The sequence below is a fragment of the Flavobacterium flavipallidum genome (genome assembly GCF_038289905.1).
GTDB lineage: Bacteria > Bacteroidota > Bacteroidia > Flavobacteriales > Flavobacteriaceae > Flavobacterium > Flavobacterium flavipallidum.
Genome location: NZ_JBBYHU010000018.1, coordinates 1 through 57,671, shown reverse-complemented (window position 1 = coordinate 57,671; position 57,671 = coordinate 1). Strand labels below are relative to the sequence as shown.

Annotated in this window: 54 protein-coding genes, 1 other RNA gene and 1 pseudogene; 33 read left to right on the top strand and 23 right to left on the bottom strand. The window is 33.4% G+C overall.

The features are described 5' to 3' along the window. Window positions 1–32: 32 nt before the first annotated feature. Together AAEO59_RS10035 and AAEO59_RS10030 are read right to left on the bottom strand one after the other, a co-directional pair. Window positions 33–602: a glutathione peroxidase gene (locus tag AAEO59_RS10035; protein ID WP_341700604.1), complete on the bottom strand. Its 570-nt coding sequence runs from the start codon at window positions 600–602 to the stop codon at window positions 33–35. 99 nt (window positions 603–701) lie between these two features. After that, window positions 702–2,915 (bottom strand): TonB-dependent receptor, encoded by a 2,214-nt coding sequence (locus AAEO59_RS10030; RefSeq protein ID WP_341700603.1) that lies wholly within the window; start codon window positions 2,913–2,915, stop codon window positions 702–704. Window positions 2,916–3,099: 184 nt separating this feature from the next. Here AAEO59_RS10030 and AAEO59_RS10025 point away from each other — a divergent pair, with 184 nt between their 5' ends. The 3 genes from AAEO59_RS10025 (at window position 3,100) to AAEO59_RS10015 (ending at window position 5,549) form a co-directional block, all read left to right on the top strand. After that, window positions 3,100–3,630 (top strand): RNA polymerase sigma factor, encoded by a 531-nt coding sequence (locus tag AAEO59_RS10025; RefSeq protein WP_341700602.1) that lies wholly within the window; start codon window positions 3,100–3,102, stop codon window positions 3,628–3,630. A gap of 4 nt (window positions 3,631–3,634) precedes the next feature. After that, on the top strand, window positions 3,635–4,420 hold the full coding sequence (locus AAEO59_RS10020) for an anti-sigma factor (protein WP_341700601.1): 786 nt from the start codon (window positions 3,635–3,637) through the stop codon (window positions 4,418–4,420). Between the two features lie 184 nt (window positions 4,421–4,604). After that, window positions 4,605–5,549, top strand: coding sequence for a tRNA dihydrouridine synthase (locus AAEO59_RS10015; RefSeq protein ID WP_341700600.1), 945 nt, complete (start codon window positions 4,605–4,607; stop codon window positions 5,547–5,549). 82 nt (window positions 5,550–5,631) lie between these two features. Here the strand turns inward: AAEO59_RS10015 and AAEO59_RS10010 are convergent, their stop codons facing one another. From AAEO59_RS10010 to AAEO59_RS09990, 5 genes are read right to left on the bottom strand one after another with little or no spacing between them, the layout of a single operon-like run. Next, the gene (locus AAEO59_RS10010; RefSeq protein WP_341700599.1) at window positions 5,632–6,138 is read right to left on the bottom strand and encodes a hypothetical protein; all 507 of its coding nucleotides are present in this window, start codon (window positions 6,136–6,138) and stop codon (window positions 5,632–5,634) included. Window positions 6,139–6,160: 22 nt separating this feature from the next. Further along, window positions 6,161–7,651 (bottom strand): SUMF1/EgtB/PvdO family nonheme iron enzyme, encoded by a 1,491-nt coding sequence (locus tag AAEO59_RS10005; protein WP_341700598.1) that lies wholly within the window; start codon window positions 7,649–7,651, stop codon window positions 6,161–6,163. Between the two features lie 44 nt (window positions 7,652–7,695). Continuing rightward, the gene (locus tag AAEO59_RS10000) at window positions 7,696–10,620 is read right to left on the bottom strand and encodes a beta strand repeat-containing protein (RefSeq protein WP_341700597.1); all 2,925 of its coding nucleotides are present in this window, start codon (window positions 10,618–10,620) and stop codon (window positions 7,696–7,698) included. A gap of 9 nt (window positions 10,621–10,629) precedes the next feature. Then, on the bottom strand, window positions 10,630–11,259 hold the full coding sequence (locus tag AAEO59_RS09995; RefSeq protein ID WP_341700596.1) for a hypothetical protein: 630 nt from the start codon (window positions 11,257–11,259) through the stop codon (window positions 10,630–10,632). Then, a complete protein-coding gene (locus tag AAEO59_RS09990) occupies window positions 11,256–11,726 on the bottom strand; it encodes a T9SS type A sorting domain-containing protein (protein WP_341700595.1) in 471 nt (156 codons plus the stop codon). The genes AAEO59_RS09995 and AAEO59_RS09990 overlap by 4 nt, the downstream gene beginning before the upstream one ends. A 296-nt stretch (window positions 11,727–12,022) precedes the next feature. Between AAEO59_RS09990 and AAEO59_RS09985 the strand changes: the two genes are divergently transcribed. After that, window positions 12,023–13,258 carry a helix-turn-helix domain-containing protein gene (locus tag AAEO59_RS09985; protein ID WP_341700594.1) on the top strand — a complete coding sequence of 412 codons (1,236 nt, stop codon included), beginning with the start codon at window positions 12,023–12,025 and terminating at the stop codon, window positions 13,256–13,258. 111 nt (window positions 13,259–13,369) lie between these two features. Here the strand turns inward: AAEO59_RS09985 and AAEO59_RS09980 are convergent, their stop codons facing one another. The 3 genes from AAEO59_RS09980 to AAEO59_RS09970 form a co-directional block, all read right to left on the bottom strand. Continuing rightward, entirely contained in the window at window positions 13,370–14,176 is an 807-nt protein-coding gene (locus AAEO59_RS09980; RefSeq protein WP_341700593.1) for an ABC transporter ATP-binding protein, read from the bottom strand. A 91-nt stretch (window positions 14,177–14,267) separates the two neighbouring features. Further along, entirely contained in the window at window positions 14,268–15,155 is an 888-nt protein-coding gene (gene ntrB / locus AAEO59_RS09975) for a nitrate ABC transporter permease (RefSeq protein WP_341700592.1), read from the bottom strand. Between the two features lie 114 nt (window positions 15,156–15,269). Further along, on the bottom strand, window positions 15,270–16,502 hold the full coding sequence (locus AAEO59_RS09970; RefSeq protein ID WP_341700591.1) for a CmpA/NrtA family ABC transporter substrate-binding protein: 1,233 nt from the start codon (window positions 16,500–16,502) through the stop codon (window positions 15,270–15,272). Window positions 16,503–17,426: 924 nt separating this feature from the next. On the opposite strand from AAEO59_RS09970, the gene AAEO59_RS09965 reads away from it, so the two are divergent. The 3 genes from AAEO59_RS09965 to AAEO59_RS09955 all read left to right on the top strand — a co-directional run bounded on the left by AAEO59_RS09965 (window position 17,427) and on the right by AAEO59_RS09955 (window position 23,050). After that, the gene (locus tag AAEO59_RS09965) at window positions 17,427–20,945 is read left to right on the top strand and encodes a molybdopterin-dependent oxidoreductase (protein ID WP_341700590.1); all 3,519 of its coding nucleotides are present in this window, start codon (window positions 17,427–17,429) and stop codon (window positions 20,943–20,945) included. 79 nt (window positions 20,946–21,024) lie between these two features. Further along, a complete protein-coding gene (locus AAEO59_RS09960) occupies window positions 21,025–22,470 on the top strand; it encodes a rubredoxin (protein ID WP_341700589.1) in 1,446 nt (481 codons plus the stop codon). A gap of 28 nt (window positions 22,471–22,498) precedes the next feature. Next, window positions 22,499–23,050, top strand: a complete 552-nt coding sequence (locus AAEO59_RS09955; protein ID WP_341700588.1) for an acyl-CoA thioesterase — start codon at window positions 22,499–22,501, stop codon at window positions 23,048–23,050. Window positions 23,051–23,165: 115 nt separating this feature from the next. Here AAEO59_RS09955 and AAEO59_RS09950 read toward each other — a convergent pair whose 3' ends face one another. Both AAEO59_RS09950 and arsC read right to left on the bottom strand, forming a co-directional pair. Further along, window positions 23,166–25,685: a TonB-dependent receptor domain-containing protein gene (locus AAEO59_RS09950; RefSeq protein WP_341700587.1), complete on the bottom strand. Its 2,520-nt coding sequence runs from the start codon at window positions 25,683–25,685 to the stop codon at window positions 23,166–23,168. 80 nt (window positions 25,686–25,765) lie between these two features. Further along, window positions 25,766–26,116: an arsenate reductase (glutaredoxin) gene (gene arsC / locus AAEO59_RS09945; protein ID WP_341700586.1), complete on the bottom strand. Its 351-nt coding sequence runs from the start codon at window positions 26,114–26,116 to the stop codon at window positions 25,766–25,768. Between the two features lie 97 nt (window positions 26,117–26,213). Here arsC and AAEO59_RS09940 point away from each other — a divergent pair, with 97 nt between their 5' ends. Both AAEO59_RS09940 and AAEO59_RS09935 read left to right on the top strand, forming a co-directional pair. Then, a complete protein-coding gene (locus tag AAEO59_RS09940) occupies window positions 26,214–27,137 on the top strand; it encodes a CPBP family intramembrane glutamic endopeptidase (RefSeq protein ID WP_341700585.1) in 924 nt (307 codons plus the stop codon). A 3-nt stretch (window positions 27,138–27,140) separates the two neighbouring features. Beyond that, window positions 27,141–28,190, top strand: coding sequence for an AMP-binding protein (locus tag AAEO59_RS09935; RefSeq protein WP_341700584.1), 1,050 nt, complete (start codon window positions 27,141–27,143; stop codon window positions 28,188–28,190). A 159-nt stretch (window positions 28,191–28,349) separates the two neighbouring features. On the opposite strand, the gene AAEO59_RS09930 is transcribed toward AAEO59_RS09935, so the two are convergent. The 5 genes from AAEO59_RS09930 to AAEO59_RS09910 all read right to left on the bottom strand — a co-directional run bounded on the left by AAEO59_RS09930 (window position 28,350) and on the right by AAEO59_RS09910 (window position 32,357). Beyond that, window positions 28,350–29,048: a Crp/Fnr family transcriptional regulator gene (locus AAEO59_RS09930; RefSeq protein WP_341700583.1), complete on the bottom strand. Its 699-nt coding sequence runs from the start codon at window positions 29,046–29,048 to the stop codon at window positions 28,350–28,352. 196 nt (window positions 29,049–29,244) lie between these two features. After that, window positions 29,245–29,796: a DUF1697 domain-containing protein gene (locus AAEO59_RS09925; protein WP_341700582.1), complete on the bottom strand. Its 552-nt coding sequence runs from the start codon at window positions 29,794–29,796 to the stop codon at window positions 29,245–29,247. Window positions 29,797–29,810: 14 nt separating this feature from the next. After that, entirely contained in the window at window positions 29,811–30,446 is a 636-nt protein-coding gene (locus AAEO59_RS09920; protein ID WP_341700581.1) for an HAD family hydrolase, read from the bottom strand. Between the two features lie 18 nt (window positions 30,447–30,464). Continuing rightward, entirely contained in the window at window positions 30,465–31,112 is a 648-nt protein-coding gene (locus AAEO59_RS09915) for an HAD family hydrolase (RefSeq protein WP_341700580.1), read from the bottom strand. A 228-nt stretch (window positions 31,113–31,340) separates the two neighbouring features. Continuing rightward, complete coding sequence (locus AAEO59_RS09910) at window positions 31,341–32,357, bottom strand: M28 family peptidase (RefSeq protein ID WP_341700579.1); 1,017 nt, start codon at window positions 32,355–32,357, stop codon at window positions 31,341–31,343. Between the two features lie 204 nt (window positions 32,358–32,561). Between AAEO59_RS09910 and rocD the strand changes: the two genes are divergently transcribed. The 10 genes from rocD to moaA all read left to right on the top strand — a co-directional run bounded on the left by rocD (window position 32,562) and on the right by moaA (window position 41,317). Further along, complete coding sequence (rocD, locus tag AAEO59_RS09905) at window positions 32,562–33,812, top strand: ornithine--oxo-acid transaminase (protein WP_341700578.1); 1,251 nt, start codon at window positions 32,562–32,564, stop codon at window positions 33,810–33,812. 7 nt (window positions 33,813–33,819) lie between these two features. Continuing rightward, the gene (locus AAEO59_RS09900; RefSeq protein ID WP_341700577.1) at window positions 33,820–34,782 is read left to right on the top strand and encodes an arginase; all 963 of its coding nucleotides are present in this window, start codon (window positions 33,820–33,822) and stop codon (window positions 34,780–34,782) included. Window positions 34,783–35,012: 230 nt separating this feature from the next. After that, complete coding sequence (locus AAEO59_RS09895) at window positions 35,013–36,182, top strand: molybdopterin molybdotransferase MoeA (RefSeq protein ID WP_341700576.1); 1,170 nt, start codon at window positions 35,013–35,015, stop codon at window positions 36,180–36,182. An 11-nt stretch (window positions 36,183–36,193) separates the two neighbouring features. Next, complete coding sequence (locus AAEO59_RS09890; protein ID WP_341700575.1) at window positions 36,194–36,766, top strand: molybdenum cofactor guanylyltransferase; 573 nt, start codon at window positions 36,194–36,196, stop codon at window positions 36,764–36,766. Between the two features lie 5 nt (window positions 36,767–36,771). Further along, entirely contained in the window at window positions 36,772–37,572 is an 801-nt protein-coding gene (gene cobA / locus AAEO59_RS09885) for a uroporphyrinogen-III C-methyltransferase (protein WP_341700574.1), read from the top strand. Continuing rightward, entirely contained in the window at window positions 37,572–37,808 is a 237-nt protein-coding gene (locus tag AAEO59_RS09880) for a MoaD/ThiS family protein (RefSeq protein ID WP_341700573.1), read from the top strand. The genes cobA and AAEO59_RS09880 overlap by 1 nt, the downstream gene beginning before the upstream one ends. 27 nt (window positions 37,809–37,835) lie before the next feature. Next, a complete protein-coding gene (locus AAEO59_RS09875) occupies window positions 37,836–38,903 on the top strand; it encodes a HesA/MoeB/ThiF family protein (RefSeq protein ID WP_341700572.1) in 1,068 nt (355 codons plus the stop codon). A gap of 71 nt (window positions 38,904–38,974) precedes the next feature. Continuing rightward, the gene (locus AAEO59_RS09870; protein ID WP_341700571.1) at window positions 38,975–39,406 is read left to right on the top strand and encodes a molybdenum cofactor biosynthesis protein MoaE; all 432 of its coding nucleotides are present in this window, start codon (window positions 38,975–38,977) and stop codon (window positions 39,404–39,406) included. Window positions 39,407–39,408: 2 nt separating this feature from the next. After that, on the top strand, window positions 39,409–40,323 hold the full coding sequence (gene moaCB, locus AAEO59_RS09865) for a bifunctional molybdenum cofactor biosynthesis protein MoaC/MoaB (RefSeq protein WP_341700570.1): 915 nt from the start codon (window positions 39,409–39,411) through the stop codon (window positions 40,321–40,323). Then, window positions 40,310–41,317, top strand: coding sequence for a GTP 3',8-cyclase MoaA (moaA, locus tag AAEO59_RS09860; protein ID WP_341700569.1), 1,008 nt, complete (start codon window positions 40,310–40,312; stop codon window positions 41,315–41,317). The genes moaCB and moaA overlap by 14 nt, the downstream gene beginning before the upstream one ends. A 79-nt stretch (window positions 41,318–41,396) precedes the next feature. On the opposite strand, the gene AAEO59_RS09855 is transcribed toward moaA, so the two are convergent. After that, a complete protein-coding gene (locus tag AAEO59_RS09855; RefSeq protein ID WP_341700615.1) occupies window positions 41,397–41,588 on the bottom strand; it encodes a hypothetical protein in 192 nt (63 codons plus the stop codon). Between the two features lie 257 nt (window positions 41,589–41,845). Between AAEO59_RS09855 and fumC the strand changes: the two genes are divergently transcribed. Further along, window positions 41,846–43,231 carry a class II fumarate hydratase gene (gene fumC / locus AAEO59_RS09850; protein ID WP_341700568.1) on the top strand — a complete coding sequence of 462 codons (1,386 nt, stop codon included), beginning with the start codon at window positions 41,846–41,848 and terminating at the stop codon, window positions 43,229–43,231. 96 nt (window positions 43,232–43,327) lie between these two features. Here fumC and AAEO59_RS09845 read toward each other — a convergent pair whose 3' ends face one another. Then, on the bottom strand, window positions 43,328–44,533 hold the full coding sequence (locus AAEO59_RS09845) for an NAD(P)-dependent oxidoreductase (protein ID WP_341700567.1): 1,206 nt from the start codon (window positions 44,531–44,533) through the stop codon (window positions 43,328–43,330). 221 nt (window positions 44,534–44,754) lie between these two features. On the opposite strand from AAEO59_RS09845, the gene AAEO59_RS09840 reads away from it, so the two are divergent. Together AAEO59_RS09840 and ssrA are read left to right on the top strand one after the other, a co-directional pair. Further along, on the top strand, window positions 44,755–45,972 hold the full coding sequence (locus tag AAEO59_RS09840) for a serine hydrolase domain-containing protein (RefSeq protein ID WP_341700566.1): 1,218 nt from the start codon (window positions 44,755–44,757) through the stop codon (window positions 45,970–45,972). A gap of 91 nt (window positions 45,973–46,063) precedes the next feature. After that, window positions 46,064–46,461: a transfer-messenger RNA gene (gene ssrA / locus AAEO59_RS09835) on the top strand. Window positions 46,462–46,724: 263 nt separating this feature from the next. On the opposite strand, the gene AAEO59_RS09830 is transcribed toward ssrA, so the two are convergent. The 3 genes from AAEO59_RS09830 to AAEO59_RS09820 form a co-directional block, all read right to left on the bottom strand. Then, on the bottom strand, window positions 46,725–49,007 hold the full coding sequence (locus tag AAEO59_RS09830; RefSeq protein WP_341700565.1) for an NADP-dependent malic enzyme: 2,283 nt from the start codon (window positions 49,005–49,007) through the stop codon (window positions 46,725–46,727). A gap of 291 nt (window positions 49,008–49,298) precedes the next feature. After that, window positions 49,299–49,535 carry a hypothetical protein gene (locus tag AAEO59_RS09825; protein ID WP_341700564.1) on the bottom strand — a complete coding sequence of 79 codons (237 nt, stop codon included), beginning with the start codon at window positions 49,533–49,535 and terminating at the stop codon, window positions 49,299–49,301. A gap of 75 nt (window positions 49,536–49,610) precedes the next feature. Continuing rightward, window positions 49,611–50,774, bottom strand: coding sequence for a THUMP domain-containing class I SAM-dependent RNA methyltransferase (locus AAEO59_RS09820; protein WP_341700563.1), 1,164 nt, complete (start codon window positions 50,772–50,774; stop codon window positions 49,611–49,613). 148 nt (window positions 50,775–50,922) lie between these two features. Between AAEO59_RS09820 and AAEO59_RS09815 the strand changes: the two genes are divergently transcribed. The 10 genes from AAEO59_RS09815 to AAEO59_RS09770 all read left to right on the top strand — a co-directional run bounded on the left by AAEO59_RS09815 (window position 50,923) and on the right by AAEO59_RS09770 (window position 56,674). After that, on the top strand, window positions 50,923–51,687 hold the full coding sequence (locus tag AAEO59_RS09815) for a class I SAM-dependent methyltransferase (RefSeq protein ID WP_341700562.1): 765 nt from the start codon (window positions 50,923–50,925) through the stop codon (window positions 51,685–51,687). Continuing rightward, window positions 51,687–52,382: a ZIP family metal transporter gene (locus AAEO59_RS09810; protein WP_341700561.1), complete on the top strand. Its 696-nt coding sequence runs from the start codon at window positions 51,687–51,689 to the stop codon at window positions 52,380–52,382. The genes AAEO59_RS09815 and AAEO59_RS09810 overlap by 1 nt, the downstream gene beginning before the upstream one ends. 38 nt (window positions 52,383–52,420) lie before the next feature. Next, window positions 52,421–53,158, top strand: coding sequence for a DKNYY domain-containing protein (locus AAEO59_RS09805; RefSeq protein WP_341700560.1), 738 nt, complete (start codon window positions 52,421–52,423; stop codon window positions 53,156–53,158). Between the two features lie 11 nt (window positions 53,159–53,169). Then, window positions 53,170–53,985: an N-acetylmuramic acid 6-phosphate etherase gene (gene murQ / locus AAEO59_RS09800; RefSeq protein ID WP_341700559.1), complete on the top strand. Its 816-nt coding sequence runs from the start codon at window positions 53,170–53,172 to the stop codon at window positions 53,983–53,985. Between the two features lie 107 nt (window positions 53,986–54,092). Further along, entirely contained in the window at window positions 54,093–54,314 is a 222-nt protein-coding gene (locus tag AAEO59_RS09795; protein WP_341700558.1) for a DUF6095 family protein, read from the top strand. Between the two features lie 27 nt (window positions 54,315–54,341). Next, window positions 54,342–54,575 carry a hypothetical protein gene (locus tag AAEO59_RS09790; protein ID WP_341700557.1) on the top strand — a complete coding sequence of 78 codons (234 nt, stop codon included), beginning with the start codon at window positions 54,342–54,344 and terminating at the stop codon, window positions 54,573–54,575. Further along, window positions 54,560–54,862: a type II toxin-antitoxin system RelE/ParE family toxin gene (locus AAEO59_RS09785; RefSeq protein ID WP_341700556.1), complete on the top strand. Its 303-nt coding sequence runs from the start codon at window positions 54,560–54,562 to the stop codon at window positions 54,860–54,862. The genes AAEO59_RS09790 and AAEO59_RS09785 overlap by 16 nt, the downstream gene beginning before the upstream one ends. Then, the gene (locus AAEO59_RS09780; RefSeq protein ID WP_341700555.1) at window positions 54,862–55,434 is read left to right on the top strand and encodes a pentapeptide repeat-containing protein; all 573 of its coding nucleotides are present in this window, start codon (window positions 54,862–54,864) and stop codon (window positions 55,432–55,434) included. Before AAEO59_RS09785 ends, AAEO59_RS09780 begins: the two co-directional genes overlap by 1 nt. Before the next feature lie 52 nt (window positions 55,435–55,486). Beyond that, window positions 55,487–55,861 carry a DNA topoisomerase IV gene (locus AAEO59_RS09775; protein ID WP_341700554.1) on the top strand — a complete coding sequence of 125 codons (375 nt, stop codon included), beginning with the start codon at window positions 55,487–55,489 and terminating at the stop codon, window positions 55,859–55,861. Between the two features lie 42 nt (window positions 55,862–55,903). Continuing rightward, complete coding sequence (locus tag AAEO59_RS09770) at window positions 55,904–56,674, top strand: TerC family protein (RefSeq protein WP_341700553.1); 771 nt, start codon at window positions 55,904–55,906, stop codon at window positions 56,672–56,674. 176 nt (window positions 56,675–56,850) lie between these two features. Here the strand turns inward: AAEO59_RS09770 and AAEO59_RS09765 are convergent. After that, window positions 56,851–57,162, bottom strand: a pseudogene (locus AAEO59_RS09765) (adenine phosphoribosyltransferase); the annotation flags it as partial. 213 nt (window positions 57,163–57,375) lie between these two features. Between AAEO59_RS09765 and AAEO59_RS09760 the strand changes: the two are divergent. Then, window positions 57,376–57,561 carry a hypothetical protein gene (locus AAEO59_RS09760; protein ID WP_341700552.1) on the top strand — a complete coding sequence of 62 codons (186 nt, stop codon included), beginning with the start codon at window positions 57,376–57,378 and terminating at the stop codon, window positions 57,559–57,561. Window positions 57,562–57,671 lie beyond the last annotated feature (110 nt).

Below are 57,671 nucleotides of genomic sequence, written 5' to 3'. Positions count from 1 at the left end.
TTTCTTAATTTCTTAATGGTAATTTGAAAAAATTACTGTTTAATCCAGTTTACAATTTCTGGTGCATCCGGTTTGGTCTTAGAATAATATACTTCCACCAAATGTCCTTTTTCATCAATTAGATATTTTTGAAAATTCCATTTTACTTCCGAATCTTTCACTCCATTTTTCTCTTTTTGAGTCAAAAATTGATACAGCGGACTCATATCATCCCCTTTTACGGAAATTTTAGCCATCATCGGGAAAGTTACCCCGTAATTTAATTTGCAAAAAGTCTCAATATCTTCATTGGTTCCCGGTTCTTGTCCGTTAAAATTGTTTGCAGGAAAGCCTACAATTGTAAAGCCTTTGTCTTTGTATTCTTTATAAATTGCCTCCAATTGCTCGTACTGTGGCGTATATCCGCATTTTGAAGCTGTATTGACAATCAATACTTTTTTGCCTTTTAGTTTCGAAAAATCAAATGTTTCTCCTGATAAATCTTCTACTTTAAACTGGTAAATACTTTGCGTATCTGCTTTTTTTGATTTTTTGTTTTGCGCCTGAGTAAATCCGCAAAAAAGAAACATCGCTCCCATAGCGATCATTGCATTTTTTTTCATGAAATTATTTTTTTTATAAAATTAATCAAATTATAAGTATAGCCATTTTTTTCAATAACAAATTTCAATTGAACAAACGTTAAACTATAATTAAAAAAATCAAAATCGATACGTTACTTTGGCTCTTAAAAAAAATGGAGTTCCAGGAGTAAAATGAATTTCGTCAACCGGATTGGTTTCGTCTTTTAGTCGGGACTCAGTTGCAAACTGGGTTTCATTCCATTTAGTATCAAACAAATTCTGAATAATTATTCCGATAGAAAACTTCTTTAAATCATAATTCAAATTGAAATCATTGACAAAATAACCTTTGGCCACAATCGAATTATCCTCATTTGCCGGACGATTTTTAATGTAACGATAACGAATTCCACCAGAAAAACGGTGCCAATTTTGAAAACTAATTCCCCCTGATGAAGTAAAGTCAGGAGATAACGGAACATAATCCTGTCCTTTAGGTTCATCCATACTTCTGGCAAAAGTATAATTGGCATCTGAATAGATATAAAAAAGTTCATTCAAATGGTAGCGGATTCCAAAATCAGCTCCCATCCTTTTGGTTCTACCGCTGGGTTCAATAGTTCCTCCATCGCCAGAATACACAAATTCCTGTTCTAAAAACAGATACCACAAAGCCGAATTGATAATTAAATTATGTGATGGCTTCCAAATTGTACCAACATCAGTCCCAATGGCTGTTGGCAAAGTTTTATAAAGGTTATTATCAACCACAACACGGGTATCATTTGAATGAAATCCCATTCCTGATTTTACAAAAAACTGCAAATTGTTATTATGTGAATAAATAAAATTTAATTTAGGGGACAATTTCACTTTGGTTTCGGATTGATTCGTATAGGTATTATTTAATTTATCCAGATAATTGAATTTAAAATAGTCGAATCGTAATCCTGGATTTATCATCCATTTTCCAAAAACAAATTCTGAGTTCAGATAAGTATATAGATTACTTTCGTCGATATCTCCTAATTTAATACGCTCCAAGGTTGTTCTACGATTCAAAGTATGCGATAATTCACTATCTTTTGTAGCATCCGCTCTAAAACCAACCCCAAAATTATATTTAAAATCCCATATATTTTTTTTGACTTTTTTATTAATTTCAGCATTCAACCCATAAAGTACTCTGTTTTCTTTTTGCCTTATTTGATCTCCATTAATTGGATCTTTCAGAAAAAAAGTAAAATTAGAATACAATTCCAATGCATATTTGCTTAAGAAAGTATTGACTTTTACAAAAGTGTTTTTGTCTATTGGTTTAACCAAAGAAGCTATAACATTACTTCTTGAAGTATTTCCACCTTCGGTATCATCAACTGCACCAAATCTCGAAATAACTCCTGCATCCACTAATCGTTGTGGAACTTGTCCTGAAGCATCCCATTTACTCGAAAAGTGTGATGCCGAAATCGAAAATTTACTATTCAATCCTATGAGATAAGTGTATTTTCCCTGTAAATTAAATCGATTAAAATTTTGAGGAGATTCGAAAGGTCCATCAGTCAAAAAATATTCTGTAGCGATATAAGCTCTTTGATTTTTAGCATTATTTAAAAGATTAAACAAACCCACTGTTCGTTTCAAATTAAACTGTCCTGCCTCTACACTAATACTACTTTTGTCTAGTTTTTCTTTCGTTAGAAAACCTACATAACCAGCTGTGGCAAAATCGCCTTTATTAGCATAATAAGTTCCTTTGCCATAATCTATTTTATCAACAATTTCAGGAATTACAAAATGCAAATCGGCATAACCCTGCCCATGTGCATGAGAAACCATATTCACTGGCATTCCATCGACCGAAATAGCAACATCGGTCCCGTGATCGATATCAAAACCTCTTAAAAACATTTGCTCACTTTTACCTCCTCCGGCATGTTGACCAATAAAAAGACCTGGCACTTTTTGTAATATCTCCTGAGAAGTATTCACTGGAGAAGTCTGTAAATCAATTTTCGAAATTAGATTCATTGCGGAGAGTTTATGCTGAATGACAACATCATTTAATTTCAAAACGCCATCAGATAATATAATTTTATTATCGCCTTCAATAACAGTATAATTTTTTATTTTAAATCCTAAAGCTGTGACTCTTAAAACATCTCCAATATTTGTTTTTTCAATAATATACTCCCCCGAATCATCAGTATGCGAATGAGATTCGGATACAGGATTTATTATAAAAGCATTAGTTATTGCATTTCCATATTCGTCAATTATTATCCCTTTTTGTGTTTGAGAGAAAACACAAAAACCTATAAAAACAGCTAATACTGTATAAATATATTTCATGAAAATTATATAATTACGACTAGATTTCTGGTCAAATATAAAATCTTAGTGAAAATATAGTATCCTGTACTCTTAGACATACTCTATTTAAAAAGAAAAAATAAGACTTTTACTTTATATCTGACAAAACATATCAATTCTTAAAATAAGTTTGCATAAGTTTGTATAGCAAAAACCAAAACCTATGAACCAGGACGAATTATTAGTTTTAATCTATAAAAAAGATGAAAAGGCCTTTACCTATCTTTATGATATGTATGCTAAGAGCCTTTTTTCGGTAATTAGTGTTCTCATTAAAAACACGGAAGAAGCTGAAGACGTGCTTCAGGAGTCGTTCGTTAAAATATGGAAAAACATTGAAAGCTATAACGAAAGTAAAGGTCGTTTTTATACCTGGATGCTCAATATCGCCCGCAATAGTGCGATAGATAAACTGCGTTCTAAAAATTTTAACAACAGTCAAAAAAACCTTTCGGCCGATAATTTCGTAAATCTACTAGAAGACAGTAACAAACTTTCAAACAAAGTAGATGGAATAGGAATGCGGGAATTTATAAAAAGACTAAAACCTAAATGTATCCAGATAATAGACTTATTGTTCTTTAAAGGCTATACCCAACAAGAAACGGCGGATGAACTTGAAATCCCTCTGGGAACAGTGAAAACGCACAACCGAAACTGTATTAATGATTTAAGAAACTATTTGAAAGTATAGTATAATGGAAACGAAAGAATATATAGAATCAGGCATATTAGAACTTTATGTATACGGCTCTTTGACCGAAGACGAAAGTCAGGAAGTAGCCGCAATGGCAAAAAAATATCCCGAAATTAATGAGGAAATCATAGCAATTGAAAAATCAATCCTAACATTATCTTCGAGTTTTTCACCATTTCAATCGGCAGAGAACTATGCCAAAATAAAAGAGAAACTTAACTTAAAAGAAGCTGATGTTATCCCGATGACACCTAAGAAAAACTGGACGGCTGTTATAGGATGGGCTGCAGCTGTATTATTACTTATTGGTATTGGTTTCCAATACAGTCAATTAGAGCAAAGCAATACCCAACTTGTAAATGCTAATTTAGAAAAAGCTAAAATTGAAAAGGAGCGCAAAGAATTAGCACTTAAAAAAGCTGCAGTTGAAAATAATTTGGCTGTTATAAAAGATGAAAATAATACCGTAGTTGCTCTTGCTGGTCAAACTGTAGCTCCAGAATCTTCGGCTAAGATTTATTGGAACAAAGAAACTCAAAAAGTGTATGTCGACGCAACGGGATTACCAGAACCACCTAAAGGAATGGTGTATCAGGTTTGGGCTTTAAAATTAAATCCACTTACCCCAACAAGCATTGGATTACTGGATAATTTTGATAAAAATGAACAACACTTTTTTGCTGTTAGCAATACGGGAGATGCACAAGCTTTTGGGATTACTCTAGAGCCAGCCGGCGGAAGTATAACGCCTACAATGGAACAGTTATATACACTAGGAAAAGTGTAATTATTAAAACATTTATTCTTTTATTTACCGTTAAGAAGTTAAGAATATTAAAATCTTAATGGAAAAAACTCAATCGTAAATAAACAAGAAAATTTAGATACTTAAAAAGGCTTTCAAATGAAAGTCTTTTTTTGTTTCGCAAAATTCTGATCGCATTGAGTATATTTGCACAATTATAATTTTCATGAGCTATACACTTCTTTCCTCTCCATTACAAGGATTTACTGATTTTCGTTTTAGAAATGCGCAAAACAAATATTTTGGCGGAATAGACACCTTTTATTCACCTTACATTCGACTGAACGGAAAATTAGTCATTAAATCATCGTATCAACGTGATTTACTTCCTGAAAACAATACCGATTTAGAAGTCATTCCGCAAGTGATTACTAATGATGCCGACGAATTTTTGTTTGTTTCCAAATATGTTCAGGAATTAGGTTATAAAGAATTGAATTGGAATTTGGGCTGCCCTTATCCGATGGTAACCAAATCTGGAATGGGTTCAGGCTTAATTTGCCAAACTCAAAAAATTGATGATATTCTTAAAAAGGTACATTCCGAATCTGATATTATAGTTTCTATGAAAATGCGTTTAGGCTATGACAATGCCGACGAAATTTTGGATGTACTACCTATTCTTGAAAAATATCCTATCAAAAATGTAGCGATTCATGCCCGAATTGGAAAACAATTGTACAATGGCGGGGTGAATTTAGACGGTTTCCAACAATGTGTAGACAACACGAAATTAAAGCTATATTACAACGGCGATATTACTTCGGTAGCACAATTCCATAAAATGCAGGAACGCTTCCCTACGATAGATCATTGGATGATAGGACGCGGCTTGATTGCTGATCCATTTTTACCCTCTATGATTAAAAATAACAGCTTTGAATATCCATCGAACAAAATGGAATTATTTAGCGATTTTCATGACACTTTATACGCTGGTTATAGCAAATCATTATCAGGTGCCACGCATATTTTATTGAAGATGCACCACTTATGGGAATACTTTTCGGTTATATTTTCAAATCCTCATAAAGTGCATAAGAAGATAAAAAAAGCGAAAACTATTAGAAATTATGAGTTAGCTGTGAGAGAGATTATTAAAGAGGGCTAAACATACAACTAGTAAACCATCTGTAAAAAAAAAGATAAATGAACTTTCTTATGTTTAGTTCATTTATCCTTTTATATTTTAATTATTGACAAATGGTTTGAATAACAATACTCTGTTGATCACCATAACCATTACCCCCAAAAAAAATGGATTCAGTTAATGGATTAGTACAAATGGATTGTATAACAAAATTATCTATATTTCCTGACCCTTTCCCACCATAAAAAATGGATTCAACAACAGGTGTACTACAAACAGATTGTACTAGAACATTATCTTGAGCGCCATATCCTTGACCTCCATAAAATATGGACTCAACTGTAACTGGCGAACATACCGATTGAGACAAAATATTATCTTGAGAGCCATATCCTTGACCTCCATAAAATATAGATTCAACAAGTAAAGGCGTACAATTATTTTGAATTATTTCTTTTTGATCTGAACCAATTCCTTTACCTCCAGAATACATAGTGGGAATAATTTTTAACCCACCAGAAAATACCCCTCGCATACTTGGCAAACTAATTTGAGCTTGAAGGTAATTGCAACTAAAATAAAATAAGATCAATAAGATTATTTTTTTCATGACTTATTAATATTAAAGTTGTTTAATAAGATCTTACTCCGCGACCTCCTTGATAAAAAGGATAATTATCAAAACTTGTCCAATTTCGAGCCGATACACTCATCGCCTCTCCTTGCCAGTTTGCTCCTCCTCCTTTTATAATAATTCTATTAGAAATCCATTCTGCCATATCTGTTGAACCATTATTCATTGACTCTCCACTTTCATACAAATTACCATCACCATTAGCAGTAGTAAAAGTTGAATAATCAACATTCCATCCTCCTATACAAGATTCCCATACCCCACCAGTCATATCTAACACACCATAATAAGTAGCTCCAGCGTGCAGTCTGTCAGAACTTGCTGTAGCAAACATACCTGTTCTAAATAAAATTTCAGTTCCACTATTCGTTGGTCCTAAACCATTTTTTCTATTATTTTCTGTCGATTTTCCTCTGTCTACTATATCGAAATCCCTGAATAAATCTGTTGAACCCCAAGCATATTCATTAACTGTAGGAGTAACAGGTCCTCTACACACTTTTTCATATTCAAATTCAGTCATAGGACGTATGGCAGCCCAATCTAAAAATGCAAAGAAATTTTTCACATTCAATATAACCGGCAAACCTAAACCATCTTCATCTTCATTATATACACCATCGTTATCAAAGTCATTAGCATATACTGCAGGCGACATTTGGGTTACAGATTGTGCCGGTGTTGCGATCACAATATTCGCAGATCGATTAGAACAAGGCCAACAATGAAATTGAGTGCCTGCCAGAGATGTTGGAGGTGTTGTATTCGAATTATAATCACGTTGCATTCTCAATTGTTGTTTATAAGAAAGTGAATTCAAAAAAGCAACGTATTGCCCAGCAGTAATTTCATATTTCATACAATAAAAACGATTATAACCTATTGGAAATGTTGAAAGTAAATTACCTGTAGATCCTAATGATTGTTTTTGATAATTTGAGGCAGCCCCTAAACCAGTACTTTGAACAGTAGCATCGATCAATTTTGGAGCATCAGTACCCCCTTCTGTAAAACAATGCATATCTCCCCTACCATCACCAATATAAAACTGTCCTTGAGGTATATTGACCATTTCTATTCCATAAACACCTATATTATCTGCTCCAACAGCTGTTGCCAAAGTTAATGTGACTGTTGCCTCGTTTATATTTCCAATTCCTGGAGTATTTCTTCTTATGAAAACCCCTTTGTTATCAGTAACTAAATCAACCTGAAGCTGAGACCCTGATACTGATTGACCTGAAGTTGACAACTCGGCATGAACCCAAGGACTTGTGGCACCATTTACACATGATTGTCTTTTAACAAATACCCATACAGCATCCCAATTAGAAGGTCCTGTAGTAACATTCCAGCTATTATCCCATTTAATCGTGAAAGTAACAGAATTTCCGCTTACACTTGGCGTTCCCATTATCAAATTATTTGCAAAAGTTCTAGTGTAACTTGCAAAAAACACAATTAGTATTATCAGTATATTTTTTTTCATATCTATTCTTTTATTAATTTAAAATTTTATCTACTAAACTCTAATTATTGCATATCCCCAGCAGTTACGATAATATCTCCACCTATACTTACAACAGTTGCAATTGCATAATTACCAGCCGTTGCAGTATAATTATTTCTGTTTTTCATCGTTACTCCTAGCCCTCCAGAAATATTAATTTTATTTGCATCAGCACTTTTTTGCAAAATCATACAATTAAATCCTCTTGGTAATCCATTAGCAAATGTGATCGTGATAGGACTACTAGGATTACATATTAGTATTTTACTTTTATATTGCTCGACATTATTAGTATCAATAGTTAAATCGGAAGTTATCTCATCTGTAATTGCAGCATTAGCCGTTACAGAACCATAAGTATTTACATTATTAATTTCTGAATTCCCTAATTGAATAGTATTATTATTTGCTACCGTTGCACCATAACCTATAGCAGTTGAATTTGTTATTGTTTCAGAATTTGCATCTGCCTTAGCTCCTAAAAAAGTGTTATTTCCCCCTGTGCTTATTTTTTTACCAGATTCATGGCCCAAAGCGGTATTATTATTTGCATTACTATTAAACAAAGCACCACTTCCAATTGCGGTATTGCTATTCGCATTTTCTAAAAGTCTTAAAGATTCATATCCTATCGAAACACTATTTGTTGCTGTTGTCATATTTGCTGAACTAGCATATCCTATTGCCGTATTATTTCCACCTCCGGTTGTATTCATCAAAGCTTGTTCCCCTACTGCGACATCAGCAAAAGCCTTAAAATTACCTTTTCCAATTCGTACTCCACTAGAAAAAATATCCGAACTAAAAGTTTTTGTGCCTGCAATAGTTTGATTAGTTGTCAAATCTACATAGTTCCCAGTTATAGCCGCTGTTACAAAAGCAGTAGTTGCTATCTGTGTTGTGTTTGTCCCTTCATCTGCTGTTGGTGCAGTAGGAATACCCGACAAATCAATAGAAGTTGCCAATTTAGAAGAAGTTACACTAGCATCTTTGATTTTATTAGTTTCAATTACATCATCTGCAATCATATAAGTGATCACTTTATTAGCCCCAATAACAGAAACTCCCAAATTATCTATTGTTACATCACCAGAAATTGCTACCTCAGTTGCTTGATTACTAGCATTTCCAATATAAATTTTGCCATTTTCTAAAGTGTTTATAGAACTAGTCGCATTATCAACATAATCCTTAACCGATTTTACACTTGGGTATTTAGTATCCGAAGCTCCATCGGTCATAACATTTGTACTTTTATTGGCTACATCTTCTTTTAATAAATCAGCAGCGGTTCTATTAGTTACTTCTATAGCTAAATTGCTTGTCAAATTAGCATCGGCAGCTGTTCTGGCATTAGTTTCAGTTGTTAAACTAGTGGCAATTGTAGTTTCAGCGTTCGTTGCTCTTGTTACTTCATTGGCCAAAGCTGTTGAAGAAGTTGCAGCACTTGCATCAACATAAGTTTTAACCGATTTTACACTTGGGTATTTCGTGTCCGAAGTTCCGTCTGTAGTAACATCAGTACTTTTGTTGGCTAGATCTTCTTTTAATAAATCAGCATTCGTTCTATTTGTTACTTCGGCAGCTAAATTGGTAGTCAATGTATTATCTGCTGAAGTTCGATTGTTTATTTCGGTAACCAAATTTGCTGCAATCGTATTTTCTGCATTCGTTGCTCTTGTGATTTCAGTTGCCAAAGCTGTAGAAGCCGTTGTAGCAGCGGCATCTACATAAGTCTTAACCGATTTTACACTTGGATATTTTGTATCCGAAGCACCGTCTGTTGTAACATTAGTACTTTTGTTGGCTAGATCTTCTTTTAATAAATCTGCAGCGGTTCTATTGGTTACTTCGGTGGCTAAATTGCTTGTTAATGTATTATCAGCTGAAGTTCGATTGTTTATTTCGGTAACCAAATTTGCTGCAATCGTATTTTCTGCATTCGTTGCTCTTGTGATTTCAGTTGCCAAAGCTGTAGAAGCCGTTGTAGCAGCGGCATCTACATAAGTCTTAACCGATTTTACACTTGGATATTTTGTATCTGAAGTTCCGTCTGTTGTAACATTAGTACTTTTGTTGGTTAGATCTTCTTTTAATAAATCTGCAGCGGTTCTATTTGTTACTTCGGTGGCTAAATTACTTGTTAATGTATTATCAGCTGAGGTTCTATTGTTAGTTTCGGTAACCAAATTAGCAGCAATAGCATTTTCAGCATTAGTTGCTCTTGTAATTTCAGCATTTAAATTATTAGTTAAAGTAAGTAATTTTCCATCAACATACAATTTTACCGATTTAACACTTGGATACTTAATATCCGAATTTGCATCAGTATTTACATCTGTACTTTTGTTGGCTAGGTCTTCTTTTAAATTTAAAGAAGCTTGTGTTGCAGTACTAATTGGTTTATTTAAGTCACTAGTGTTATCAACATTATTAATCCCTAAATTAGTTCTAGCTCCTAAAAGAGTTGTTGCATTGGTACCTCCATTTTCAATAGCCACTACTCCCGTTACATTCTCAGCATTTATAGCCGAAAATGCTAAAGGAACATAACTAAATTGTTGGTTACTAATTTCCGTATAGGTGGCACAATTTCCAGATGTATTTATCCCAACTATCAAACTTTTTTTCGAACTATTCCAAACTATATTTTGAAATGAAGTTGCGTATCCTCCTGTTTGTGTTCCGGAACCAATTAGTAAATTAACCATACCAAATTGATCCGTTTTGGTTTGAATTGTTTCCTGATATTCTACATTTGAAAACTCGTCCACAAACTTAAAAACCATACAAATATCCTTATTAAGCAAAGGACTATTCGAATTATTTACTCCTGGTAATTGTTCTCCTTTTGGATTTAAAATTACCGCCTGATAGGTTATTCCGTTTGTTTGTGCAAAAATTTGCGTAGCAACAAAAAGTATAAAAAGTGTAATTATTTTTTTCATATCCCCTAATTATTTAATATTGAAATGAACCCCTAATTCGATTTGGTTAGTTGCAAATGATAATTTTTCTTTTAAAGTATTACTCACGTTAATACTTTGACAATAATCATATCCCAAACTTAAACCACCAAAGGACGGTATATTATATTTGAACATCAATCCAAGAGATGATTCCAAAATAATTCCCGAAAACTCTTTTTGATGCATTAAATCATAATAAATACCATTCATTTCTTGCTTACCATAGATTAATTTCGAAACATTTAAACCTGTTTTAGCTAAAAAATCAATGGTATTCTTAGTTGCTGTTTTATAAGAAAAGAATTTATACAATAAACCACCATGAACACCTAAATATTGAGTATCCCAACGATAAGAATTGGCTGTGTTTCCTCCTAACGCATTGTAATCATTCAAGGAAAGTCCTAACGAATAGAATATGTTTTTTTTTGCCAATGGCTGAGTAAAACCTATTTCATAAAAATTACCGCTTCCGCTCTGAAGATTAGGATTGCTTTGAAGATTAGCATCTTTATATAGATACTTGGTATAATTTTTACCCGTAGTAAAGTATATTTCCTGTGAAAAAATACTTGAAGTAACCAGTAAAAAAAGAAATAAAAAGTAGTTTTTTATCATAGTTTTATAATTTTAGTATAATAAGTAAAGCTTTTATTGTTTAATTGAACCAGATATTCTCCTCTGGGTATTTTAGAAAGATTGATTGTAAAAATTGAATCATCAATTTTATCCGCTTCTTTATGAACTAATCTTCCACTTACATCGAATATATAAATAGATAATTCTCCGATTAAAGACTCTGAAAATTGAAAATTGACCACATCTTTAAATGGATTTGGAAATGTTTGAGCTGAAATAGTAGTTTTTTCATTTTGAGCTATGTAAGAACTCCACAAACTTTGTTGAAAACCTTGTATTACAATCGCTCCATTAGTAGAATTGCCTACAATACTTTGCTGACCGATTGTTTGACTAACAATAACCTTGCTTGTAATTTCTTTTGTTGTACCTTGAGAAGATAACATTTGATGATGCAAAACCTGACCATAAAAAGGAAAAGTAAAAAGTAAAAGTAAATACTTCATAAAAAACTATTTTCATACAATATTAGCCATAAATATTGCTTTTAATCGGTGTTTTGTGCATTTCAACTGATATTTAATTAAAATAGTAATTATTTTTCGGTTTTTAGTAACTAAAAACAACAAAACATATAAAAAAAGAAGCAAAGGATTACAAAAAAACAAGCAAACAATTTATAGTAATATGTAATACATCGATCATTTTATCTTAATTTTGGATAATTTTCAATTATTAGTAGCTTTAAACGTATAATTGTTCTTAACAAAATCATAAATAACATCTGTAAGTAATCTTCAAAATGATTTTAAACACTACATTTATTATTTCCGGAATTATTGGATTTATTATTAGTGCAATCCTATTTATCAATAAGAAATCAAATCATGTAATGAATATTTACATGATATTATTAATCGCATTAAATTCTTTTCGTTTTTTTACCTACGGAATTATCAATTTAATTTCGAATAAGGATGTATTAACATTATATGCTAAATATTCTAACTTAAGCACACTAATTATCCCTTTGGCATACTTGTATTTTGAAAAATTAGGATACAAAAAATCATTTGAAAAAAAGGATTTATTTCATTTCGTTTTTCCTACGGTATATTTTCTGATAACTTTTGAAATATATGAATTTATTATACCTAATTACACGGTAAAACTTTGTCTTTATATCGTTTTTATGATTTACCTAACTACTTATTGTTATATAAGTTACAAAGTTTTACAAAAAACAATCTGGAATAAAAAGAGAGAAAATAAACTATCAAAAAATCAATATAAAAAAGTTTACAACTGGACCTTATTTTTATTTATTGCTCTCGTATTAGCTTCCATTCGCCTCATTTTGTCATTATTTATAGAATTTACACAAAATGAACAATCTAAAGGTTTTTCATACCAATGGATAACTGCTGTTATTTGGATTGTAATACTAATTAAAATACTAGTTAGCCCAGAAATCCTCTATGGTTACAAAATATTAAATGAAAAGGTATTGGAAGATCGAAATTCTAAATTAACTTTTGAAACTATCTGGAAATTATATCCGGTATCCGAAATTAAAAACGCACAACATCTTGTATTAAAAGATAAAATAAATCAAAACCTTCAAAACTATTTTGAAATAATTGAAAAAAATTCGCTGGATTCTAACTTATTTAGAGATGCAACCTTAACACTTAATGACTTTGCTACCAAAATAAACATACCAAAAAGTCATTTGTCTTATGTATTCAAATACCACTCAACAATTTCTTTTTCTGAGTATAAAAAAACGATCCGTATCCTTGATGCCGTCAAATTAATTGACAGCGGTTATCTTAAAAACAATACTATGGATTCACTTTCTAAGAAAATTGGATTCACCTCCTACAATCCTTTTTTTACAAGTTTCAAAGAAATAACTGGGCAAGCTCCTGTTGAATATATCAATTCTATCAAAGATTTGAATAAACCACTAAATCAACACCCCGCTTCAAATAGTAAGAATCAGGTTGTTGATCTAGAATTTTCAAACCTTAATTAATCAATTACTCATTTATAATCTATATTTTAATACTAATTATATTTGATTAAAACGAAAAATCCCTATCGTACGACTACGATAGGGATTTAAAAACAAACAAAACAAATTAAACTAATTTTTATATTTCATACCCATATCTTCGATAGAGAAATGATCTGTTAGTAAGTGTAACAATTTATCTCTTAAATCGATGTATTCTGGCATTTTTACAATTTCGATTTTGTTTCTTGGTCTTGGCAAATGCACCTCAACAATTTCTTTAATCGTTGAAGACGGACCATTATTCAAAACGATAATTCTATCCGATAAGAACAAAGCTTCTTCGATATCGTGCGTAATCATTACGATTGTTTTTTCACGATTATCAAGATTCCATAATTTCAATACTTCTAATTGCATTGAACCTTTAGTCAAAGCATCCAAAGCTCCAAAAGGCTCATCCATTAATAAAACACCCGGATTAATTGCAAATGCACGGGCAATAGCAACCCTTTGCTTCATACCACCTGAAAGTTGTCCTGGTAATTTATCTTTATGTTCGTATAAATTAACCATTTTAAGGTTTTTCTCAACGATTGCATTTTTTTCAGCTGTAGTACCTTCAACAACCGAATCGACTACCTGAAAGATGTTTTGATATACTGTTAACCAAGGTAAAAGAGAGTAGTTTTGAAAAACAATTCCTCTATCTGGACCTGGTCCTTTAATGTTTTGATTATTCAATACTACTGAACCTGCTGAAGGTGTTAACATTCCTGCAATTGCATTTAAGATTGTTGATTTCCCACAACCAGAGTGTCCAATAATTGATATGATTTCGCCTTTTTTAATAGATAAATTAATATCTCTCACAGCTGTATATTTTCCTTTTGGTGTTGGAAATGAAATTTCCAAATCTTTTATTTCTAAATAACTCATGATGTTTGATTTTTAGGTTTTTGACAATTCTTTTTAGATCTTCAATTGCTGTTTTCTTAAAAACATTACAACTTTAAATCACTGTCTTTAATTACGCTTTGTAAGCTACTTTGTTTTCTATGTATGTGAATAATTTATCAAAAAGCAAACCTACCACACCAATAATGATAATTGCTGAGATTACTTTTTCAAGACTTAAGGCATTCCAGCTGTCCCATACAAAAAATCCAATTCCGGCTCCTCCTGACAACATTTCACCCGCTACGATTACCAACCAGGCCACACTAATACTTAAGCGTAAACCGGTAATGATATGAGGTAAACTAAAAGGAATTAAAATTTTAGTCAGGTATCTCATTTTAGAAAAACCAAATGCTTTGGCTACATTTTTATGATCCTGAGGTAAAGATGCTATACCAAAAGATGTATTAATTAATGTTGACCATAAAGAGGTAATAAACACAATAAAAATTGTTGCTAATCCTGTGTCTTTGAATACAACTAACCCAATTGGGAACCATGCTAATGGCGAAACTGGTTTTAAAAGTTGTACGATAGGATAAAAAATTTGTTTACAAATTGTACTTGCTCCCATCAAAATTCCCAACGGAATAGCTACTAATGAACCTAAAAAGAAACCTAATAATACCGTTTTAATGGAATTAAATAATTGCAGTCCGATTCCTTTATCGTTTGGACCATAATCATAAAATGGGTCACTAATCATTTCATATAAAACTGTCAATGTAGCTATAGGAGTTGGTAAAGCACCTTCGGTTAGGCTGCTTACTAATTCCCATACTCCTCCAAATATAACCAATCCTAATGCTGCCAAAAGAACTGATTTAGATTTTGTTACGAGTTTTTCAGTCAATAAACTTAATTTCTCGTTTTTACTTTCTTCGCTTTGAGAAGTTGCTACAGAAGCAACTTTAACTTCCTCAAGAGCATCAATTGTTAATGTTTCTCTTTCTGCCATGATCCAATCTTTTTTAGTTTAACTTTTTGTAATGTTTTGTTTCTATTGTTTTTGTTTAATTTTGAGGCAATTTTTTAAAATCCCTCCCACTTGGAGAGGGATTCTTAATTACTTTTATCTTTTTACAACTTTAAGATAAGCTGCTGGATTAGCAGGATTGAAAATCGTTTTGTCAATTGTAATTGAAAATGGTTTCATATCATCAACTGGTACTTTTACTTTCATACTTGCAGCTACTTCTTTGTATAAATCCTGTAGAATTAATTTATCTGCAATTGCTTTGTAATTTGGAGCTTCTTTTAAATATCCGAATCTTACAAACTGTGCCATTGCCCAAATTGCATAAGATTTACGAGGAAAGTTTACCGTTCCTCCTTTATGAAAAACCATTTGGTCTCCTTTGTAAATTTTTTGTCCTAGTTTACATCCTAAGTTGTATTCACCATTCAATCTGTCTTGGATAACATCATTATTAGCATTTACATAAGCTGGTTTACCAATGATATCAGCAGTCTTCTTACGATTTGCAGGAACATCTAACCATTTACAAGCTTCCATAATCGCTTTCATTACTTTTTTAAGATCTTCTCTTCTTTTTGCACTGAAATCTTTATTTACAACCAAAGCTTTCTCCGGGTGATCTTTCCAGATATCCTGACTAGCAATTTGTGTAAATCCAACTCCCTGCATAGCAGCAACTCCTCCCCATGGCTCTCCAACGCAGAATCCGTCCATGTTACCTACTTTCATATTAGCAACCATTTGTGGAGGTGGAATAGTGATAATTTTTGAAGTTTTTTGATTTACACCTGCCGCAGCTAACCAGTTGCGCAACCATAAATCGTGAGTACCTCCAGGGAAAGTCATTGCAAAAGTTACTTCTTTCTCTGCTTTCAACTTAGCTGCTACTACTGGAGCAACTTTAGCCATTTCTTTGAAACCAACTTTTCCACAAAAATCATTTGATAAAGAGATTGCTTGCCCATTTGAATTAAGCATCATTGCAATTTTCATTTCTGACCCTGCTTTTCCTCCCACTCCTGTGTAAACTGAAAATGGCATTGAATACAAACAGTGTGCTCCATCTAATTCTCCTGTTAAGATTTTATCTCTAACATTGGCCCAAGAAGACTCTTTTGTAACTATTACTTCTACACCATATTTTTTAAACAAACCTAATTCCTTAGCCATTACAATAGGTGAACAATCCGTAAGAGGAATAAATCCTAATTTAACCGGCTCACCTTGTGCGCTAGTTTTAATTGACGTTAATGAAACTATTGTCACCAATCCTGCTAGCATCAATCTTGAAAAAAGTTTTGCTATTTTTTGAGTTGTTTTTTTCATTTTACTTATTTTAATTATTTAAACTTATTATTCTATTTTTATTAAAAGCTTGTTTTTTTTCTGATTAGAAATCCCAATTTTAAGAAGTTGAATTTTGCTGTTTTGATTTCATAAACTTCATGTTATTTATTGTTTTATGTTTTGTATGAAGCAAATTTACGTAAGTATATCTACGTAAAAACCACTTAAAAACCAACAAGAAACAGCTTTTTATTACAAGTATTTAGTGTATAAAAACTTCTTAAAAACTTGCTAAAACGCAATAAAACAACACAAACCCTTATAAAACGCAAGATTACAACACATTTCATACGTAGTAAAAAGAACTTAGTAACTAATTCTACTAAGAAAAAAAGAGATTTATTATAAAAAACAGAATTAAAAAGCTTCGATTTTATTAAATAAACTAAATAGTAAATGAAGAGATATACTATCATAAATAATAGGTTTATTTACAAAGAATAGATAAGATAAAAAGAATCACCTACATAGATTTTGAAGTTCTTTAAATAACGTTTTAAAACATCAATTAAAAATCTGACTCTATAATTTAAAAGATTCCAAAAACTACCCACCTCAATTATAATAAGGACATCCAAAGAATTTACCAAATAAAAGCGGAATTACCTCTGACAACATATAAAACAATACTATTTTGTTCATTTATGTTATTAGTTATCTGTTTTCATAGGTAAATTCAAAAATTTCGTTCTTATCTAAATGTTATTTTTTTTAAATAATCATCGTTTTTTTAACAAAAAAAAAGATTAAAAGCATTATTTTAGATTTCTATTATTTTTTTGGCAAACTTGAAAAATAAATCAAATAAATACGTATTTATACTTAATTAATACGTATTTTTACATTTTAAACACAAACTAATAAGTTTAATAAAGAGTTCGCCATTAAAAACACATAAGGATAATGCAAAATTCAGAAATCAAAACTACGTGTTCATATTGTGGAGTGGGATGTGGAATCATCGTTAGTAAAGATTCCAGTAATGGAGTTACGGTAAAAGGAGACATTGACCATCCTGTAAACAGAGGAATGCTTTGTTCTAAAGGAATGAACCTTCATTATGTTGCCAATGACACATCTGACAGGATTCTTTCTCCTGAAATGCGCTGGAGTAAATCACATCCTATGGGGCGTGTTAGTTGGGACGAGGGTTTAGATCGTGCTGCTGCCGTATTTTCTTCAATAATAAAAAAACATGGGCCTGACAGTGTGGGCTTCTATATATCCGGACAATGTTTAACAGAAGAATATTATCTGGTAAACAAACTGGTAAAAGGTTTTCTAAAAACTAACAATATAGACACTAATTCCCGTCTTTGCATGAGTTCAGCAGTGGCAGGTTACAAAAAAACTTTTGGAGAAGATGCTGTTCCTATTGCTTATGAAGACATTGAATTAGCCGATACTTTTTTAATTACCGGAGCTAATCCAGCCTGGTGCCACCCTATTCTCTTTAGACGTTTAGAACAACACCGCGAGAAAAACCCAAATATAAAAGTAATTGTAATTGATCCACGTAAAACAGATACGGCGCTATCAGCCGATTTACATTTACAAATTTTACCAGGAAGCGACATCATTTTATATCACGCTTTAGCCAAAAGAATTATTGAAAAAGGTTATGCCGATATTGACTTTGTCAAAAAACATACTGAAAACTTTGAGTCTTACAAAGAATTAGTATTATCAACTTCTTTGGAAAAAGCGACTCAATTGTGTGGTATTAGCATTAAAGAAATTGATTTAGCTGCCGATTTAATTGGGAAAGCTCAAGGTTTCCTCAGTCTCTGGGCAATGGGATTAAATCAAAGCGCTGTGGGAGTTGATAAAAACACTGCACTTCTTAATATTTCACTGCTTACAGGTCATGTAGGTAAACCGGGTTCCGGACCTTTTTCATTAACCGGTCAGCCTAATGCTATGGGTGGTCGAGAAGTAGGCGGAATGGCAAATTTGTTAGCCGTTCACAGAGAATTAGCTAATCCGGAACACCGTCAGGAAGTAGCTGATTTTTGGGGAGTAGATTCCATTTCAGAAAAACCCGGACTAACAGCTACCGAAATGTTTGAAGCATTGGAATCAGGTAAAATGAAAGCCGTATGGATTATTTGTACCAATCCAATGGTAAGTTTGCCTAATTCAAGACAAGCTGAAAGAGCTTTAAAAAATGCCAAATTTGTGGTTGTTCAGGAAATATCACATAATGCGGATACGGCTAAATTTGCCGACTTATTACTTCCTGCTGCAGGATGGTTAGAAAAGGAAGGTACAATGACCAATTCTGAAAGACGAATTTCATACCTGCCTAAAGGAATAAATGCGCCGGGAGAAGCGCTTCCAGATTTTGAAATCCTTACCCGTTTTGCTAAAAAAATGGGGTTTTCTGGTTTTGATTTCAATACACCAGAAGAAGTTTATAAGGAATACACCCAAATGACTAAGAACACTAATATCGATGTTTCTTACCTTAATTACAACCGATTAAAACACGAAGGAACTTTCCAGTGGCCAGTTTCTGATTATGGACACCCAGGAACTCCCCGCCTTTTTACCGATAGAAAATTCTATACTCCTTCACAAAAAGCAATTTTCAATTTACCAACTACAATTGAAAATACTTCGGTGGAACCAGATGATAAATATCCACTTATACTAACCACTGGTCGTATCAGAGACCAATGGCATACCATGACCAAAACAGGAAAAGTATCCCGATTATTATCACACATACCGAATCCTTTATTAGAAATCAATCCAATTGATGCTTTCAAATCAGGTATCGAAAACGGCGATGTAGTAGTTATTAGTAGCCGAAACGGAGACGTTCGCGTAAAGGCAAATATTACAGATACCATCAAAGAAGGCGTTGTATTCTTACCCATGCACTGGGGAAAACAATTAGAAAATGACTTAAACAGAACCAACAACCTTACCAATACCTTGGTTGACCCTGTTTCTAAAGAACCTGATTTTAAATATACTGCCGTAGCGGTAAAAAAATACGAAAAACCATTTCAAAAAATAGCAATTGTAGGTGCTGGAGCGGCTTCGTTCCGATTTATACAAAATTACAGAGAACTCAATTCAACTGATGAAATTGTAGTTTTCTCTAATGAAGCCAATCCATTTTACAACCGTGTACTTTTACCTGAATATGTTACCAATGAACTATCATGGGAAAACCTATTAAAAATCCGAACGGATGACGGCTTAAGTAAACTTAATATCAAATTAAAACCTTCTGTTAGTATTGACAACATTGACACCGTTAATAAAACAATCACTGACAGTCGTGGTGAAACGCATATTTTTGATCGTTTGATTCTGGCCACAGGTAGTCGTCCATTTATTCCTGAAAATGCTCAGTTACATTTACCAGGACGTTTTACCATGCGTAGAAAAGAAGATGCTGACCGATTGAAAAACTATTTGGACCAAACTAATTTGGCACCAGAAAACCAACACGTAGTAATTGTAGGTGGTGGTTTGCTTGGGTTAGAATTAGCGGCTGCTTTAAAACATAAAAAAGTAAAAATCACCGTTATTCAACGAGCTTCCCGTTTAATGGAGCGTCAATTGGATCGTATTTCCTGTAAGTTATTAGCTGAGGAAGTTCAGTTGAGAGACATTCAAATTTATTTTGATAATGAAGTAAGTACCGTTTTTGAATCGAATAATCCAAACGAACTGGAAATTGCACTAAAAAGTGGTAGAATATTAACTGCCAATGCTATTGTGTACGCAATTGGAACTGTTCCAAATATTGAAATTGCTAAAGAAGCAGGTATTGCTTGTGGTCGTGGCGTAAAAGTAAATCAGTATTTACAATCTTCAAATCCAGATGTATTTGCTATTGGAGAAATTGCCGAATTTAATGGAAAATTATTCGGGATTACTTCTGCAGCCGAAGAACAAGCTGATATTTTAGCCAACTATTTTGCAGGTGATATCAGCAGTTATTACAAAGGTTCTATATTGATGAACATTTTAAAATTAGAAGACATTAATCTTTGTAGTATTGGTGAAGTAACTATTCCAGAGAACGATGATAGTTACGAAGAAATTATTTTCTCTGATTTGAAAAAACGATACTACAAGAAATGTATTGTAAAAGACGATTTACTGGTTGGAGCCATTTTGATGGGTGACAAAAACGAATTTGCCGAATTCAAAACGATGATTGAAAGCAAAATTGAATTGTCAGACAAACGAAACCAATTACTACGCGGAAGTAATGCGAATGCTAAGCCGGTCGTAGGTAAACTAGTTTGCTCCTGCAGTCAGGTAGGAAGTGGAAATATTGAAGAAGCAATCAAAGCCGGAACTACTAATTTTACTGAATTATGTAAATCAACCGGAGCCGGACTAGGATGCGGAAGTTGTAAAACCGAAGTAAAAGAGATTTTAGCTAAATGCAAATGAGTAACTAGTGATCAGTAAATAGTAATTAGATTAAAACTAATCACTTTTCACTACTCACTTTTCACTAAAAAGAAACAACATGGAATTAACACGATTAATAGTAAAAGGAGGCGTTCTTTCGCCAGGCGAGTTAAAAAACATTGTCAACCTAAGTTTGGAACAAGGTTTGAAAAACATTTCTTTTGGTTCCAGACAAGATATTATTTTCCCTAATGGTTTCAAATATTCAGAAGCTGAAAACAATGGAAAACTACATATCGTTTATCCAAATGAACAAAGCGGAAACAACATTGTTTCTTCTTATGTTTCTACGGATATTTTTAGAAATACACCTTGGCTTACCGGTAATAAATTCCTGTATATCTTAGAACAATTCAAAGAACAACCTGTTCTAAAAGTTAATATCACCGACCCAAAACAACAATTAGTTCCATTATTTACCGGACATATCAACTTTATTGCTTCAGAACATGAAGATTATTGGTACTTATATATCCGTTTACCTAAGTGGCAGCGCATGGAAGTATATCCTGTATTGATTTACAGCTGGGATATTGCCAAAATTTATTATGAAATAGAACGTATTGTTAGCGAAGAAGCTATTGGAATTGACATGATTTTCAATTTGGTTAGCGAAAATATAGATTCAAATAACCGAACTATCGATAAAGCTTTAAATATTCCTTTTTATCCATTTCCATATTATGAGGGAATGAACCGTTTAGGTATCGATCAATACTGGTTAGGATTGTATTGGAGAAACAACCTTTATGATTTAGAATTTTTAAAGGAAATGTGTGATTTGTGTTTTGATTGTAAAATCGGAAAAATATGTATCACTCCCTGGAAATCTTTTATTATCAAAGGAATTCCGAAGGACCGAAAACTGGATTGGGAAAAATTCCTTGGAAAAAAAGGGATCAATGTGCGTCATTCCTTACTGGAACTTAACTGGCATTTGCCGGTAGCTACAGATTGGTCTTTGAATCTAAAAACATTCTTAGTAAGAACATTAGATCAATTTGACATTAGTACTTACGGATTAACTTTTGGAATTTCCGATTACAATCGAGAAGGGCATTATTTTACCTCTATTGTAATTGAAAAAAATATGCTGCCAAAAGATTTAGAATCAATTAAAATCAGAGACACCTATAATGTCTTGTATGCGAAACATTTTGACCCAAATACCAGAGAATACATTGTTCATACACAAGATATCGACAAACTGGAATTGCCAAGTATTTTAATCGAATTAAGCAAAAAATACTTTAATGAATTAGGAAATGTCACAACTGTAGAAAATAATGCAACAACTGCTGCAACCAAAAAAGAACATCAGGAACACGAAATATATCAATGTTCAGAATGCTTGACTATTTACAATCCTGAATTTGGTGATGCGGTACAAGGAATTAAAAAAGGAGTCCTGTTTGAAGATCTTCCTGCTGACTATTGCTGTTCATTATGCGAAGCACCAAAATCAGATTTTGTACTTTTGGCTACTGAAAAACAAGATCTTTAAATCAAAATTATCTAAAAAAATACTTTTTATGAGTCTCGAATACAAAACTGTTGATTCTTCAAAAATAACGATATCCGAATTAATGTTGCCTTCGCATACTAATTTTAGCGGAAAAATTCACGGGGGCTATATTTTATCTTTAATGGACCAAATTGCCTTTGCCTGTGGTTCTAAATTTTCCGGAAATTATTGTGTAACAGCATCGGTAGATACTGTAAACTTCCTGAAACCGGTTGAAGTAGGCGAACTGCTAACTATGAAAGCAAGCGTGAATTATGTAGGAAACAGTTCTATGATTATTGGTATTCGTGTTGAGGCCGAAAACATTCAATCTGGAATAATTAAACACTGTAATTCTTCTTATTTCACTATGGTTGCCAAAGATAAGGAAGGAAAAAACACCCCTGTTCCAGGTTTAATCCTTACTACCTTGAAAGAAGTAAGTCGTTTTCAAAATGCATTAAGACAAATTGCTTTGAAAAAAGAAAAAGAATATCAAAAAACAATCGCCACTTTTGGTTCTATTGAGAACATTTTAAAATCGAATGAATACAAAGTAAGAGTTGACTTTGAAAAATAAGAATTGGAATAAATTCGACCGTTTTTTAAAACGGCCGAATCTATAAACAACTTCTAAAAACGCGAAAAGCACAGTGTAATACTGTGCTTTTTGTATTTAGTACTTATCTCAATTATTAGCCAGGAAAATCACCGCCTCCTTCTCCGCCACCGTCTCCGTTGTTTTTTGGCATATTTTTATCCTTATCCGTTTTCTTCATATTCAAACGATAGGTAAATGACAGATTAATTTGTCTTCTTCTCCATTGAAATTCACTATAAGACATTACACTAGTTAAGTTAGTCTCATTTATCATTTTTCTGGAATTAAACAAATCACTTACATTTAATGCTAAAGTCGCTTTATCTTTTAAAATGTCTTTGCTAAAAGCCATATTTATAACATAATTCCCCAAGCTCTTTCCTTGTGCTGTATTTTTAGGACCAAAATACATTCCGGTTAATTGCCAGTCAATTTTTGCAGGAAGTGTTAAACGAGAATTCAACCTTGAAAACCATGAAAAAGCTTCGTTATTAAGATCTTGAATTTTATCAACAGATTGATTGTTTTCTAATATAGTGTATTTGTATTCACCACTTGTTTTAACATTTGAGAAGTTAAAACTACTGTTTATTTTCCATTTTTTAAACGGTGTATAATTCAAGGTAAATTCAAAACCAAATTGTTGTTCCTTAGCTAAATTGATTGGTTTACTTAAAACTACAGGATTGTTCCCAACATATTCTCCTGTTTCAGTTCTTACAAAAGAGAAAACGTCATTAGTATTTTCAAAAAACATCGAAGTACTAAAAGTAACTTTATCCCATTTTTTCAAATAACCAACATCAAATTTATCTGTCAACGAAGGATTTAAATCTGGATTTCCTCTAAATAAATTAATATTACTGGAGTAATTTGTTGCCGGATTTAAAAAACGACCTCTTGGTCTGGTTAAACGCTTACTGTAACTTAAAGAAAGACTGCTTTCATCAGACAACTCATAAGTTAAGAACGCACTAGGAAAGAAATAGCTGTATTTTTTAGTATTATAATCAATACTTGGCTCTTCTAATGAATTAACTTCGATATGAGTATCTTCCCAGCGTAATCCTAATAAATAAGAGAATTTATTGATTTTAGATCCATATTGAGAATATACTGCATTGATTCGTTCTCTATATTCTAAGGTATTAGATAAACTGTCCTTTCTAACACCATTGTCGAAAACACCATTTACAAAAGTTCCATCTACAAAAACATCATAAGGATTTCTTAAGTTGTTAAAATTTCCTTTGTATCCTGCTTCAAATTGACTTCCATTTTCAAAAGGCAATACATAATCGGTTTGTGCTTGAAACTGATATTGTTTTTGATTATTAGTGGTGTAGTCATATGTTTTATCATTTATATTTTCTACAAAATAGTTTGTAATAAGTGAATTATCAGCATCTTTATTAGTAGTATATGAAATATCAGCAGTCCATTTGTGTCCTTTATCATTAAAGTTTTTTATGAAATTTGAAGTTAATTCTAAATCTTTACCTATATCATTCCCTACACCTTTACGGTAACGCGTAGATAAATATTCCCGATTTTGATCATAAGAAAGGAATTGCACATGATCTTCATTAGTTCCGCTATTGTCACGATAACTAATAGCATTCGTCCAAAAAGTATTTGGAGTTATAGTCCATTCTACTCCTGTTTTTGTAGAAATTCCTTTTCTAAGACGCTCCGTGTTTTTGTCCTCATTTGTATAACCACTAATGTCTTTGTTAGTATCTAACAAAGTAGAATGCGTTAAACCTCTTCCTTCACTAGTTCTATAATCATATCCGGTTGAAGTGAAAAAGTTTAATTTTTCGGTTTTGTAATTTAAGTTAGCGCTTAAACCATAAGTTTCAGGAATTCCTGTTGAGACTATAAAACTTCCGTTAAAGCCCTGATTTTTTCCTTTTTTCAGTACAATATTTAAGATTCCGGCTCCTCCTTCGGCATCATAACGGGCTGAAGGGTTAGTTATTACTTCTACTTTATCAATAGCATCAGCAGGAATTTGACGTAAAGCATCGGCCATATTCAAAGAATTCGAAGGACGACCATCGATAAAAATACGTACGTTTTCGTTGCCTCGTAAACTCACATTTCCTTCCACATCTACTGTTACTGAAGGAACATTTTCAAGTACATCACTTACCGTTCCTCCTTTAACAATCATATCCTGACCTACATTGTACACTTTCTTATCTAATTTTATTTCAACTGTCGATTTTTCGGCACGAACCACCACTTCATTCAATTGAGCGGCATCTTCAGAAAGGGCAATAACACCTAAATCGATATTTTTTTCAAGACTACGCTGATTGAACTCTATAGATTTAAAAGAAATAAATTCGATTTTAATATTGTAAATCCCGGGAGCAACCTCAATTGTGAATCCCCCTTTAGCATTAGTAATTCCTCCGGTAATCATTTTAGGATTCTTAGTATCTGTAATCGTAACAGTCGCATATTCAAGAGGTTGTTTGGTCGCTTTTTCAATTACAGTACCTGAAATTTTAACCTTATCCTTAATTGGATCTATTGATTTGGCAAAATTGATCAGGCTGGTAAAAAGTAAGCAAAGGCTTAAAAAGATTCTTAATGTTTGTCGCATTTTTATATTTTTTGTTTTTTCTTTTGAATTAAAAAACCGGATTTGGTTTAAAATCAATTTATTAAATAAATGTTAAAAGCCTATTTCGATTTAAAGAAGGCTTCAATCTTATCCATTTCACGGGCTATTATTGCTTCATTATCTTTGACTATTATAGGTCTTTCAATCAAAATAGGATGAGTAATCATCGCCTCAATAATGGCATCATCGTTCATTTCCAGATTTTTGTAATTTTCAGTCCAAATTTTTTCTTTTTGACGCACCAATCCTAAAGGCTTGATATTTAACTTATTTAACAAATTAATAAGTTCTTCCTTAGTTGGAACTTCTTCTAAATATTTAACGATTGTATAATCCTGATTAGTATTTTCTAAAAAAGCCAAGCAATTTCTTGATTTCCCACAACGTGGATTATGATATACTTTAATCATGCGTTCTATTCTTTAAGTTTAAAATAAAAAGGGTATTTTCGAAGAAACAAAAATAGCTTTTGAAAGTTTAATAGTACTACTTTAATCCATAAAATGTATGTTTATAAAACAAGCCATTCGAAAACAGAATAAATTTTGGAAATATTTATTGGGCTCGGCCGTAATAATTACCATGTCTTTTATAGGACAAATCCCGTTAGTCATTACCGTTTTAGTCAAAACGGCTTTAACAGGAGAAAATTATCCCATGACGAACGAAGGTGTTATGCATTTTCTTGATTCCAACCTAACCTTTTTCTTAATTCTCCTTTCCTTTGTTTTTGCTTTTGCCGGAATTTATTTTGTTGTGAATTATATGCACAAACAAACAATGCTTTCGCTTACGACTTCCAGAAAAAAAATCGATTGGAACAGAATCTGGTTTTCTTTTGGACTTTGGGCTATCATCTCCATAGTTTCTGTTCTGGTTTATGTCTTTTTAAATCCCGAATTGTATGTATTCAATTTCAAACCTATTCCCTTTACTATATTATTTGTCATTGCTGTCCTTTTAATCCCCATTCAAACAAGTACAGAAGAATATGTTTTTAGAGGTTATTTGATGCAGGGGTTTGCAAATTTGGCACAAAACAGATGGTTTCCTTTAGTAATGACTTCGTTAATTTTTGGCGGAATGCATCTATTTAATCCCGAAGTAGCTAAAATTGGGAACATCATTTTTGTCTATTACATAGGGACAGGATTGTTTTTAGGAATCATAACTCTTATGGACGATGGAATGGAATTAGCCTTAGGTTTTCATGCCGCAAATAATCTCATCGGGGCTTTATTGGTTACTTCAGATTGGTCAGCTTTTCAAACAAATTCAATTTTTAAAGATCTTTCTGTACCTAACGCAGGATTTGACATTATTATGCCGGTTGTCTTGATTTACCCTGTGCTTTTACTTATCTTTAGTAGAAAATACCAATGGAAAAATTGGAAAGAAAAATTAACTGGAACGATAGATTCAAAGCATTAATTCATGAAAAGAGTTACTTACAAGAACATTCATAATTATTTTAAATACAACGGAGAACATCTGGATAGTCACGGATTGCGCATAGCTGCATATTACCTAATTAAAGAAGGAGAAGACTATGAAAAGGCAATTGGTAAATTTTTATTAGACTGGTTTGATGATAACTGGTTTATCGATTTACAAACTTCAGGAACTACCGGAACTCCTAAAATCATTCGAAAAAGCAAACAAGCATTAGTAAATTCAGCTTTAGCTACGGGAGATTTTTTTGAATTAAAACCGGGCGATACTGCTTTGTGTTGTCTGCCGGTTCAATTTATTGCGGGCAAAATGATGCTCGTAAGAAGTTTTATTCTTGGATTAGCCATTGATATTGTTCCGCCTAGCGCAAATCCTTTGGCAAATTTGACTAAAGAATACGATTTTGTGGCTATGGTTCCTATGCAGGTTCAAAATTCTTTAGACGAATTACATAAAGTAAAAAAACTCATTATTGGTGGAGCCAAAATGGAGAGCAGCTTAGAGCAAAAACTCTTAGGTATAAAAACGAAAGTATATGAAACCTACGGAATGACCGAAACCATTACGCATATTGCTGCCAAAAAAATTGGAAAACAAGCTTTTTCAATTTTACCTAATGTACATATTTCTCAAGATGAAAAAGAATGTTTAGTCATTGACGCACCATTAGTTAGTGATGAACGTTTGTTTACTAATGATTTGGTTCAAATTATTAATGAACAGGAATTTATGCTTTTAGGCCGTATTGATAATGTGGTCAATAGCGGAGGCGTAAAACTTATTCCTGAAAAAATTGAAGAAAAATTGAGTGATCATATCTCTTCCCGTTTTTTTGTTGGAGGAATTGCTGATGCCCTTTTAGGCGAAAAATTAGTCTTAGTTGTCGAAGGCGAAAAACAGGAAATAGATGAGGCTATTTTTAACGCATTGGATAAATACGAAAAACCGAAAGCTTACTTTTTTGTCCCAGAATTTGAATCTACTGAAAGCGGAAAAATAAAACGAAAAGCTATTTTGAAGACTTTAGAGTAGTATTTATTTGTCTCCAAATCGAATTTAACTATGCACTTTTTCAGTACATTCCTCTTTGGCTTCTAAAAAATGTTCACACCGCAAATTCGCAAATTTTAAAATATTAGTTATTGAAATAATTTGCGAATTTGGGGTATTATTTTTCAGTACAACACTGATTTATTTATGCTCTATAATTTCGGCGTTTAATTTTTCAACCTGAAGTAAACCAATTTTTTTGTTTACAATTTTAATAACACCTTCTCTTTTTAAACTGGAAAGAATTCGGGTTACTTGTTCATCGGTAGTACCGGCAAAATCTGCAATTTCTTTTCTGGAAAGATTGATATTAAGCAAATTATTAGTGTGTCCAAATTTTTTCTGCAAATACAACAGTATATCGATTACTCTTTCACGAACATTCATTTGGGCAATTTTCTTAACTCTGTTCTCGCTTTTATTCAATTCTTCGGCATAAAACAACATCATATCATAAGTGAATTCAGGAATTGTTTTTAGAATCGAATGCATCACATCATTACTAAAATTACACAAAACAGTATCCTCAATAGCTGATGCCGCAATTAAATAACGATTGCTGGTTCCAAATCCTCTAAAACCAATCGTTTCTCCATCATTACTCAGACGAACAATTTGTTCTCTTCCGTAAATTCCGGTTTTTAAAACCTTTACTTTTCCTTTATAAATAAAATACAATCCCTGAATTGGAGCTCCTTCAATCATAAATTGCTGGCCCTTTTTACAGGTATAGTTCGTTTTTTCTAACATGTAATCCTGCATCTTTTCCAAATGCACATGTTTCTTTATAAAACAATTGCTATTGATGCAACTGGTACAATCGGTATTAATTCCTCTCATTTGTTTTTGGATTAAGCGATGAGTAGAACTCAAGTTTACAAAACAAATGTAACTAAAAAATAAGTATTAATACTTATTTAAATTCACCAAATTACTTAGTTAGTGTTGTTTTTATGGAATTAGAAATAGGAATACAACTTTTTGTTATAATCTTATTTTTGGAACCAAATTTATAGTAAGTTGATAATGCTAAATTTTAAAATTCCTGCTCTTCGTACATTTTCAACAAATGTATTACTGTATTCCAGTTGCGAATTGTAGCGGTTAAATTGAGCTTTTTTTCAATGTATTTTTGATCTAATCGAGTTTTTCCGGCCGAAACTGCATATTTAATAAAGATTCTGTTTTTATCAATATGCACTTCATCAGGTTTTACTGCACTCATTTTAAGATCATGAATTCTGTCTTTGTGTAATTCCATTGAAACAAAAGCCACATAGAGTTTTTTAGTATCCACATCAGCGGCTTTCAAAAAAGGATTGTTTTCCTGACAGGCAATTAAGTGTTCTTTATTAATCACTACAACAGGAACATCATGACCAAAGGTTTTGAAAATTTCCTGTTTGATTTTGAACCCCACTGCTGCCGGATTTTCTTCTTCACAGCTCACAAAAACATTTCCAGTTTGAATATATGTCGTTACATTAGTGAATCCCATATTTTCAAGCATTTTTTGCAAGGCATCCATTTTCATCATATTATGTCCAGAAACGTTGATACCGCGAAGTAAAGCCAGATGTGTCGTCATTGTAGTTTTAATATTTATTGCAAAAGTAAATCAAGTTGAGCCATATCATCAAATAAAGGAATGTTCATTTGCTGTAAAGCTTCCAAATTAGTATGATTGCTGAAACCGAAAACATCAAAACCTCCGGCTAAAGCGGCCTGAACTCCGGCTGGACTGTCCTCGATAATAACACAGTCGGCAACTTCAAATCCCATGGTTTTAGCTGCATGCAGATACAATTCAGGATTGGGTTTCCAACTGTTAATATCGTAAGCACTAAAGATATTCCCGTTGAATTTATCAATCAGTTTCGTGGTGGTTAAATTAAGCCTAATTTTATCAGCAGGACCATTCGAAGCTACGCCAATTGGAACATTAATTTTGGATAATAATTCATGTATTCCTTTTATAGGTTGCAGTTCATTTTTAAAAGATTCAAAAGTGCGTCTTCTGAATTCTTCTTCAAAATCAACCGGTAATTTTTTATTGGCTAATTCAGCAATATATTCGAAACAAAATTCCAATGACTTTCCTAAAAAGAGTTGATGCGCATAATTTTCATCAATAATGGCGCCATGCGTTGCTGCCATATTCACTAAGGTTCCTATAGAAATTGCTTCGCTATCCACCAGTACGCCATCGCAATCAAAAATGATGCATTTGTATTTCATTTTTTTAGTATTCTAAAATTACAAAAGTTCTATTAACTCTAATGGATGACTGATAATTGATTGAGCGCCTTCGGCAACTAATTCTTCTTTTGGTCTATAGCCCCAAAGCACTCCTACGGCATGCATATTAGCATTTTTAGCCGTTTGCATATCAATACCTGAATCACCTACGTAGAGAAATTCTTCGGGTGAAACCCCAAATTCATTACTGATTTCAATTGCTGCTAAAGGATTTGGTTTCTTAGTTGCTTCACTTTTTAAACCTAAAACAATGTCGAAATAATCCGAGAATAATGTAAGTCCAATTTTTTTAGTCAATTCATCTGCTTTATTAGATAAAATGGCAAGTTTAATGTTCTTAGATTTTAATGCATCCAACAATTCCACAATTCCGTCATAAGCAAATGTTTTATTGGTACAATTCTCGCGATACGTTGTCATCATTGCTTGAAAAGTACTTTCGATAGAAGCTTCGTCTTTGTGGGTCTCAGGAAGCGCTTTAGTAACTAGATTTCTTAGTCCACTGCCTATAAAATTATTAACAACTTCATAACTGTGAGTAGGAAAATTGCGTTCCTCAAGAACTTTATTGATTGAATCGGCGATATCTATAAGTGAGTTGACCAAGGTGCCGTCAAGGTCAAATAATACGGCTTTAAATTTCATTTTTTATGTAGTATCAATGTAACGTAATAATAGTAACCGCAAAGTTCGCTAAGTTTTCCACAAAGTTCAAAATAAAAAATGTTACACACAGATTTCACTAATTAACACAAAGTTGAATGCAGTCAAACTTTAATTACACAAATTTTTTCTGCCTTTGGCAGATTCGTGTAATTATAACTAAAAAGCATTTCGTGTTAATTAGTGTAATTCTTGTGGAAACATAACGTCTTATTTTTTATCAACAACAATTCTATTTTCTCTATTAGCTAATTCCCAGGCGATGTTAAAAGCAAGTTGGGTTCTTTTTGCTAAAGCATCATATTCAATTTTGTCCGGAGTATCTGTTTTTCGATGATAATCAGCATGGGTTCCGTTAAAAATAAAAACAGATGGAACTCCTAATACTGCAAAATTGTAGTGATCAGAACGACGATAAAAATTATTAGGATCATTTAATGCATTGAATTTGTAATCTAAATCTAAGTGAACATAATTATCATTAACAGTTCTACAAATTTTATCTAATTCACTTGAAAGTCTGTCCGCTCCAATCAAATAAACATAATTATTCGAATTACTATGCGCTTCATCACGGCGTCCTATCATATCTATATTAATATCGGCAACTGTATTTTTTATTGGAAACAAAGGATTTTCGGTATAATAGCGAGAACCATGTAAACCATGTTCTTCACCCGTTACATGAAGAATCAAAACAGAACGTTTGGGTCCATGCCCTTCTTTTTTGGCCAACTGAAAAGCTTCAGCAATTTCGAGTAAAGCAACCGTTCCGGAACCATCGTCATCAGCACCGTTGAAAATCGCATTATTTTTTACTCCCACATGATCGTAATGTGCCGAAACCACAATTATTTCATTCGGTTTTTCAGAACCTTCTATGAATGCCCAAATGTTTTCAGAATCTGATAAATTTTCATTTTTTCTTGCATTTAAAAAAGCTGCCGGAATTGGTTGGTAATAATTTTGAGCTCCTTTAGGAAATGGGATTTTGTTTTTTTGATATTGACTTATAAGGTATTTCCCTGCCCTTTTTTGCCCTACTGATCCCGTTTCTCTCCCTTCCATTGAGTCACTGGCTACAATATAAAGATGCGTTTTTAACTCCTCAGCAGTTATGGAGTTAGTATATTTTACGGGACTAATTATCTTTTGAGAAGTAATCTCTTTAGTACCCTGACAGGAAGCTAAACAGCTGTAGGCAAGAAGGAATATAATTTTTTTCATGTAGTGCAATATCGTAATTGTTTGAGGTATATCTACAAATATCTGAAAATTAATCCAATAAAAGTGTATAAACCTGAACTTGAAAAAACTTCTTTTTTTTACTCCACTACCTACTTTTATTACCTTAACAACTCTTAGTTTGAGGTTTTGACAGCCCATAAAATATACGTAATTTTGTAATATTAGAGTAATAACATAACAATCATGGAACAAACACAGCAAATACTATCTTCTAAATCAGAATCATTAATAAATAAAGAAAATAATTATGGCGCTCATAATTACCATCCCTTACCGGTAGTTCTGGAAAAAGGTGAAGGAGTATTTGTTTGGGATGTTGATGGTAAAAAATATTATGATTTTTTATCGGCTTACTCAGCAGTAAATCAAGGACATTGTCATCCTAAAATTGTTGGGGCAATGATCGAACAAGCACAAAAACTAACTTTAACTTCAAGAGCTTTTTATAATGACCAATTAGGCGTTTATGAAGAATATGTAACGAAGTATTTTGGTTTTGATAAAGTATTACCCATGAATACTGGTGCTGAGGCTGTAGAAACTGCATTGAAATTATGTAGAAAATGGGCATATGAAGTAAAGAAAATTCATGAGAATCAAGCGCAGATTATTGTTTGTGAGAATAATTTTCATGGTAGAACGACTACTATTATTTCTTTTTCCAATGACGAAACGGCTCGCAAAAGTTTTGGTCCTTTTACTGAAGGTTTTATCAAAATAGAATACGATAATCTGGATGCTTTAGAAAAAGTATTGGAATCCTCTAAAAATATTGCAGGTTTTCTGGTAGAACCTATTCAGGGTGAAGCAGGAGTTTATGTGCCTAGTGAAGGTTATTTGGCGAAAGCCAAAGCATTATGCGAAAAACACAATGTATTGTTCATAGCTGATGAAGTGCAAACCGGAATTGCGCGTACAGGAAAATTATTAGCGGTGCAACATGAAAATGTGCAACCTGATATTCTTATTTTAGGAAAAGCTTTGTCGGGAGGTGTATATCCTGTTTCGGCTGTTCTAGCCAATAATGCCATTATGAATGTAATTAAACCGGGACAACACGGTTCTACTTTTGGAGGAAATCCTGTTGCAGCTGCGGTAGCTATTGCTGCACTTGAAGTTATAAATGAAGAAAAATTAGCCGAAAATGCGGAACGTTTAGGTGTCATTTTAAGAGACGGATTGAATGCTATTGCTTCAAAAAATCCTTTAATTTCGTTAGTACGAGGAAAAGGATTATTGAACGCCATTGTAATTGATTGTGAGGAAGAATCTGATTTGGCTTGGGAAATTTGTTTAAAATTCAGGGATTATGGTTTGCTGGCCAAACCTACTCATGGAAACAAAATTCGTTTAGCTCCGCCTTTAGTAATTACTGAAGCACAAATTAAAGATTGTCTATCTATTATCGAAAAAGCATTAAACGATTTTAAATAATATTTTTATGGATCGCCTTGTAAAATTAATCAAGAATCGTTCAGATATTGGTGGAGGAACCCGTGGTTCAGATTTAGGGATTGACGCCTTAGAAGTTGCGGCAATAAATCGCGGTAGTGATTATTTCAATCAATACACTTTTGAAGATGTCAAAACACATAACGAAACCATTTACGATAAGACGCAAAATACATTTGCCAAAAGAATTGAGTTTGTATTAGAACAATGTTCAAGGGTATCACACACCGTAAAACGTGCTTTGGAAGCCCATTTTTTTCCAATTGTACTATCAGGAGATCATTCCTCTGCATTAGGAACTATTAGCGGTATTAAAGCCATGTATCCGGATAAGACCCTAGGAGTAATCTGGATAGATGCACATGCTGATATACATTCACCATATACTTCTCCATCAGGTAATATTCATGGAATGCCTTTAGCAGCTGCTTTAGGTTTTGATAATTTAAAATATCAAATCAATGATGTTATTCCAGAAACCCAACAACATTGGGTCGAAATGAAAAGTATTGGTATTGAAGAACCAAAAATAGATCATGAACATTTGATTTATTTTGGTGTTCGCGATACCGAAGAAGCCGAAGATCATCTCATTTCTGATTTAGGAATTAAGAATTTTAAAGTAGAAGAAGTTCGTTTCAAAGGATTGGAAAATTGTGTTGAAAGAGCATTGGCACAATTAATACATTGTGACATGATTTATGTTTCTTTTGATGTTGATTCTATGGATTGTGATTTAGTTTCTAATGGAACCGGAACTCCAGTCTCTAAAGGTTTTGATCAATATGAAATTATTGCTGTTATTAACCAAATTATAGCTTCACGTAAAGTGGTTTGTATCGAAATTTGTGAAATTAATCCGCTTTTAGATACTAAAGGAAACAAAATGGCTGAAGCTGCTTTTGAAGTTTTAGAGCAAATTACATCCTCTTTAATTATACCTTTTGAGTAATCTTTTAGAAATGATTATTAGACAAATTGACTCTTCTACCCCACTTAAAAACTTTTGACTTTAAGAATATGTAACAAAAAACAAATTAATATTTGTTTTTTCGCAATAAATGGTTTTTTAATTCTTTTTATTGCATTTCGATTCCTAAAACCACTATTTTATAACATTAGAAACTAAAATTACGTATATTTGCATAAGTATTTATACTTAGATATTAAAAATCTATTTTTATGATTCAAGTAGCTGAAGCTTTAAATATAATAGCAGAGAATAGCTGTAAAATGCCAATTGCGAAAATCAAAGTGAGTAAATCACTAGGATATGTTTTGGCAGAAGCAATATATTCTCCTATCAATATGCCTCCTTTTCGTCAGTCGGCGATGGATGGATATGCTTTTACACACAGCAACTTGAACCAATTTGAAGTAATAAATACTTCGCAGGCCGGAGATTTTTTGGATGAAAAAATCGAAAAAAATCAGGCGGTTCGCATTTTTACCGGTGCTTTTGTTCCGGATGATACAGACACTGTGGTGATGCAGGAGCATACAACAAGAACAGAAAATGTACTTCAAATTGAAAAAATGCCTGCGCCTTGTGCTAATATTCGTGAAAAAGGAGAACAAATTAAAAAAGGCGAATTAGTCTTTGATGCAAATACTGTGATTACTCCGGCTGCTATTGGTTTTTTAGCCTGTTTAGGAATTACAAAGATCAAAGTGTACCAAAAGCCGAAAGTAGCTATACTAGTTACCGGAAATGAATTAGTGCCTGCCGGAAAGAAATTACCCAAAGGAAAGATTTACGAGAGTAATTCGCTAATGATAGAAGCTGCTTTACAAACCATCGGGATTAAAAAACCGTCTATTTTTAAGGTAAAAGACAGTTTAAAAAAAACCATCCAAGCAGTAGAAAGTTGTTTGGCTCATTTTGATGTAGTGTTAATTTCAGGCGGGATTTCGGTAGGTGATTATGATTATGTCAAAGAAGCCTTGTTGAAAAACGGAGTGACTGAGTTGTTTTATAAGATCAATCAAAAACCTGGAAAACCTTTGTTTTTTGGAACACAAGAAAATAAAATCGTCTTTGCTTTACCGGGAAATCCGGCTTCTTCACTGACTTGTTTTTATGTATATGCTTTTCCTGCCTTGAAAAAAATGATGGGATTTGAAGCAATACATTTGCCGGAAATGAAGAAAAAAATCAATAGCGATTTTAAAAATACATCAGGGAAAACACTTTTTTTGAAAGCATTTTATGACGATGAAAAAGTAACTGTTTTAGAGAGTCAAAGTTCGGCAATGTTGAATACTTTTGCAGTTGCTAATGGTTTGATTGTTGTACCTCATGATGTTACAAATATCAAAATTAATGAGGAAGTGGTAGTTTTGCCTTTTTAAATTGAAAGAAAATGGAAAAAGTAGCCGTATCAATTCTTTGTGGAGGCAAAAGCAGCCGAATGCAATCAGAGAAAGGATTGGTGCTTTTTCAGGGAAAAGCTTTTATCGAGCATATCATTGAAGCGGCTTTACCCATTAGTAATAAGATACAATTAGTGACTAATACATCAGCTTATGATTATTTGTCCTATGAGAAAATAAATGATATTGAATTAAATAAAGGGCCAATAGGCGGCATTTATTCGGCATTGGTTCATTCAGAAAATGAAATTAATTTGATATTAAGTTGTGACATTCCTTTAATTTCAACAGAAATTTTATTGGAATTAATTGCAAAACATACAACGGATTTTGAGGTTTCTGTTTTTTCAAATGCCAATAAAATCCACCCTTTGATAGGAATTTATTCTAAGAAGATGATTCCGATTTTGAAAAAGGCTATAGATGATAATGATTTAAAAATGATGCGCTTATTAAACAAAGTGAATCATCAAATAATTGAAGTGGAAGAGGAAAAAAGCAAGCAATTTAGAAATGTGAATTCGCTTGCTGAATTAAATGAATTGAATACCAATTTATACTGAAGAATATGAAGAATGCTAACACACCAAAGTTGACAATTGTAGGAGCTGGACCTGGCGATGTGGAGTTAATTACCATCAAAGCTATCAAAGCTTTAGGAGATGCGGATGTAGTGCTTTATGATGCACTGGTGAATGAGGATTTGTTGCAATATGCTGCGGCAGGAACTGAAATCGTTTTTGTGGGCAAGCGTTTTGGTTGTCATGCATATACTCAGGATCAGATAAATGAATTAATTGTGGTTATGGCTCAAAAACACGGTCATGTGGTGCGATTGAAAGGTGGAGATCCATTTGTTTTTGGAAGAGGAAGTGAAGAAATTGAATTTGCTCAAAAACACGGTTTGCAAACAGCTATCGTGCCGGGAATATCTTCAGCTTTAGGTGTTCCTGCTTCTAACGGAATCAGTTTAACACAACGCGGAATTTCGGAAAGTTTTTGGGTAATCACCGGAACTACTTCGGCACATAAACTATCTACTGATGTGAGTCTGGCAGCACAATCATCAGCTACGGTTGTGATTTTAATGGGAATGCATAAATTAAACGAAATCGTTTCTATTTATCAAAACAATAGAACCGATGATTTACCGGTTGCTATCATTCAAAACGGAACAAAGGATACGCAGAAAAAAGTAATTGGAAAAGTAAGTACTATAACTGATTTAGTAGCTGAACATCAATTATCATCACCAGCAATTATTGTTATAGGTGAAGTGGTTAATCATACTTCGGAGTTATCTGTTTTTACTAAAGCAGCATATAGCGAAGATGAATTTATTTTCCAAAATTTAAATGTAACCGAATAATGCTAAGTGTAAAATATTTTGGTGCTGTAGCCGAAAAAACAAAAATACAAGGAGAAAATATTCCATTTTCTAATTTATCTTTACAGGAATTAGTAGATGAATTGGAACAAAAATATGATTTAGGCTCGCTTTCTTACAGCATTGCAGTCAATCAAAAAATGGTACAAGACACAAATAGTTATATGTTAATAAGCAATGATGTTGTTGCTTTATTGCCTCCTTTTGCCGGAGGTTAAAAAACAATTTCTTAATTGGTAGCAATTATGCGATACAATCGACAAATAATACTTCCTGAAGTTGGCGAAAAAGGCCAGCAAAAACTAGGTCAAGCTAAGGTATTGATTATTGGTGCCGGTGGTTTAGGTGCGGCAATTTTACCGTATTTGGCAGCAGCCGGAATTGGCGAAATTGGAATTATCGATGATGATGCTATCGAAATCAGCAATCTACAACGTCAGGTAATTTATAAAAGTGATGCGGTTGGAAAATCAAAAGCATTGGAAGCTAAAGAAATGGCTTTGTCTTTAAATCCTTCAATACAAATTAATGCTATTACCGAAACATTAAATGCTAAAAATGCTCTTGAATTATTCGAGTATTATGACATTATGGTCGATGCCACTGATAATTTACAAACCAAATATTTAATTAACGATGCCTGTGTGGTTACCAATAAACCTTTTGTTTACGGTTCCATTTATAAATTCCAAGGACAGCTTTCGGTGTTTAATTATCAAAACGGACCAACCTATCGCTGTTTATTTCCAGACGAATTTGCAAATAGCAAAAATTGTGTCGATGCCGGAGTAATGGGAATTTCAGTGGGAATCATCGGGATGTTTCAGGCGAATGAAGTCTTAAAAATGGTTCTTGGAATTGGCAATGTACTTTCAGGCGAATTGTTGATTTACAATATGCTCACTAATGACCAGCAAAAATTTGAGTTGGTTAAAACCAATTTCACTCCATTAAAGCAATTGGATTTCGAAAAGAAATACAATGCTGTTGAAAATACAACTGTAGAAATAACAGCTAATGAAGCTTTGGAACAAATAAACAATCCGGAAGTTCTTTTTCTGGATGTTAGAAATGAAGATGAATTTCCTAAAATAAGTTTGCCGAATGCTATTCAAATTCCATTGGCTGGTTTAGAAGACAATTTATCAGATTTGGATTTAAATAAAAAGCTACTTGTTTATTGCCAATCAGGAATTAGAAGTAAAAGAGCGGTTGAAATATTAAAAAATCATTCGTTTTCAAAAGTACAAAGTATTGCCGGTGGCGCTTTAAAATTAGAAGGAGTTATAGCCACTAACACTATTTCGATTTAAAAAACAATACCAGAGATTCACAAATTATAATTAATTGAAAATCTGCGAGTCTACGTTGAAAAAATAATAACATGAGCAAAAAAGTTTTCATAGAAGGAGCCATTACTCCAGAATTTATAGCCGATTCCATTGCGAAACATCAAGGGAAACATACTATTGGTGCACACAATATTTTTTTAGGTCAGGTTCGTGCCGATATTCATGAAGAAAATGTGGTAAAAGCAATTGAATATACGGCTTACGAAGAAATGGCTAATGAAGCTTTAAGTGTAATTAGAGAAAGAGCTTTTGCTCAATTTGACTTGGTTTGCATGCACATTTACCATAGTTTAGGAGTAGTAAAAGCAGGTGAAATTTGTCTGTTTGTTTTTGTTTCTGCAGGACATCGCACACAGGTTTATGAAGCTACTGAAGCCATTGTAAATTGGATTAAAACCGAAGTCCCTATCTTTGGTAAGGAAATATTTGAAAATGAAGACTTCATTTGGAAGCAAAATAAATAAAAATGGTAGATATTACCCATAAAATAAGTACGTTGCGCTCAGCAACAGCCATGGCAACGGTAAAAGTGAGTTTGCCGGAAACTATTAAAGCTATTGAGAAAAATTTGGTTCCCAAAGGCAATGTGCTTGAAATGGCTAAAACAGCAGGTTTATTTGCTGTAAAAAACACACATTTATCGATTCCTGATTGTCATCCGTTGCCAATTGAATATACGGCGGTGGCTTATGAAATCAAGGATTTAACAATTGATATACTTTTTACAGTAAAAACGGTTTACAAAACCGGTGTTGAGGTAGAAGCTATGCACGGAGCTTCAATTGTGGCGTTGACGATGTATGATATGTTGAAACCGATTGATAAGAATATCGAAATTTCGACTATTAAATTAGTGGAGAAAAAAGGTGGAAAATCATCTTATAAGAACAAGTTCCGTGATGTTTTAAAAGCGGCTGTTTTTGTTTGTTCCGATTCTATTTTTGCAGGAGATAAAAAAGACCGTTCGGGAAAAGTTATTGTTGAGAAATTAGAATCGTATGGTGTTGAAACCTCGCATTACGAAATCATTCCCGATGAGGTTGATTTTATTCAAGATAGAACTAAGAAATATGCCGAAGATAACCAATTGGTCATTTTTACCGGAGGAACCGGGCTTTCGCCAAGAGATGTTACACCGGAAGCATTAGAACCACTATTGGAAAATAGAATTCCCGGAATTGAAGAAGCGATTCGTAATTACGGTCAGGACCGAATGCCGTATGCCATGCTTTCGCGTTCAGTGGCGGGAACTATCGGAGACAGTTTAATTTTGGCTTTGCCGGGTTCAGTTAACGGTGCTAAAGAATCGATGGATGCTGTTTTTCCGCATGTTTTGCATGTTTTTCACATCCTAAAAGGGAGTAATCATGATACCAAATAACACCATATTAACGGATGATTTTGGTCGTAAACACAACTATTTGCGTATTTCTTTAATCGAGAAATGCAATTTACGTTGTACTTATTGCATGCCTGCTGAGGGAATTGCATTATCTCCAAAAAAGGACTTAATGACTGCCGATGAGGTTTTTGCTATTGCCCAAACATTCGTAAATAATGGCGTTAATAAAATAAGATTAACAGGAGGCGAACCGCTGTTGCGAAAAGATTTTCCTGAAATTATTGAAAAACTAGCTCAATTAGAAACTGAAATTTCGATTACAACTAACGGAATTCTAATTGACAAACATATTGACGTTTTAAAACAATTTAACGTCAAAAAAATCAACCTGAGTTTAGATACTTTAGTCGCTTCCAAATTCAATACGATTACCCTTCGCAATCAATTTGAAAAGGTAATTGATAATTTACATTTGCTGTTGAATAATGATTTTAAGGTAAAAGTAAATGTGGTTTTGATTAAAGGATTTAATGATAACGAAATCATTGATTTTATTAATCTGACGGAGTTTTTACCTGTTTCGATTCGTTTTATCGAATTTATGCCTTTTGCCGGAAACCAATGGGACAGAAGCAAAATGGTTTCTCAAACAGAAATTTTAAATGAAATTTCGGCTCATTTTTCAGAATCGAATTTGGAGAAACTGCAGGACGAAAAAAACTTCACCGCAAGAGAATTCAAAATCAAAAAACATTTAGGAAGTTTCGGAATTATTAGTTCTATTACTAATCCGTTTTGTGACGGCTGCAATAGAATTCGCCTTACGGCAAATGGAAAAATCAAGAACTGCCTTTTTTCAAACTCAGAAACCGATTTACTTACGGCTTATAGAAATGGCGAAGCAATCGAAAATATTATAGCTTTAGCTATTAAAAACAAAAAGAAAGTAAGAGCCGGAATGGCTACACCTGAAGATGTTGATAATCCTGTTTTAAATCAGGATAATCGCTCCATGATTGCCATTGGGGGATAGTTTGACTAAAATAGAAACAATAGCGTACAAAAAAAAGGATTCGTTTTTACGAATCCTTTTTTATTTTGAAACCCAATTATTATTGTGCTTCCTGATTTTTTGCTCTCTTTTCTTTGAATCTTTCCCAAGCAGCACCTCCTACCCAGTAAGATACGAAGCTAACAAGGAAAAACATTAACCAAAACCCCATTGTAAGGATGGTTAAGAAAAGTAAAAAGCCTAAATACTGTGAAAATTCAAACATGTTTTCCGGAATTTTGAATGTAGCCACAAATGTAACAGTTAATTTTTTTCTTAGCAATAAAAACAACAGTCAATTTTTATAAAAATTCATTTATGCGTACATTTATATACATTTTGTTAATAAGTAGCTATCCCGATAGCTATCGGGACTTGCTGTCCGCTTTATCTTTTACGCCTTAAGAAAGGCCTAAAAGGATATCGTTCCGATAGCTATCGGAACCTTCAGGGCTAAAAAAAACAGCTGTACCAAGAACATTTCTATAAAAAAATACGATAAGAACAATCATGAAATACCGAATAGAAAAAGACACTATGGGTGAAGTCCAAGTTCCTGCCGATAAATACTGGGGCGCACAAACCGAACGTTCCAGAAACAATTTCAAAATAGGAGCAGCTGCATCTATGCCCATGGAAATCATCTATGGTTTTGCTTATCTTAAAAAAGCAGCCGCTTTTACCAATTGTGATTTAGGTGTTTTAAGTTCTGAAAAAAGAGATGTCATAGCCGCTGTTTGCGATGAAATCCTTGCCGGAAAATTAGACGATCAATTTCCTTTGGTCATCTGGCAAACAGGTTCAGGAACACAAAGCAACATGAATATCAACGAAGTTATTGCCAATAGGGCTCAGGTTTTAAAAGGATTTGAAATTGGCGAAGGCGAACAATTTATCAAAGCCAATGACGATGTCAATAAATCGCAATCGTCTAATGACACCTTCCCTACTGCCATGCATATTGCCGCTTACAAAGCAATTATCGAAATCACCATTCCAGCAGTAGATAAACTAAAAAATACACTTGACGCCAAAGCTGCCGAATACAAAAACGTAGTAAAAATTGGTCGTACCCATTTGATGGATGCTACTCCCCTGACTTTAGGACAAGAACTTTCAGGTTATGCTGCCCAACTAAACCACGGCATTAAAGCACTTAAAAATACATTGCCCCATTTAGCCGAGATTGCGCTTGGCGGCACCGCCGTTGGTACAGGATTAAACACTCCTAAAGGTTATGATGCAAAAGTAGCTCAATATATTGCTCAGTTTACAGGACTTCCCTTTGTAACTGCTAAAAATAAATTTGAAGCCTTAGCGGCTCACGACGCCATTGTAGAATCGCATGGAGCTTTGAAACAACTAGCGGTTTCCTTGAATAAAATAGCTAATGATATCCGAATGCTGGCTTCGGGACCACGCTCGGGAATTGGAGAAATCCTAATCCCGGAAAACGAACCCGGATCATCAATCATGCCTGGAAAAGTAAACCCAACCCAATGTGAAGCCTTAACTATGGTTTGCGCACAAATAATGGGAAATGATGTCGCAATTTCCATTGGTGGTATGCAGGGACATTATGAATTGAATGTGTTCAAACCTGTAATAGCTGCCAACTTCCTGCATTCAGCACGATTACTGGGTGATGCCTGTGTTTCGTTTGACGAACATTGCGCCCAGGGAATCGAACCTAATTATAAACGCATTAAAGAACTCTTAGACAATTCCTTAATGTTAGTCACCGCCCTAAACACTAAAATAGGCTATTACAAAGCCGCCGAAATTGCCCAAACTGCTCATAAAAACAGAACGACTCTTAAAGAAGAAGCTGTTCGATTGGGATATGTCACTCCGGAAGAATTTGACAGCTGGGTAAAACCTGAAGACATGATTTAAAGTAGGAAGTTAGAAGTGAGAAGTGGGAAGTTTCATCTATCCGTAAAAAGGTTTAGTAAGCAAGTCTCATAAATTCTCACTTCTAACTTCTAACTTCTAACTTCTAACTTCTACGTAATCCTGTAAATAAGAAAATCTTGAAGTCAATTTGCCGTTTTCGGTAATTTTGGCTCTGGCCAAAATTCCATCTTTATCTCCATTGAAAAAAGCAGGAATCACATGTTCTATAAACATTTCGCCAAAACCTTCGCTGGCATCTTTTGGTAATTCACAAGGCAAATTATCAACTGCCATTACTACAATTGCTGCAGGATGAAACATATCGACTTCTTTATTTTCTACAGGCAAATAACCATATAAAGGTTCGTCAATAGTAGACGAACGCAGCGTACAGGCAATTGCACCATTAACATCACAGGAAATATCAGCCACTACTTTTATTTTGCAATCTCGAGACTGAAGCATTTCTCTGCTTAGAATTTGAGGCGCTTCAATTGCATGAAAATGAGCTGTAATGACAATATCAGATACTTTAGTAAAACGCTCAAAATTACCCTCGTATTCGCCAGGATGTTTAAAAAAATCTGTTCTTTCTAAAATCACACCATCTTTACGCACATTATAATCTAATACATCGATTTGCGTATATACCGGCTGCGTATAATTTTTACTCAAATAATTATCAACCGTCACCGATTTTACTTTAATGGCATTCAAGATTTCTATAGCACCACTACCTACTTTTCCTTTACCGGTTACGACAAATTTAATAGGAGGCAAAATAATCCTTTTTAAATGACGAATTAAATCTTCTTTTCCAGAAAGTGTTTCTGCTTTAGGCAATTTAAACAATTCAAATTTTATCCCGAATGCTCTAATACTATCATATACTCCAACCATTCCGGCATAATATCCAAAACCAATAAGTCGGTGATTAGTGTCGTCTACAATAGTTTCATGATCATAAAAATCAATATTTTTTGCCAATAATCCTTGTAACAAAGTACGATTATGCGGTTGTTTTTTTATGGTGTGCGAAAAAAAGAAATAAGACTTATTAGGAATCAAATCTTCAACCGGAACTTCTTTTACACCAAATAAAATATCACAATCGCTAAGGTCATCAACAACTTCAATTCCCTTATTTTGATAATCGGCATCACTAAAAACTCTACCCGTAGAACTTTCAACTTTAATACTTACTTCCGGATAAAGCGTTTTTAATTTTACCAATGCATCAGGCGAAAACACTACTCTTTTATCTGCGGGACTTTTACGTTCTCTTATTATTCCAAATTTCATATTGATTTCCTTTAATTTCTGGTTTTCAAAACAGTATTTTACTACATAAAAAAACAAGAATTTTAGTTATTTTATTATTTCTCTTTATAAAAAAAACCATTAAAAGCTGAAAGCCAAAAACATAGAAAATCATCATTTAAAAACTTTCAAAAAAATCTGTTAACATTATAGAAAAACAGAAAACAAAAGCGATTGATTCTATATATTTGCGAATATAGCTTATGAAGATGATTTTTATAAAAAAGACAAATATACTACAATTAATACTGCCTATTTTAGTTTTATGCTCTTGTGATTTTAAGAATAAAATGGGTATGTCTGCGGAAAAAGAAAAACCCAAAGACACCATGCCTCACATGGAGCCTCCAAGAAAAAAACTTCCTAAATTAACTGCACAATATATTAATGCTAAAAAAAATGCTGTAGAACATTTTTACAATAAAAACTGGTCTAATAATAGCATGAATGGTAGTTTTCTTGTTGCTCAAAATGGTCAAATTATCTTCGAAAAATATGAAGGAATGGCTAATTTTAGAGACGAAAGACCTATAACTGCTTCTACTCCATTGCATTTAGCGTCAGTAAGTAAAATACTAACCGCAGCAGCAGTTTTAAAATTAATTGATGCTGGAAAAATTGGTTTAGACCAAAAAGTAAACACTATCATTCGCAATTTTCCATTTCCGGAAGTAACAGTAAAAATGCTTTTGAATCACAGAAGCGGAATGCGTAACTACGCCTATTTCACTGATAAAAAAGATGGTGTTTGGGATAGACATAACATTTTAACCAACAAAGATATTGTTGATTTAATGGCAACCAAAGAAATTGGTTTAGAATCTAGAACTAACACTCGTTTTGCCTACTGCAATACTAATTATGCCGTTTTGGCACTAATCATAGAAAAGGCAACCGGACTCAGTTACGAGAAAGCCATGGCCCGTATGATTTTCAAACCATTAGGAATGAATCATACCTTTGTTTTTAATTATGACCGAGACAAAGACTCTATAGTTCCTTCTTACAAAGGCAATAAGGTTGAGATAGGTAAAGATTACTTGGATAAAATTTATGGTGATAAAAACATTTATTCTACGCCAAGGGATTTATTAAAATTTGACCTAGCCCGCAATAATCCTGACTTTTTAAGTCCAAAACTTTTAAAATTAGTCTATACTCCTTTTAGTCAGGAACGAAAAGGGGAACGAAATTATGGGCTTGGAATTCGAATGATCAATTGGGAAACCGGACAAAACTTTTACTTTCATAACGGATGGTGGCATGGAAATACCTCATCCTACATCACTTTGTTAAAAGAACATGTTACCATTATTTCCTTATCTAATAAATACACAACCAAGACCTATCAAACTAAAAAGTTAGCACCTTTATTTGGTGATTACCCATTCAAATTTAGCAAAGAAGAAAATGAGGAATAATTTTTGTAAGAAGGTTATTTTGAAATAGTAATTTTAAAGTAGAAATTGTATATTCGCGCTCTCAAATTTATTTTGAGACAAATATAATACTGGGGTCGACTGGTTTTGACAGCGAGTCGAATTGAACAGTAAGCACGTCGAGCATTGAGGGCTTGCTCGTTAATATAAGATCTCGAACTTTTAAACGGCGAAAATACTTACGCTTTAGCTGCATAATCCGAATCATAGTACGATTACGCCACGTCCCTACAAGGTAGGGAAGCTGGATTCTCCTTGAAAGCCTTGGTTTATGGCGGTCAGTACAGGGGAACCGTAAAAATAGACCTAGATTTCTGTTAGCTTCGGACGGATTTCGAAAATTAAGAAGCTAAGTAGCATGTGGTTGTTCCCGGCCTAGCATCCTATCGAAAATTCAATCAGGAAATAAGCGTGTAGAAAGCTCTTTAGTTGCTTGTTTGGACCCGGGTTCGATTCCCGGCGACTCCACAAAAACAAATTCAAATTGGTTCAAAAGCCTGTAAATCGTATGATTTACAGGCTTTTTTGTTTTTGATGCTATTCAAATTATCTATTAAATCTCAAACCATTGGTGTTAAAATCGGTTACCCTAACAAACGTAAAAACAGGGTAACCGAATTTCTCGCAAAACCAGTGATAGCAAGCAGTTCAAAAGATGAACATCTTGACAAATGAGCATTAAATAATTAATTTGAATAACATTAAAGTCACCTCAAAATGTATCTTTTTCGTTATTACAACTTTCCTGCTTTCTCTCGTTCCTGAGCGTCAACCACAGCTACTGCTGTCATGTTTACAATTTCATTGACACTTGCACCTAATTGCAAAATATGAACAGATTCACTTAATCCCATCATGATAGGCCCAATGGATTCTGACTTATTCAATTCTTTCATCAATTTATAAGTGATATTAGCTGATTCCAGATTTGGAAAAACAAGTGTGTTTACTTTTTTACCAGCTAATTTTGAAAATGGAAAAGTCTTTTCTAATAATTCGGTGTTCAAAGCAAAATCAGTTTGAATGTCTCCATCAACTACTAATTCAGGATTACTTTCGTGCAAAATGCTTACAGCCTTTCTCACCTTGGCAGAATTAGCATGAGTTGATGAACCAAAATTAGAATACGATAGCATTGCGATAACAGAATCGAAACCAAAAGTAGAAGCCACATTAGCTGTCATTTGAGCAATATCGGCTAATTCTTCTGCTGTTGGCTCAATATTTATTGCTGTATCAGCTAAGAACATTGGTCCTCTGTCTGTTGTCAAAATATTTACAGTTGCCACTTTTTTTACATCAGCAGCTTTTCCTATTACTTCAAAAATAGGTTTCACCACCGTTGGATAAGCTCGGGTATAACCCGAAATCATTCCATCGGCATCACCTTCAAGAACCATCATTGCTCCATAATAATTACGTTCTCGCATTTTAGATTGCGAACTGTATAATGTGGCTCCGCTTCTTTTTCTTTTATTCCAATATTTCAAAGCATATTCCTCTCTTTTTTCTTTAGACGCTGCATCTTTAGAATCAATGATAAGAACATCAGCATTAAAATCTAATTCGGTTTTAAGTTCAAGAATCGTTTCTTTGTTACCTAATAAAATAGGAATGGCAATCCCCTCTTCATAAACAATTTGAGCCGCTTTTAAGACATCCAATTGATCAGCCTCAGCAAATACAATCTTTTTGGGATTTGTCTTAGCTCTGTTATGCAGCATTCTTACCACTTTATTATCATTACCTGATCGTAACAACAACTCTTCTTTGTAAGCCTCCCAATCATCAATGGCCAATCGAGCGACTCCACTTTCTACTGCTGCCTTAGCAACAGCTGGAGGAATCGAATAAATCAATCTTGGATCAAAAGGTTTTGGGATAATATAATCACGACCAAAAGCCAGACGCGTTTCGCCATAAGCGATATTTACCTGCTCAGGAACCGATTCTTTTGCCAATTCAGCCAAAGCCGTAACGGCAGCCATTTTCATTTCTTCATTGATCTTTGTTGCTCTGACATCCAATGCTCCTCTGAAAATATATGGGAATCCCAATACATTATTCACCTGGTTAGGATGATCCGAACGTCCTGTAGCCATGATGATATCTTTTCTTGTCTGCACCGCCAATTCATAAGCAATCTCTGGGTCCGGATTGGCCATTGCAAAAACAATCGGGTCTTTTGCCATAGTCAGTAACATCTCGGCATTCACAACATCGGCAATAGATAATCCAATAAAAACATCAGCATCTACCATCGCTTCTTCCAGAGTATCAATCTTTCTGTCGGAAGCAAATTCTAATTTTTCAGCCGATAAATTTTCTCTGTCCGTTCTGATTACACCTTTGCTGTCGAGCATCACAATATTTTCAGCTTTGGCGCCAAAAGCCTTATATAATTTGGTACAAGAAACAGCCGCAGCTCCCGCACCACTCACTACAATGCGTACTTCTTCAATTTTTTTATTGATTAGTTCCAATGCATTCAACAAGGCCGCCGCCGAGATGATAGCAGTTCCATGTTGGTCATCATGCATCACCGGAATATCTAATTCTGCCTTAAGTCTCGTTTCAATTTCAAAAGCTTCCGGTGCTTTTATATCTTCCAGATTTATTCCGCCAAAAGTAGGCGCCATAATTTTTACCGTCTCAATGAATTTATCAACATCTTTGGTATCTAATTCGATATCGATACTGTCTATATCTGCAAAAATTTTAAACAACAACGACTTCCCTTCCATCACCGGTTTAGATGCTTCAGGACCTATATCTCCTAATCCTAAAACAGCCGTTCCGTTTGAAATTACAGCAACTAGATTTCCCTTAGAAGTATATTTATACACATCATTCACGTTTTTTGCAATTTCTAAACAGGGTTCGGCAACTCCCGGAGAATAAGCCAGACCCAAATCACGTTGGGTAGCATAAGCTTTAGTAGGTACTATTTTAATTTTCCCAGGCTGCGGTTCAGCATGGTATTGTAAGGCATCTTTTTTTAATTTTTCTTTGCTCATAAACTCAAGTGTAAATTTCTAATTTGTCTTTTAGTAATGTAGTTATTTTAATCTTTATAAAAATAACTATTTTAAAAATGCTTCCACCAATTAAAAAGAAATAGTTTGTTATAAATTTCGCGTCATTATCTATTTCAATAGTAAATCTTACAGATCCAAACACATTCCTTGTTTTATTACCAATAAAAAACCGCAAATTCAATGATTGCTCAGCGAATTTTGCGGTTTATATTTTTACATTAAGTCTGTATTCTAAAATCTGCTATCTGAAGCCTGAATACTGAACACTTATTATCCTATTTCCTTAATCCCTTTTAAAAAAACCCATTTCATAAACAACTTCTCACCATCCTTGGTCTTTACCGCCTGAAACTTGGGCCCTATGAATGTTGCAACAACAAAAGCTGCAAAAGGTTCCCAAAAGCCAGTAAGTCCACTATAGGAATGAATTAAATAACGGAATAAAACAAACAAACAGGCAAAAGTTCCCAATTGATATAAAAATGCTCTTAGTTGTAATTTTGTCATGATTTTATTATTTGAAATTTGAAGTGTTACGTACAAACCGTTAATTTCTATACTCTATACTCTATTTTCTGAATTCTAATTTTTTTCCTGAAACTTCGTTCTCTTGCTTCCTTCGTACATTTCATATTTCACTAAGCGCGCTTCGAGTCCGGCATTGAATAATTTTATTTTTCGAGAAGGACGTAAACCTACAAACTTCAAAGCATCCAGATTACCGGTAATAAACCAGGCATTCGTTCCCGGATAACTTTGTTTCAAAGTATCTCCTATATTTTTATAAAATTCTTCCATGTGAATATCCAAACGCTCATCGTAAGGCGGATTAAATACAATATGCAGCTTCCCTTCTGATGTTTTTTCGGTATCAAAGAAATTATTACCTTCAATACTTACATATTCTTCCAAATTTGCATTTCGAATATTTTCTTTGGCCTTGCTCACTGCCGATGGCGCTTTGTCATAACCTTTTATTGTATAATGAAACTCACGCACCTTACCTAACAAGCTATCGGTGATTTTGTCAAACAAATCATTATCCCAATCTTTCCATTTTTCGAATGCAAATTCTTTGCGGTTGATGTTGGCCGGAATATTACAAGCAATCATGGCTGCTTCGGCTAGGAAAGTTCCCGAACCACACATAGGATCTAAGAAATCCGTTTGTCCGTCCCAACCAGATAGCAACAAAATTCCCGCAGCCAAGACTTCGTTTATAGGTGCAATATTAGTCGAACTTCTATAACCTCTTTGATTCAATGGTTTACCAGAAGTGTCTAATGCTACTGAAACCTGATCTTTATCGATATGGATATTGATTCTTAAATCAGGATGCACTTTATCAATACTTGGACGTTGACCAGTTCTTTCTCTAAACTGATCCACAATAGCATCTTTACATTTTTGAGAAATAAATTCGCTATGTGTAAAAAATTCGGAATGCGCTGTGGTATCAATTACAAAAGTCTGATTAGCATTAATAAACTTCGACCAGTTCACGCTAGAAACGCCTTTATACAAGGCTTTTTCGTTATTAGCCCTAAAAGAATATATTGGTTTTAAGATTTTTAAAGCAGTTCTCAAAGACAAATTAGCCTTATACATAAACCCTTTATCCCCTTTAAAACTCACCATTCTTACTCCTTGCTCTACTTGTTGCGCTCCTAAATTGCGTAATTCAGTAGCTAATATTTCTTCAAAACCAAAAAAGGTTTTGGCTATCATCTTAAAATTTTCTTCCATTTCTCTTTTAAATTCCAATAATTAAATTGCTATGCCAGACAGTCCCAAAAGCTATCGGGACGCTTGTTTAAATTCCAAACCATCTGAAATAGTATATTTCCGCAAAAATACACTAAATTTGCGTGATAGAATTAATTGAACAGTATAAATGTCGGCAGCACAAAAAACAACTACAACAAATCAAGACCAAACAAACGAAACATGGTTCAGCTCTTGGTTTGACACTCCTTATTATCACATTCTTTACAAAGAACGCAATGACAAAGAAGCGCAGCTTTTCATGGATAATTTAACCCATTATTTAAATCTTCCTGAAAAAGCTAAAGTTTTGGATTTATGCTGTGGCAAAGGCCGTCACGCCATTTATCTGAACCAATTAGGTTTTGATGTCATTGGTGCCGATTTATCCGAGAACAGCATTGCTGAAGCAAGCAACTATTCGAATGAAACTTTACACTTCAAAGTCCACGACATGCGTGAAGAATTCGAAGAAAAATACGATGCTATTTTTAATTTGTTTACCAGTTTTGGTTATTTCGAAAATGACGATGACAATCTTACCACTTTAAAAGCCATCAAAAATAGTTTAACCGAATACGGATTTGCGGTTATTGACTTTATGAATGTCAATCAGGTAATTGAAACCCTGGTTCCCGAAGAAGTAAAAACAGTGGACGGAATCGATTTTCACCTGAAACGCTATGTAGCCGACGGTCATATTTTTAAAGAAATTGATTTTGAAGACCAAGGCCATAAATATCATTTTACCGAAAAAGTAAAAGCCCTGACTTTACAGGACTTCGAAACCATGATGGAAGAAGCTGGAATTTATCTTTTGGATATTTTTGGAGATTATAAACTGAAAAAATTTCACAAAACAGAAAGCGAACGACTTATCCTTATTTTCAAATAATGAACTACCTTTTACCCTTACTTTCTGTACTAATAGGTTACATCATTGCCTTAGTCCTCAAACCTAAAAAGAAAACCAATCTAAAGTTACTGTTAGCTTTTAGTGGTTCTTTTTTGCTTTCTTTGACGGTAATGCACTTACTCCCTGAGATTTACGAAAGTCACAATCATGGTGTTGATGAAAGTCACAATCACAATGCAGGGATTTTTATTATGCTGGGGATTTTGTTCCAAATTATACTGGAATTTTTCTCAAAAGGTGCCGAGCATGGTCACGTACACGGACACCCTAACATGTCGCATATTCCGTGGTTGTTGTTCATCAGTCTTTGTATTCACGCGTTTTTAGAAGGATTTCCTGTGGGGCATAATCACGATAATTTAGCTCTTGGAATTGCTATTCATCACCTTCCTATTGCTATTATTCTAACTAGCTTTTTCATTAATTCGCATTTAAACAAACAAGCTATTTTTGCCTTCATGCTTACTTTTGCATTGATGACACCATTGGGAACATTCGCTTCCGATTATCTTACGGGATTAAATCAATACCATAGCGAAATTACCGCTGTAGTTATTGGTATATTATTTCATATTTCCTCAACTATTATTTTCGAAAGTAGCGAAGGCCATAAATTTAATGTTGCCAAAGTTTCGATGATTGTTTTAGGAATTGCTCTGGCTTATTTTTTATAATTTTTTTACTTTCTTAAAAAACATTTCATACTAAAACAATGAAAATAAAAACAGGAATATATATACTAATAATTGTTCTTCTTTCAAGTTGTAAAGATTATACTAAGAAAGATGGAAAGGTTTATTTAAGATATTTAAATGCTGCTCGTTTTGGATTACAATATGCCGAAATAAAAAAAGCAGATTATGAATCTTTTGAAGTAATTGAGCATAATCTAAATATTAATCTTGCAAAAGATAAAAATCATGTTTTTGTTTCGACAAATATTATAAATAATGCTGATCCAAAAACATTTAAACAAATAAAAAAATATTATTGGAAAGACAAAAATCATGTTTTTTTATTACAATTTAGAGCTGTAGACTCTGAAATTAAATCCGCTGACCCAAAAACTTTTATAGTTATTGATGACCTTTTATGGGCAAAAGACAAGAATTATGTATATTATACATATGAAAAACTACACAATGTAATTCCTAAAAATTTTGTTGCAATTGATAAAGACTGGGGAAAAGATAACAAATTTTATTATTATCATAATTTAAAAATAGATTCACTGGATTATAATTCTGCCAAAATTGTAAGTTCTTATTACATAAAGGATAATAAAAATGTTCTTTTTAAGAACAAAATAGTCAAAGATGCTAATCCAAAAACATTTAAAGCTGATGGTATAGGTTGGTTCGGACACGATGATAAATATATGTTTGATTGGGAGAATAACAAAGGACCTATAACAGAAGAATACAGCAAAACATATATTAAAAAACAATAAAAGAAAGAACAATGACCTTCATAAAAACCACCGAACAATCCTCAAAATACGAACATTTAGAAAAGATGTCAGTTTCTGACTTACTTTCTAATATCAATAACGAAGACAAAACCGTTCCGCTTGCTGTTGAAAAAGCCTTGCCTCAAATTGAAAATTTAGTCACTCAAATTGTTGCTAAAATGAAACTGGGCGGGCGTTTATTTTACATAGGCGCAGGAACTTCAGGACGTTTGGGTGTGGTCGATGCTTCGGAGTGTCCTCCTACTTTTGGTGTCCCTTTTGATTTAGTAGTGGGTATTATTGCCGGTGGCGACAAAGCGATTCGTAAAGCGGTTGAAAACGCAGAAGACAATGCTACCCAGGCCTGGATTGATTTACAGGAATTCAACATCAACGAAAATGATGTGGTGGTTGGAATTGCCGCTTCGGGAACTACGCCTTATGTTATTGGCGGTTTAGAAGCCTGTAACAAAAACAATATCATTACAGGAAGCATTTCCTGCAATGCAGGAAGTCCGCTTTCGCAAACAGCACAATTTCCTATTGATGTAGTGGTAGGACCTGAATTTGTTACGGGAAGTTCCAGAATGAAAGCAGGAACGGCTCAAAAGCTGGTTTTGAATATGATTTCGACTGCAACAATGATTCAATTGGGAAAAGTAAAAGGCAACAAAATGGTCGATATGCAATTAAGTAACAACAAATTGGTAGATCGCGGAACTAAAATGATTATGGGTGAAATTCCTGTAAGCTACGAAGAAGCCGCTCAATTACTAAAAGAACACGGCAGCGTACGCAAAGCAGTTGATTTTTATAATAGTAAATAGTCCCTAGTCCTTAGCGATTAGTCCTTAGTTACTTAAAAAATATTAGAACTAAAAATCATAGAGCGCTTTACGAAAGCTTTGTGCTCTTTGTAGTTAAATAAAAAAACATGTCTACAAACAAAGAATTATTATCAAAAGGCGTAAAATATTTAGCAGGTGCTTTGCCTTTGCTTTTCATGGGGCCTTCGTTCATTCACAATGCTTTTATGAACCAGCAAAATGTGTGGCATTATTTAGTTCTAGGTTTCGGAATTGCATTTTGTATTACTGCAGTAATTTTAGCTTTTAAAGGCTTACAATTCCTAATGAAAGCTTTATTTAACGATTAATTTGTATCTTTACTAAAAATTAGAATCATGGATATTCAAGCCGAAATCAATTGGATACATCAGGAAATTGACAAAGTAAAAGACCCTAATTTTGTTGAAAAATTGAAACATCTTTTGCTTACTACAAACTCCTCCTCTTTAGAAACTACAGATGCTGAATACAATATCGATATTGAAAAAGCGCTGAAAAGTATCCAAAAAGGGCATTTCCATACTGAAGATGAAGCAAGAGCAATTTCAAAAAAATGGGGAAGAAAATAATTTGGTCTTCCGATGCTTTACAACAACTGGAGGATATTCATTTTTATATTCTATTTGAAAGCAAATCTATCCAAATTGCTGATAAAGTAATTGATAAAATTTTTGAAAGCACTCAAATTCTTAAAACCAAACCCGAAATCTACAAACTCGATTCAAAAAAGAATAACAACGCCGGAACTTTCAGAGTTTGCTTTGTTTATGATTATATGATTTCGTACCAAATTACCGCTGATTGTATTCAAATTCTTCGGGTTAGACATACATCAAGAAAACCTAAAAACTTCTAATGGAAGAACTTATTCATATTCAGAAAACTTTTGAAAAAGTAGTTTTCATCAATAAAAAAGTCAGCAATCGGGAGTTTGAAGACTGCGTTTTTAAAAACTGCGATTTCTCTAACAGCGATTTTTCTAACAATACTTTTATGGATTGCGAGTTCATTAACTGCAATCTTTCGATGACTACATTAACAGGAACAAGTCTAAAAACAGTTCATTTCTCCAATTGTAAATTACTGGGAATTCCGTTTAACCATTGCGCCGACTTTATGTTTGCCGTTAGTTTTAACGATTGCATGCTGGATTATGCTTCTTTTTCGAATAAAAAAATGCCTAAAACCCGATTTGATAGCTGTTCTATGAAAGAAGTAAGTTTCATCGGGAGCAATCTTTCGAATTCGGTTTTTGAGAATTGTAATTTAGACAATGCAGTTTTTAATGATACTCAACTAAAAGAAGTGAACTTCCTGACAGCTTATAATTATAAAATTGATCCAGAATTCAACCCGATGAGAAAAGCCAAATTTTCGATGCAGGGAATTCCGGGACTTTTAGACAAATACGATATTAAAATTCAATAAATGCACACCCCCTACCCCCTCTAATAGAGGGGAATCTAAACTGATAAATCGAATGAAAAAAATTATACTACTTCCACTACTCTTGTTTTTTGCTTCCTGCTATCAAGCCGAACACAATTGTAAAGACTTTAAAACCGGGAAATTCCGTTTTGAACACGAAGTTAACGGTGAAAAAAAAGTAACGGTATTTGAAAGAAATGACAGTATAGAAATTGAAACTTTTGAAAGGAAAACAGATACGGCATCGATAAGATGGGTAAGCGACTGCGAATATATTTTGAGAAAACTCCATCCAAAAAATAGGGCTGAAGAGAAATCAATTAATATGAAAATCTTGACGACTTCGGGAAAAACCTATACTTTTGAATTTGGTATCGTTGGTTCTGATCAAAAACAAAGAGGAACTGTTACCAAAATTTCAAATTAAACAAAAAACCTAAAACACATAACCCATAACTCATAACTCAAAATGGAAGTATTTTTAAATCCCGATGCTTGGATTGCTTTGTTAACCTTAACTTTTCTGGAAATTGTACTAGGGATTGACAACATCATTTTCATATCGATAGCCACAGGAAAATTACCAGAGGAAAACCGTAAAAAAGCTACCAAAATAGGGATGTTTTTAGCGATGTTTATGCGTATAACCCTCCTTTTTGGAATCACTGTTTTAATTGCAATGAAAGAACCTTGGTTTACAATCAATTTCAACTGGATGCACGCCGAAGTTTCCGGACAAAGTATCATCCTTTTGTTAGGAGGATTATTTCTAATTTATAAAAGTACTAACGAAATCCGTGAAAAAGTAGACCATAAAGGAGAAGAAGAACAAGAAATTAAAAAGTCGGCAACAAAATCGTTCAGTAGTGTTATTGTTCAAATTATTTTAATTGACATTGTGTTTTCTTTCGATAGTATTTTGACAGCTGTAGGGATGACTAATGGTGTTGCGGGTGCCTTATACATTATGATAGCCGCAGTTATTGTTTCGGTTTTAATCATGATGCAATTTGCGGTTCCTGTTGGGACTTTTGTCAACAAACACCCTTCTATCCAAATTTTAGGATTGTCTTTCTTAATCCTAATTGGTTTGATGCTACTTACCGAAAGTGCTCATTTATCGAATGCTTTGATTTTTGGTGGTCACGTAACTCCAATTCCTAAGGGTTATTTGTATTTTGCGATTTCATTCTCATTACTGGTTGAAGTTTTGAACATGAAAGTTTCAAAAAAGAAATAAAATCCAACCTAATAATACAAAAAAGGCTCCTCAACTGGAGCTTTTTTTGTGGTCTAACTGAAAAAACAGCCCAAGATTAAATTAAACTTTCGCCTCAGTCATTGGATTACTAAAAAGCTAAAAAATGACAATAGCTGTTATTAGCTGTTACTATAACTAACTTTGAGAGTAATAAATTAGTACGTTAAAACTGCAAAAATATCATAACCATTTAATTTTTCTCTGCCTTTTAGAAAAGTTAGCTCCATCAGGAAATTCAATTGCACAATTTCACCTCCTAATTTTTCTACCAATTCACAAACCGCTTTTGCCGTTCCTCCGGTTGCCAGCACATCATCGTGAATCAAAACCTTATCCCCTTTTTGAATAGCATCTTTATGGATTTCTAAAGTATCTGTACCATATTCTAAATCATAAGAAGCCGAAATAGTTTCATAAGGCAGTTTATTCGGTTTTCTCACAGGTACAAAACCCGCATTCAATTCCTGCCTTTACTTTGTATTTGGTAAAAAACATTAAATTTATTCAAAGGAAAACAGAGGTGAACTATCATGTCTGCAAAGCTTGTGACTTATTTAGCGCATTAGTCCTCTGTCTTCTCCTTGAATCCCGTTGAATTGCTTCAAATAGAATGATAGACATTGAGGTCTAATAAAGGCTCTAAAGAAGTTCAACTTTTTTGTTTATCCTAAATCAAAGTTATGAAAAACTATTTATTTTACGTAGGTATTGACATTTCAAAATCAAAATTGGATGTAGTCATTTTAGACAAACAAACACCTAATGTTTCTAATCATTTCATTGTAGAGAATAACTCAAAAGGTATTAAGGTAATTTTAAAAAATTTAGTAAAACAGAAAATAGATTTGACTACTGTTTTGTTTTGAAAACACAGGTGTTTATACATTTCCTTTGAGTAATCATTTATCTGATGAAAAACTAGACTACTGGATTGTTCCTGCCATAGAAATCAAACGTTCTAAAGGGATTTCCAGAG

Excerpts from the sequence above, each read along its gene's own strand:
- fumC (WP_341700568.1), top strand. The coding sequence starts at position 41,846 with ATGAAATACCGAATAGAAAAAGACACTATGGGTGAAGTCCAAGTTCCT.
- AAEO59_RS09830 (WP_341700565.1), bottom strand. The coding sequence starts at position 49,007 with ATGAGCAAAGAAAAATTAAAAAAAGATGCCTTACAATACCATGCTGAA.
- ntrB (WP_341700592.1), bottom strand. The coding sequence starts at position 15,155 with ATGGCAGAAAGAGAAACATTAACAATTGATGCTCTTGAGGAAGTTAAA.
- AAEO59_RS09790 (WP_341700557.1), top strand. The coding sequence starts at position 54,342 with ATGGATATTCAAGCCGAAATCAATTGGATACATCAGGAAATTGACAAA.
- AAEO59_RS09825 (WP_341700564.1), bottom strand. The coding sequence starts at position 49,535 with ATGACAAAATTACAACTAAGAGCATTTTTATATCAATTGGGAACTTTT.
- AAEO59_RS09895 (WP_341700576.1), top strand. The coding sequence starts at position 35,013 with ATGATTCAAGTAGCTGAAGCTTTAAATATAATAGCAGAGAATAGCTGT.
- AAEO59_RS09900 (WP_341700577.1), top strand. The coding sequence starts at position 33,820 with ATGGATCGCCTTGTAAAATTAATCAAGAATCGTTCAGATATTGGTGGA.
- AAEO59_RS09810 (WP_341700561.1), top strand. The coding sequence starts at position 51,687 with ATGAACTACCTTTTACCCTTACTTTCTGTACTAATAGGTTACATCATT.
- AAEO59_RS10005 (WP_341700598.1), bottom strand. The coding sequence starts at position 7,651 with ATGAAAAAAAATATACTGATAATACTAATTGTGTTTTTTGCAAGTTAC.
- AAEO59_RS09990 (WP_341700595.1), bottom strand. The coding sequence starts at position 11,726 with ATGAAGTATTTACTTTTACTTTTTACTTTTCCTTTTTATGGTCAGGTT.
- AAEO59_RS09840 (WP_341700566.1), top strand. The coding sequence starts at position 44,755 with ATGAAGATGATTTTTATAAAAAAGACAAATATACTACAATTAATACTG.
- AAEO59_RS09820 (WP_341700563.1), bottom strand. The coding sequence starts at position 50,774 with ATGGAAGAAAATTTTAAGATGATAGCCAAAACCTTTTTTGGTTTTGAA.
- arsC (WP_341700586.1), bottom strand. The coding sequence starts at position 26,116 with ATGATTAAAGTATATCATAATCCACGTTGTGGGAAATCAAGAAATTGC.
- AAEO59_RS09805 (WP_341700560.1), top strand. The coding sequence starts at position 52,421 with ATGAAAATAAAAACAGGAATATATATACTAATAATTGTTCTTCTTTCA.
- AAEO59_RS09985 (WP_341700594.1), top strand. The coding sequence starts at position 12,023 with ATGATTTTAAACACTACATTTATTATTTCCGGAATTATTGGATTTATT.
- AAEO59_RS10020 (WP_341700601.1), top strand. The coding sequence starts at position 3,635 with ATGGAAACGAAAGAATATATAGAATCAGGCATATTAGAACTTTATGTA.
- AAEO59_RS09995 (WP_341700596.1), bottom strand. The coding sequence starts at position 11,259 with ATGATAAAAAACTACTTTTTATTTCTTTTTTTACTGGTTACTTCAAGT.
- AAEO59_RS09890 (WP_341700575.1), top strand. The coding sequence starts at position 36,194 with ATGGAAAAAGTAGCCGTATCAATTCTTTGTGGAGGCAAAAGCAGCCGA.
- AAEO59_RS09940 (WP_341700585.1), top strand. The coding sequence starts at position 26,214 with ATGTTTATAAAACAAGCCATTCGAAAACAGAATAAATTTTGGAAATAT.
- AAEO59_RS10035 (WP_341700604.1), bottom strand. The coding sequence starts at position 602 with ATGAAAAAAAATGCAATGATCGCTATGGGAGCGATGTTTCTTTTTTGC.
- AAEO59_RS09920 (WP_341700581.1), bottom strand. The coding sequence starts at position 30,446 with ATGAAATACAAATGCATCATTTTTGATTGCGATGGCGTACTGGTGGAT.
- AAEO59_RS09910 (WP_341700579.1), bottom strand. The coding sequence starts at position 32,357 with ATGAAAAAAATTATATTCCTTCTTGCCTACAGCTGTTTAGCTTCCTGT.
- AAEO59_RS10025 (WP_341700602.1), top strand. The coding sequence starts at position 3,100 with ATGAACCAGGACGAATTATTAGTTTTAATCTATAAAAAAGATGAAAAG.
- AAEO59_RS09880 (WP_341700573.1), top strand. The coding sequence starts at position 37,572 with ATGCTAAGTGTAAAATATTTTGGTGCTGTAGCCGAAAAAACAAAAATA.
- AAEO59_RS09925 (WP_341700582.1), bottom strand. The coding sequence starts at position 29,796 with ATGACGACACATCTGGCTTTACTTCGCGGTATCAACGTTTCTGGACAT.
- AAEO59_RS10010 (WP_341700599.1), bottom strand. The coding sequence starts at position 6,138 with ATGAAAAAAATAATCTTATTGATCTTATTTTATTTTAGTTGCAATTAC.
- AAEO59_RS09980 (WP_341700593.1), bottom strand. The coding sequence starts at position 14,176 with ATGAGTTATTTAGAAATAAAAGATTTGGAAATTTCATTTCCAACACCA.
- AAEO59_RS10030 (WP_341700603.1), bottom strand. The coding sequence starts at position 2,915 with ATGAAATATATTTATACAGTATTAGCTGTTTTTATAGGTTTTTGTGTT.
- AAEO59_RS09955 (WP_341700588.1), top strand. The coding sequence starts at position 22,499 with ATGAGTCTCGAATACAAAACTGTTGATTCTTCAAAAATAACGATATCC.
- moaA (WP_341700569.1), top strand. The coding sequence starts at position 40,310 with ATGATACCAAATAACACCATATTAACGGATGATTTTGGTCGTAAACAC.
- moaCB (WP_341700570.1), top strand. The coding sequence starts at position 39,409 with ATGGTAGATATTACCCATAAAATAAGTACGTTGCGCTCAGCAACAGCC.
- AAEO59_RS09960 (WP_341700589.1), top strand. The coding sequence starts at position 21,025 with ATGGAATTAACACGATTAATAGTAAAAGGAGGCGTTCTTTCGCCAGGC.
- murQ (WP_341700559.1), top strand. The coding sequence starts at position 53,170 with ATGACCTTCATAAAAACCACCGAACAATCCTCAAAATACGAACATTTA.
- rocD (WP_341700578.1), top strand. The coding sequence starts at position 32,562 with ATGGAACAAACACAGCAAATACTATCTTCTAAATCAGAATCATTAATA.
- AAEO59_RS09770 (WP_341700553.1), top strand. The coding sequence starts at position 55,904 with ATGGAAGTATTTTTAAATCCCGATGCTTGGATTGCTTTGTTAACCTTA.
- AAEO59_RS09785 (WP_341700556.1), top strand. The coding sequence starts at position 54,560 with ATGGGGAAGAAAATAATTTGGTCTTCCGATGCTTTACAACAACTGGAG.
- AAEO59_RS09950 (WP_341700587.1), bottom strand. The coding sequence starts at position 25,685 with ATGCGACAAACATTAAGAATCTTTTTAAGCCTTTGCTTACTTTTTACC.
- AAEO59_RS09845 (WP_341700567.1), bottom strand. The coding sequence starts at position 44,533 with ATGAAATTTGGAATAATAAGAGAACGTAAAAGTCCCGCAGATAAAAGA.
- AAEO59_RS10000 (WP_341700597.1), bottom strand. The coding sequence starts at position 10,620 with ATGAAAAAAATAATTACACTTTTTATACTTTTTGTTGCTACGCAAATT.
- AAEO59_RS09760 (WP_341700552.1), top strand. The coding sequence starts at position 57,376 with ATGAAAAACTATTTATTTTACGTAGGTATTGACATTTCAAAATCAAAA.
- AAEO59_RS09970 (WP_341700591.1), bottom strand. The coding sequence starts at position 16,502 with ATGAAAAAAACAACTCAAAAAATAGCAAAACTTTTTTCAAGATTGATG.
- AAEO59_RS09915 (WP_341700580.1), bottom strand. The coding sequence starts at position 31,112 with ATGAAATTTAAAGCCGTATTATTTGACCTTGACGGCACCTTGGTCAAC.
- AAEO59_RS09795 (WP_341700558.1), top strand. The coding sequence starts at position 54,093 with ATGTCTACAAACAAAGAATTATTATCAAAAGGCGTAAAATATTTAGCA.
- AAEO59_RS09875 (WP_341700572.1), top strand. The coding sequence starts at position 37,836 with ATGCGATACAATCGACAAATAATACTTCCTGAAGTTGGCGAAAAAGGC.
- AAEO59_RS10015 (WP_341700600.1), top strand. The coding sequence starts at position 4,605 with ATGAGCTATACACTTCTTTCCTCTCCATTACAAGGATTTACTGATTTT.
- AAEO59_RS09775 (WP_341700554.1), top strand. The coding sequence starts at position 55,487 with ATGAAAAAAATTATACTACTTCCACTACTCTTGTTTTTTGCTTCCTGC.
- AAEO59_RS09930 (WP_341700583.1), bottom strand. The coding sequence starts at position 29,048 with ATGAGAGGAATTAATACCGATTGTACCAGTTGCATCAATAGCAATTGT.
- AAEO59_RS09965 (WP_341700590.1), top strand. The coding sequence starts at position 17,427 with ATGCAAAATTCAGAAATCAAAACTACGTGTTCATATTGTGGAGTGGGA.
- AAEO59_RS09780 (WP_341700555.1), top strand. The coding sequence starts at position 54,862 with ATGGAAGAACTTATTCATATTCAGAAAACTTTTGAAAAAGTAGTTTTC.
- AAEO59_RS09815 (WP_341700562.1), top strand. The coding sequence starts at position 50,923 with ATGTCGGCAGCACAAAAAACAACTACAACAAATCAAGACCAAACAAAC.
- AAEO59_RS09935 (WP_341700584.1), top strand. The coding sequence starts at position 27,141 with ATGAAAAGAGTTACTTACAAGAACATTCATAATTATTTTAAATACAAC.
- cobA (WP_341700574.1), top strand. The coding sequence starts at position 36,772 with ATGAAGAATGCTAACACACCAAAGTTGACAATTGTAGGAGCTGGACCT.
- AAEO59_RS09870 (WP_341700571.1), top strand. The coding sequence starts at position 38,975 with ATGAGCAAAAAAGTTTTCATAGAAGGAGCCATTACTCCAGAATTTATA.